General features: G+C 60.6%; 55 protein-coding genes, 1 other RNA gene and 1 pseudogene (1 of these 57 only partly in view). 18 read left to right on the forward strand and 39 right to left on the reverse strand.

The genetic code is table 11. The features are described 5' to 3' along the window. Positions 1-31 precede the first annotated feature (31 nt). Positions 32-2161 carry a methylmalonyl-CoA mutase gene (gene scpA, locus RGAI101_RS07050; protein WP_008227365.1) on the reverse strand — a complete coding sequence of 710 codons (2130 nt, stop codon included), beginning with the start codon at positions 2159-2161 and terminating at the stop codon, positions 32-34. Further along, complete coding sequence (locus RGAI101_RS07055) at positions 2124-3134, reverse strand: hypothetical protein (RefSeq protein WP_254655251.1); 1011 nt, start codon at positions 3132-3134, stop codon at positions 2124-2126. Before RGAI101_RS07055 ends, scpA begins: the two co-directional genes overlap by 38 nt. A 99-nt stretch (positions 3135-3233) precedes the next feature. Between RGAI101_RS07055 and RGAI101_RS07060 the strand changes: the two genes are divergently transcribed. Beyond that, a complete protein-coding gene (locus RGAI101_RS07060; protein ID WP_008226311.1) occupies positions 3234-3695 on the forward strand; it encodes a DUF4174 domain-containing protein in 462 nt (153 codons plus the stop codon). 85 nt (positions 3696-3780) lie between these two features. Here the strand turns inward: RGAI101_RS07060 and RGAI101_RS07065 are convergent, their stop codons facing one another. The 6 genes from RGAI101_RS07065 to RGAI101_RS07085 all read right to left on the reverse strand — a co-directional run bounded on the left by RGAI101_RS07065 (position 3781) and on the right by RGAI101_RS07085 (position 9154). Then, on the reverse strand, positions 3781-5826 hold the full coding sequence (locus RGAI101_RS07065; protein ID WP_008228461.1) for an acetyl-CoA carboxylase biotin carboxylase subunit: 2046 nt from the start codon (positions 5824-5826) through the stop codon (positions 3781-3783). Between the two features lie 116 nt (positions 5827-5942). Beyond that, positions 5943-6149, reverse strand: coding sequence for a hypothetical protein (locus tag RGAI101_RS07070; RefSeq protein WP_008228504.1), 207 nt, complete (start codon positions 6147-6149; stop codon positions 5943-5945). A 175-nt stretch (positions 6150-6324) separates the two neighbouring features. After that, positions 6325-6672, reverse strand: coding sequence for a hypothetical protein (locus tag RGAI101_RS07075; protein ID WP_008228900.1), 348 nt, complete (start codon positions 6670-6672; stop codon positions 6325-6327). An 87-nt stretch (positions 6673-6759) separates the two neighbouring features. Beyond that, positions 6760-6903: a hypothetical protein gene (locus tag RGAI101_RS22130; protein WP_008226068.1), complete on the reverse strand. Its 144-nt coding sequence runs from the start codon at positions 6901-6903 to the stop codon at positions 6760-6762. Positions 6904-7117: 214 nt separating this feature from the next. Continuing rightward, positions 7118-7495, reverse strand: coding sequence for a DUF6497 family protein (locus RGAI101_RS07080; protein WP_008226003.1), 378 nt, complete (start codon positions 7493-7495; stop codon positions 7118-7120). A 126-nt stretch (positions 7496-7621) separates the two neighbouring features. Beyond that, on the reverse strand, positions 7622-9154 hold the full coding sequence (locus tag RGAI101_RS07085; protein ID WP_008225413.1) for an acyl-CoA carboxylase subunit beta: 1533 nt from the start codon (positions 9152-9154) through the stop codon (positions 7622-7624). A 195-nt stretch (positions 9155-9349) separates the two neighbouring features. On the opposite strand from RGAI101_RS07085, the gene RGAI101_RS07090 reads away from it, so the two are divergent. Both RGAI101_RS07090 and RGAI101_RS07095 read left to right on the forward strand, forming a co-directional pair. Further along, a complete protein-coding gene (locus RGAI101_RS07090) occupies positions 9350-10540 on the forward strand; it encodes a multidrug effflux MFS transporter (protein ID WP_008226774.1) in 1191 nt (396 codons plus the stop codon). 72 nt (positions 10541-10612) lie between these two features. Next, on the forward strand, positions 10613-12013 hold the full coding sequence (locus tag RGAI101_RS07095; protein ID WP_037229207.1) for a helix-turn-helix domain-containing protein: 1401 nt from the start codon (positions 10613-10615) through the stop codon (positions 12011-12013). Here RGAI101_RS07095 and RGAI101_RS07100 read toward each other — a convergent pair whose 3' ends face one another. The 7 genes from RGAI101_RS07100 to RGAI101_RS07130 form a co-directional block, all read right to left on the reverse strand. Continuing rightward, the gene (locus tag RGAI101_RS07100) at positions 12014-12703 is read right to left on the reverse strand and encodes a thermonuclease family protein (RefSeq protein WP_037227631.1); all 690 of its coding nucleotides are present in this window, start codon (positions 12701-12703) and stop codon (positions 12014-12016) included. A 108-nt stretch (positions 12704-12811) separates the two neighbouring features. After that, on the reverse strand, positions 12812-14470 hold the full coding sequence (betA, locus tag RGAI101_RS07105; RefSeq protein ID WP_037227633.1) for a choline dehydrogenase: 1659 nt from the start codon (positions 14468-14470) through the stop codon (positions 12812-12814). A gap of 260 nt (positions 14471-14730) precedes the next feature. Further along, positions 14731-16182, reverse strand: coding sequence for a betaine-aldehyde dehydrogenase (betB, locus tag RGAI101_RS07110; RefSeq protein ID WP_008227058.1), 1452 nt, complete (start codon positions 16180-16182; stop codon positions 14731-14733). A 49-nt stretch (positions 16183-16231) separates the two neighbouring features. After that, positions 16232-17740, reverse strand: a complete 1509-nt coding sequence (gene betC, locus RGAI101_RS07115) for a choline-sulfatase (RefSeq protein ID WP_008224890.1) — start codon at positions 17738-17740, stop codon at positions 16232-16234. Further along, a complete protein-coding gene (gene betI / locus RGAI101_RS07120; protein WP_037227636.1) occupies positions 17737-18312 on the reverse strand; it encodes a choline-binding transcriptional repressor BetI in 576 nt (191 codons plus the stop codon). Before betI ends, betC begins: the two co-directional genes overlap by 4 nt. A gap of 71 nt (positions 18313-18383) precedes the next feature. Next, on the reverse strand, positions 18384-19286 hold the full coding sequence (locus RGAI101_RS07125) for a DMT family transporter (protein ID WP_008227130.1): 903 nt from the start codon (positions 19284-19286) through the stop codon (positions 18384-18386). 37 nt (positions 19287-19323) lie between these two features. Then, a complete protein-coding gene (locus tag RGAI101_RS07130) occupies positions 19324-19920 on the reverse strand; it encodes a LysE/ArgO family amino acid transporter (RefSeq protein WP_008226950.1) in 597 nt (198 codons plus the stop codon). Positions 19921-20114: 194 nt separating this feature from the next. On the opposite strand from RGAI101_RS07130, the gene RGAI101_RS07135 reads away from it, so the two are divergent. Next, complete coding sequence (locus tag RGAI101_RS07135) at positions 20115-20354, forward strand: hypothetical protein (RefSeq protein WP_008229399.1); 240 nt, start codon at positions 20115-20117, stop codon at positions 20352-20354. Positions 20355-20445: 91 nt separating this feature from the next. Here RGAI101_RS07135 and RGAI101_RS07140 read toward each other — a convergent pair whose 3' ends face one another. Further along, positions 20446-21189 (reverse strand): YebC/PmpR family DNA-binding transcriptional regulator, encoded by a 744-nt coding sequence (locus tag RGAI101_RS07140; RefSeq protein WP_008225510.1) that lies wholly within the window; start codon positions 21187-21189, stop codon positions 20446-20448. A 198-nt stretch (positions 21190-21387) separates the two neighbouring features. Between RGAI101_RS07140 and RGAI101_RS07145 the strand changes: the two are divergent. Beyond that, a pseudogene (locus tag RGAI101_RS07145) lies at positions 21388-23159 on the forward strand (SLC13 family permease). 136 nt (positions 23160-23295) lie between these two features. Here the strand turns inward: RGAI101_RS07145 and RGAI101_RS07150 are convergent. The 6 genes from RGAI101_RS07150 to mgtE form a co-directional block, all read right to left on the reverse strand. After that, positions 23296-25068: an SLC13 family permease gene (locus RGAI101_RS07150; RefSeq protein WP_008225110.1), complete on the reverse strand. Its 1773-nt coding sequence runs from the start codon at positions 25066-25068 to the stop codon at positions 23296-23298. Positions 25069-25100: 32 nt separating this feature from the next. Further along, positions 25101-26030 carry a DMT family transporter gene (locus RGAI101_RS07155; protein ID WP_008227913.1) on the reverse strand — a complete coding sequence of 310 codons (930 nt, stop codon included), beginning with the start codon at positions 26028-26030 and terminating at the stop codon, positions 25101-25103. Further along, positions 26027-26839 (reverse strand): TIGR00282 family metallophosphoesterase, encoded by an 813-nt coding sequence (locus tag RGAI101_RS07160; protein ID WP_008226203.1) that lies wholly within the window; start codon positions 26837-26839, stop codon positions 26027-26029. The genes RGAI101_RS07155 and RGAI101_RS07160 overlap by 4 nt, the downstream gene beginning before the upstream one ends. A gap of 85 nt (positions 26840-26924) precedes the next feature. Then, positions 26925-28112, reverse strand: a complete 1188-nt coding sequence (locus RGAI101_RS07165; RefSeq protein WP_008227695.1) for a hypothetical protein — start codon at positions 28110-28112, stop codon at positions 26925-26927. A gap of 18 nt (positions 28113-28130) precedes the next feature. Continuing rightward, complete coding sequence (locus tag RGAI101_RS07170) at positions 28131-28694, reverse strand: 5-formyltetrahydrofolate cyclo-ligase (RefSeq protein WP_008229404.1); 564 nt, start codon at positions 28692-28694, stop codon at positions 28131-28133. Then, positions 28691-30094, reverse strand: coding sequence for a magnesium transporter (gene mgtE, locus RGAI101_RS07175; RefSeq protein WP_037227640.1), 1404 nt, complete (start codon positions 30092-30094; stop codon positions 28691-28693). The genes RGAI101_RS07170 and mgtE overlap by 4 nt, the downstream gene beginning before the upstream one ends. Positions 30095-30210: 116 nt before the next feature. On the opposite strand from mgtE, the gene guaD reads away from it, so the two are divergent. Then, on the forward strand, positions 30211-31503 hold the full coding sequence (gene guaD, locus RGAI101_RS07180) for a guanine deaminase (protein WP_008225051.1): 1293 nt from the start codon (positions 30211-30213) through the stop codon (positions 31501-31503). Between the two features lie 151 nt (positions 31504-31654). Here guaD and RGAI101_RS07185 read toward each other — a convergent pair whose 3' ends face one another. Genes RGAI101_RS07185 through RGAI101_RS07200 form a run of 4 tightly spaced genes read right to left on the reverse strand, consistent with a single transcriptional unit; the run spans position 31655 to position 34702 of the window. After that, complete coding sequence (locus tag RGAI101_RS07185) at positions 31655-32080, reverse strand: CAP domain-containing protein (protein WP_037227644.1); 426 nt, start codon at positions 32078-32080, stop codon at positions 31655-31657. 27 nt (positions 32081-32107) lie between these two features. Further along, the gene (locus tag RGAI101_RS07190) at positions 32108-33466 is read right to left on the reverse strand and encodes an 8-oxoguanine deaminase (protein ID WP_008226902.1); all 1359 of its coding nucleotides are present in this window, start codon (positions 33464-33466) and stop codon (positions 32108-32110) included. Beyond that, the gene (gene hisN, locus RGAI101_RS07195) at positions 33463-34269 is read right to left on the reverse strand and encodes a histidinol-phosphatase (RefSeq protein ID WP_008226645.1); all 807 of its coding nucleotides are present in this window, start codon (positions 34267-34269) and stop codon (positions 33463-33465) included. The genes RGAI101_RS07190 and hisN overlap by 4 nt, the downstream gene beginning before the upstream one ends. A gap of 58 nt (positions 34270-34327) precedes the next feature. Continuing rightward, on the reverse strand, positions 34328-34702 hold the full coding sequence (locus tag RGAI101_RS07200) for a helix-turn-helix domain-containing protein (RefSeq protein WP_037227647.1): 375 nt from the start codon (positions 34700-34702) through the stop codon (positions 34328-34330). A gap of 1054 nt (positions 34703-35756) precedes the next feature. Here RGAI101_RS07200 and RGAI101_RS07205 point away from each other — a divergent pair. After that, on the forward strand, positions 35757-36533 hold the full coding sequence (locus tag RGAI101_RS07205) for a Bax inhibitor-1/YccA family protein (RefSeq protein ID WP_008225018.1): 777 nt from the start codon (positions 35757-35759) through the stop codon (positions 36531-36533). A gap of 307 nt (positions 36534-36840) precedes the next feature. Here RGAI101_RS07205 and RGAI101_RS07210 read toward each other — a convergent pair whose 3' ends face one another. The 7 genes from RGAI101_RS07210 to gatC all read right to left on the reverse strand — a co-directional run bounded on the left by RGAI101_RS07210 (position 36841) and on the right by gatC (position 41710). Then, positions 36841-37530: a VIT1/CCC1 transporter family protein gene (locus tag RGAI101_RS07210; protein ID WP_008227013.1), complete on the reverse strand. Its 690-nt coding sequence runs from the start codon at positions 37528-37530 to the stop codon at positions 36841-36843. Positions 37531-37628: 98 nt separating this feature from the next. Next, positions 37629-37796 (reverse strand): 50S ribosomal protein L33, encoded by a 168-nt coding sequence (gene rpmG / locus RGAI101_RS07215; protein WP_005852281.1) that lies wholly within the window; start codon positions 37794-37796, stop codon positions 37629-37631. 186 nt (positions 37797-37982) lie between these two features. Then, an RNA gene (gene rnpB, locus RGAI101_RS21335) (RNase P RNA component class A) lies at positions 37983-38394 on the reverse strand. Between the two features lie 72 nt (positions 38395-38466). Further along, entirely contained in the window at positions 38467-39141 is a 675-nt protein-coding gene (locus tag RGAI101_RS07220) for an N-acetylmuramoyl-L-alanine amidase (RefSeq protein WP_008227227.1), read from the reverse strand. A 6-nt stretch (positions 39142-39147) separates the two neighbouring features. Further along, positions 39148-39894 (reverse strand): hypothetical protein, encoded by a 747-nt coding sequence (locus tag RGAI101_RS07225; RefSeq protein WP_008226779.1) that lies wholly within the window; start codon positions 39892-39894, stop codon positions 39148-39150. 41 nt (positions 39895-39935) lie between these two features. Next, entirely contained in the window at positions 39936-41423 is a 1488-nt protein-coding gene (gatA, locus tag RGAI101_RS07230; protein WP_008226490.1) for an Asp-tRNA(Asn)/Glu-tRNA(Gln) amidotransferase subunit GatA, read from the reverse strand. Beyond that, entirely contained in the window at positions 41423-41710 is a 288-nt protein-coding gene (gene gatC, locus RGAI101_RS07235; RefSeq protein WP_008225987.1) for an Asp-tRNA(Asn)/Glu-tRNA(Gln) amidotransferase subunit GatC, read from the reverse strand. The genes gatA and gatC overlap by 1 nt, the downstream gene beginning before the upstream one ends. A 186-nt stretch (positions 41711-41896) precedes the next feature. Here gatC and RGAI101_RS07240 point away from each other — a divergent pair, with 186 nt between their 5' ends. Continuing rightward, positions 41897-42589, forward strand: a complete 693-nt coding sequence (locus RGAI101_RS07240) for a metal-dependent hydrolase (RefSeq protein WP_008227190.1) — start codon at positions 41897-41899, stop codon at positions 42587-42589. Here the strand turns inward: RGAI101_RS07240 and RGAI101_RS07245 are convergent. Genes RGAI101_RS07245 through RGAI101_RS07255 form a run of 3 tightly spaced genes read right to left on the reverse strand, consistent with a single transcriptional unit; the run spans position 42586 to position 44099 of the window. After that, the gene (locus RGAI101_RS07245) at positions 42586-43020 is read right to left on the reverse strand and encodes a hypothetical protein (protein WP_008226585.1); all 435 of its coding nucleotides are present in this window, start codon (positions 43018-43020) and stop codon (positions 42586-42588) included. The two genes, RGAI101_RS07240 and RGAI101_RS07245, sit on opposite strands and share 4 nt — an antisense overlap. Next, entirely contained in the window at positions 43017-43637 is a 621-nt protein-coding gene (locus tag RGAI101_RS07250; RefSeq protein ID WP_037227653.1) for a DUF5671 domain-containing protein, read from the reverse strand. Before RGAI101_RS07250 ends, RGAI101_RS07245 begins: the two co-directional genes overlap by 4 nt. Positions 43638-43643: 6 nt before the next feature. Continuing rightward, positions 43644-44099, reverse strand: a complete 456-nt coding sequence (locus tag RGAI101_RS07255; protein WP_008228251.1) for a nucleoside deaminase — start codon at positions 44097-44099, stop codon at positions 43644-43646. Between the two features lie 63 nt (positions 44100-44162). Between RGAI101_RS07255 and RGAI101_RS07260 the strand changes: the two genes are divergently transcribed. The 10 genes from RGAI101_RS07260 (at position 44163) to dtd (ending at position 52845) form a co-directional block, all read left to right on the forward strand. After that, complete coding sequence (locus RGAI101_RS07260) at positions 44163-45173, forward strand: pseudouridine synthase (protein ID WP_008226139.1); 1011 nt, start codon at positions 44163-44165, stop codon at positions 45171-45173. Between the two features lie 98 nt (positions 45174-45271). Beyond that, positions 45272-45502: a hypothetical protein gene (locus RGAI101_RS07265; RefSeq protein WP_008225576.1), complete on the forward strand. Its 231-nt coding sequence runs from the start codon at positions 45272-45274 to the stop codon at positions 45500-45502. Continuing rightward, positions 45502-46374, forward strand: a complete 873-nt coding sequence (locus tag RGAI101_RS07270) for a 5-bromo-4-chloroindolyl phosphate hydrolysis family protein (RefSeq protein WP_008226937.1) — start codon at positions 45502-45504, stop codon at positions 46372-46374. Before RGAI101_RS07265 ends, RGAI101_RS07270 begins: the two co-directional genes overlap by 1 nt. A gap of 33 nt (positions 46375-46407) precedes the next feature. Continuing rightward, positions 46408-47583 carry a toxic anion resistance protein gene (locus tag RGAI101_RS07275; protein WP_008228943.1) on the forward strand — a complete coding sequence of 392 codons (1176 nt, stop codon included), beginning with the start codon at positions 46408-46410 and terminating at the stop codon, positions 47581-47583. Positions 47584-47600: 17 nt separating this feature from the next. Beyond that, complete coding sequence (locus RGAI101_RS07280) at positions 47601-48560, forward strand: DUF2927 domain-containing protein (protein ID WP_254655253.1); 960 nt, start codon at positions 47601-47603, stop codon at positions 48558-48560. 33 nt (positions 48561-48593) lie between these two features. Continuing rightward, entirely contained in the window at positions 48594-49703 is a 1110-nt protein-coding gene (locus RGAI101_RS07285) for an SPFH domain-containing protein (RefSeq protein ID WP_008229130.1), read from the forward strand. A gap of 270 nt (positions 49704-49973) precedes the next feature. Beyond that, entirely contained in the window at positions 49974-50510 is a 537-nt protein-coding gene (locus RGAI101_RS07290; RefSeq protein ID WP_008229406.1) for a cytochrome b/b6 domain-containing protein, read from the forward strand. 91 nt (positions 50511-50601) lie between these two features. Next, positions 50602-51729 carry a TFIIB-type zinc finger domain-containing protein gene (locus RGAI101_RS07295; RefSeq protein ID WP_037229211.1) on the forward strand — a complete coding sequence of 376 codons (1128 nt, stop codon included), beginning with the start codon at positions 50602-50604 and terminating at the stop codon, positions 51727-51729. Then, positions 51726-52400 (forward strand): nitroreductase, encoded by a 675-nt coding sequence (locus RGAI101_RS07300; protein ID WP_008227104.1) that lies wholly within the window; start codon positions 51726-51728, stop codon positions 52398-52400. The genes RGAI101_RS07295 and RGAI101_RS07300 overlap by 4 nt, the downstream gene beginning before the upstream one ends. 1 nt (position 52401) lies before the next feature. Continuing rightward, positions 52402-52845, forward strand: a complete 444-nt coding sequence (dtd, locus tag RGAI101_RS07305; RefSeq protein ID WP_008226700.1) for a D-aminoacyl-tRNA deacylase — start codon at positions 52402-52404, stop codon at positions 52843-52845. 85 nt (positions 52846-52930) lie between these two features. Here the strand turns inward: dtd and RGAI101_RS07310 are convergent, their stop codons facing one another. The 3 genes in view from RGAI101_RS07310 to RGAI101_RS07320 are tightly spaced (each overlapping or abutting the next) and all read right to left on the reverse strand, a layout consistent with a single transcriptional unit that may run on beyond the window. Then, a complete protein-coding gene (locus RGAI101_RS07310) occupies positions 52931-54121 on the reverse strand; it encodes an HlyD family efflux transporter periplasmic adaptor subunit (protein ID WP_008227985.1) in 1191 nt (396 codons plus the stop codon). Beyond that, on the reverse strand, positions 54118-56340 hold the full coding sequence (locus tag RGAI101_RS07315; protein ID WP_008225109.1) for an ATP-binding cassette domain-containing protein: 2223 nt from the start codon (positions 56338-56340) through the stop codon (positions 54118-54120). Before RGAI101_RS07315 ends, RGAI101_RS07310 begins: the two co-directional genes overlap by 4 nt. Further along, a protein-coding gene (locus RGAI101_RS07320; RefSeq protein ID WP_008225905.1) for a TolC family protein crosses the window boundary here: on the reverse strand, positions 56337-56358 show its 3' portion. It continues 1301 nt past the right edge of the window; 22 of the gene's 1323 nt are visible here — the last part of the coding sequence; the start codon falls outside the window, past its right edge; its stop codon occupies positions 56337-56339. The genes RGAI101_RS07315 and RGAI101_RS07320 overlap by 4 nt, the downstream gene beginning before the upstream one ends.

A 56358-nucleotide genomic window follows, 5' to 3' on the forward strand; every position in this document is an offset into this window, starting at 1 on the left:
CAGTGGGACGCACATGCCCCTCAACCCAGCCCTACCCTCGCGCCTCGCGGATAAGTTTCAGGATATCTTCTGCCGCCTTGGGGATGTTCGTCCCTGGCCCAAAGATCGCTTTGACCCCGGCGTCATACAGAAACTGATAGTCCTGCTGCGGAATGACGCCGCCACAGATCACCAGAATATCCTCGGCCCCCGCCTCTTTCAGCGCTTTGACCAGTTGCGGTGCCAATGTCTTGTGGCCCGCCGCCTGCGATGAAATCCCGATCACGTGGACATCATTGTCCACCGCATCCTGCGCCGCTTCGGCAGGGGTTTGGAACAGAGGACCGACGTCGACGTCAAATCCGATATCGGCAAAGGCGGTCGCGATCACCTTGGCCCCGCGATCATGGCCGTCCTGGCCCATCTTGACCACCAGCATCCGGGGACGGCGGCCTTCGGCTTCGGCGAAATCCTCGACCGATTTCTGGATCTCGGCAAAACCGCTATCGCCCTCATAGGCCGCGCCATAGACGCCGGCCAAGGTCTTGACCTCTGCGCGGTGACGGCCGAATTCGCTTTCCATTGCCATGCTGATCTCTCCTACTGTTGCGCGGGCGCGGGCGGCTTCGACGGCCCCGTCAAGCAGATTGCCGCCCTCTTTCGCGCGGCGGCTCAATTCCGCCAGTGCTGCGGTGCACGCGGCCTCGTCGCGATTGTCGCGTACGGTCTTCAGACGTTTGATCTGGCTGTCGCGCACGGCGACGTTGTCCACATCCAGAATATCAATCTCGTCTTCGGTTTCACGGCGGTACTTGTTGACGCCCACGATCACGTCAGTCCCGCGGTCGATCTTGGCCTGACGGGTGGCAGCGGCTTCCTCGATGCGCAGCTTGGGCATGCCCGACGCCACAGCCTTGGTCATGCCGCCCAGTTCTTCGACCTCTTCGATCAGCTTCCAGGCAGCTTCCGCCAGATCGCTGGTCAATTTCTCGACGTAATAGCTGCCTGCCAGCGGATCGACGACATTGGTCACGCCGGTTTCCTCTTGCAGGATCAACTGGGTGTTGCGGGCGATGCGCGACGAAAATTCGGTCGGCAGGGCAATCGCCTCGTCCAACGCGTTGGTGTGCAGCGACTGCGTCCCGCCCAAGACCGCCGACATCGCCTCGTAAGCGGTGCGGATCACGTTGTTATAGGGGTCTTGTTCCTGCAAGGACACGCCCGAGGTCTGGCAATGGGTGCGCAGCATGGCGGATTTGGGGTTCTTGGGTTGGAATTCATCCATGATGCGCGACCACAGCAAACGGGCAGCGCGCAGCTTGGCGGCCTCCATGAAAAAGTTCATGCCGATGCAGAAGAAAAAGCTGAGGCGCGGCGCAAATTTATCCACGTCCATGCCGGCGGCAATCGCCGTGCGCACATATTCGCGGCCATCGGCAAGGGTGAATGCCAGCTCCTGCACCAGGTTCGCGCCCGCTTCTTGCATATGGTAGCCGGAAATCGAGATCGAGTTGAACTTCGGCATGTAATCCGAGGTGTATTCGATGATGTCCCCGATGATCTTCATCGACGGTTCAGGCGGGTAGATATAGGTGTTGCGCACCATGAATTCTTTGAGAATGTCGTTCTGGATGGTGCCCGACAGGACCGATCTGTCATGGCCCTGCTCTTCGCCCGCGACGATGAAGTTCGCCAGAATCGGAATGACGGCACCGTTCATCGTCATCGACACCGACACCTTGTCCAGCGGGATGCCGTCGAACAGGATCTTCATGTCCTCAACGGAATCGATTGCAACGCCGGCCTTGCCGACATCGCCTTCGACGCGGGGGTGATCGCTGTCGTAGCCGCGGTGCGTCGCCAGATCGAAGGCGACGGAAACGCCCTGCTGGCCTGCCGCCAGGGCGCGACGATAAAAGGCGTTGGATTCTTCAGCAGTCGAAAAACCCGCATATTGCCGGATCGTCCAGGGGCGGCCTGCATACATCGTGGCCTTCACACCACGCGTGAAAGGGGCCGCGCCGGGCACACCGCCCATGTGGTCAAGCCCTTCGACATCTTCCGCAGTATACAGCGGTTTGACGTCGATGCCTTCAAGGGTGTGCCACGTCAGGTCGTCAATGCTGCGGCCACGCAGTTCGGCCTCAGCCAGATTGCGCCAGTTTTCTGTGTTGGCTGTCATGGTGTTGTCCTTCTTTCATGTCGCCCGCTGGCTGGCTTTTGCCTGCTCTTGTACGGGGGGTATCCTCTGTCAGGGTGGCCAGACCATCGGCCCCGGCAGTAAGCCAGAACAGATCGTCTGCGTATGTTTCGCGCATCATTGCCGACTGCGCCCCGGTGAACGGGTGCCAGCGGCCTGTCCCATCCGGCAACAGGTCCGGATCATCGCCCCGTTCGGCCAGGATGGCGCGCAATGCGGGCAGGTCGGGGGAGCGGTTAAGCCAGCGCGTCTGGCTGTCCTTGGGCGCATCAATGCCCGTGGCCTGCGCCAGAAACGCCTTGGGACGGCCCGCGAATTCCTCGTAGGTGGTGACCTTGATTTCCGCGTGCGGCACGGCACAGGCAAGATCAATGATAACGTCGCGCCAAGTCCGCGCCATCGTGGCAAGTTTGTCCAGCTTGGCCTGTGTCGGCACGCAGGCCCCGCGTTGCACGCTATAGGCCGCAGCCGATTCCCACCAGCTTTCAGGCGACCGGATCGTCAGCACGATCTGGTTAATACCACCCCCGAACGCGGCATTATACCGCGCCATCCGTTCACCAACAGAAGGGAACAGCAATCCGGTCCTGACACAGTGCCGCGACGTCCCGATCATGTTTTCGTCGGTGATCAGCAGCTTTTTGACACCCCTCGCCCGCGACTTCTCAAGCTGCAAGGCGATCCGACCGCGCACGCGGTCGAGCGATGGGCGCTTGACGGTGGCGACAGGTCCGGGAAAAAGACCTGAAAACAATCCGTTACGGGTCCTCAATGGCCCCCAAAGGCCTGTTCCGGTGGCAGAGATCGTGGCACCATGTTCCCGCAGATAGTGTTGAAAACTCGTGGTGGCCGTACGATGCGCCCCGACATGCAAGATGATTTCCATAAGCTTTCCGCCCAACCTTCGCAAACCGGCCAGAACATCCGGCCTATCAATCGCTACGAGGCTATTCATGGCGCGCCACATGTTGCGTTAAGCTTAACAGAGGCTTTGGACAGATTGTGCATCGCAATTGTGCCAAGGCCGACTATATCAAGGGAAACGGGAGAAAAGATGAAACGTGTTATAGCCCTTGTTTTTGCAGGATTGTTTGCCGCTACGGCGTCTGCACAATCGGCCACTGAACCACAGGAAACTGACCTGTTTTTACAGGCAGATATGGACGATTTAAGTGAATTCCACTGGAAAAAGAGGCCGGTTCTGGTCTTTGCGGACAGCGAAGACGACCCTGCCTTCCAGGCGCAGATGGAACTGCTGCGCGAACAGCCCGACGATTTACGGGCCCGTGACGTCGTCGTTCTGACCGATACGGACCCTGCTGCGCGCAGCCCGCTGCGGCTGAAAATGCGGCCGCGGGGTTTCATGCTGGTGCTGGTGGGCAAGGACGGAGAGATCAAGCTGCGCAAACCACGCCCGTGGGATGTGCGTGAAATCACCCGCAGCATCGACAAGATGACCATCCGGCAGCGCGAGATACGCGATGCCAAAGAGAAGTCCGGAAAGATTTTCGACTGATACGCCCCCATAACCCGCCCCATCGGCGCGGCGTGGACCGCCGGGCCGATGGAGAGAGATATGCGCGCGTCACAGGCCATCGGGTCTATTCAAACTCGATGATGATATCGTCGACAGCCAGACTGTCCCCCGCAGAGGCGTTGATCTTGAGAACGACGCCCTTCTTCTCGGCGCGCAGGATGTTCTCCATCTTCATCGCTTCGATCGTGCACAGGTTCTGGCCTTCCTGAACCTCGAAACCGACCTCGACGTCGATCTTGACGACCAGGCCCGGCATTGGGCACAACAGCAGCTTGGACGTGTCAGGCGGCAGCTTTTCGGGCATCAGACGGGCCAGTTCGGCCTGCCGCGGGTTGCGCACATGCACCTTGATATCCGCACCGCGCGCCCGAACACGGAACCCTCCCGAGATTTTGCCGACCTTAAAGATCAGCGGCGCGTCGTTGACGGTCATCGTCGCGAGTTGATCGCCCGGTGTCCAGTCTCCTGCAACCCGTAGGGACGTGCCATCTTCAAATGTGACGGTCGCGCCCTTCGGGTCTGCGTCAATTTCCACATCATATGATTGCCCCTGAAGCGCGACATTCCACGCCGAACCGACCTTGCGTTCATGGTTGTCCATGCGGCCCGACACGCGGGTGCGACGGATTTCGCCGACGCGGTGCATGGCCGCAGTCGCGGCTGCAATCCGGCGCAACTCGGCTTCGGGCAGATCAACGCCGCTGAAACCGTCGGGGTACTGTTCTTCGATAAAGGCGGTCGTCATATCGCCCGCGATAAAGATCGGGTGATCCATCACGGCAGACAGGAACGGCAGGTTGTGCCCGATGCCTTCAACCTCAAAGCTGTCAAGCGCGACGCGCATCGCCTCGATCGCCTCGGCCCGCGTGGGGGCCCATGTGCAAAGCTTGGCGATCATCGGATCGTAGAACATGCTGATCTCGCCGCCCTCATAGACGCCGGTATCGTTGCGCACGGCCACGTCGCCTGTCGGAGCATCGCCTTGCCATTTGCCATTGACCTGCATCGGGCCTGCCGCGATTTCCATCGGTGGACGATAGCGGGTCAGGCGACCGATCGAAGGCAGGAAGCCGCGATAGGGGTCTTCGGCGTAAAGACGGTTTTCGATGGACCAGCCGGTCAGTTTCACGTCGTCCTGCGTCATCGTCAGCTTTTCACCGTTGGCGACGCGGATCATCTGTTCGACCAGATCAACGCCCGTGATCAGTTCGGTCACAGGATGTTCGACCTGAAGGCGGGTGTTCATTTCGAGGAAGTAGAAATTCCGGTCACCGTCAACGATGAATTCGACCGTACCGGCACTGGTATAGCCAACAGCCTGGGCCAGGGCGACAGCCTGTTCGCCCATCGCTTTGCGGGTCGCTTCATCAAGGAACGGCGAAGGCGCTTCTTCAACGACCTTCTGGTTGCGGCGCTGGATCGAACATTCGCGTTCGCCAAGATAGATGCCGTTGCCATGGGAATCGCACAGCACCTGAATTTCGATGTGACGCGGTTGGGTCACGAATTTCTCGATAAAGATACGGTCATCGCCAAAGCTGTTGGCGGCTTCGTTCTTGGACGACTGGAACCCCTCGCGGGCCTCTTCGTCGTTCCACGCGATGCGCATGCCCTTGCCGCCCCCGCCCGCAGACGCCTTGAGCATGACGGGATAGCCCACATCATTCGATATTTTCACGGCCTCGTCCGCATCTGCGATCAGGCCCATATAGCCGGGCACCGTCGATACGCCCGCTTCCTGAGCGATCTTTTTCGAGGTGATCTTGTCGCCCATCTTTTCGATCGCACCGACGGGGGGGCCGACAAAAGCGACGCCTTCGGCGGCAAGCGCCTCGGCGAATTTCGAATTCTCGGACAAAAAGCCATAACCCGGATGCACGGCCTGCGCGCCGGATGCCTTGATCGCCGCCATCACCTTGTCGATGACGATATAGGACTGGTTGGCGGGCGACGGACCGATGTGGATCGCCTCGTCCGCCATTTGCACATGCAACGCCTGCGCATCCGCATCGGCGTAAACCGCGACGGTCTTGATGCCCATCTTTTGCGCAGTCTTGATGACGCGGCAGGCAATTTCGCCCCGGTTGGCGATCAGGATCTTATTGAACATGGGCTGTCCTTCTGGGTCTTGAGGGAACGGAAAAACCCCGCTTCAGCACAGGCTGAGCGGGGCAATTTTGACGTGTATTTGGAAAGTCGACGCGCGCCGTTACGACGCGCGCTGAATTAGTTGCAGCGCACAGCGCCGGACTGACAGGCCAGCACGTTGGCACCAGCGCCAATGGCTGCGCCCTGAACCAGACTACCGCCCGTGAGAGCCGCTGCACCGGCACCCACTGCGCCGCCGCCAAGGGCTTGCTTGCCGAGCGTATCGCCACATGCGGCAAGGCCTGCACAGGCGGTAATGACGAGGATGATGTTTTTGACTGACATGGGATTGATCCTTTTGGTCCGTTCTGTTCTGCGACTGGTATATACGACCAAACGCAGAACAGAACCGATGGTTCCGCCGATGATGTGGATTTGCCACGGCCCGGCAGGAATTCAGGCGCAAATCCGCCAAGCGTGCAGGTCTGGTCTGCGGAATTCTGCTGAGCGGTCATGACAATCAATCCTCGAACACGTCAGGATAGGACGCGCGGGCAAGATTGACGTTGATCACCAAAAGCGCCTCGTAGTCTTCTGGGTCAAAGGGGTCTTGCGCCGGGACCACTTCGCGGCCGAATAGCCACGACAAGCGGCCTGCATCCAGATTGCCACGCTCGAAAGGTTCGTCGCCAAAGCATTCCCACAAGGCCTGCATGAATGCAGTATCCGCGCGCCGGTCAACCGACTTGCGGTCAGAGCGACGTTCGCGCCGGGTCAATGGGGTCACGCCCTTGGGGTTGGCGCGCCGGATGGTGAATTGAAAGTCCGAACCGGGCATACGCCCCGGAAAACCGCGATGTTTCAGCATGATGCCCCCCGAACAAAAAGGGCCACCCGCGCCATGTCAGCTATGGCGTGTGCGAGGACAGACGCGTGCGCCTGCCCCCGGCAAGTCTTACTTGTACTTGCCTGTGTATACTGGCTCAACCGAGATGGGCTCGGGTGCGACAACAACATATTCTTCTTGCTGCTTGGGGGCACAGGCCGAAACGGCTGCGATAAGGCCGAATGCGGCCAAAAGTGTGATGCTCTTTGACATCTAAGTCTCCTGTCACTGTTTGAGGGGCCCGACACTGCCTCATGCCGATTGGACCCGTGATTTGCGGTAAGGGATACGTGGGTATTCCTTGGAAATACATTACCGCATGCAGGTTGAATTGCATACGGGGGTCTTTCTGATCGGCGACATTGTGACTCCAAAGCCGCAGTTTGCGGGGCGTATGACGGCCCCCGCGCAAGATGTTGTGGTTGCATCATAAAGCCTCCCAGATACAGGTGTCACCATTGACGCGAAATGCTTCGAAAAACTGAGTGGCATCCGGGTCGACGGCCCCGAATTCCGTTACACGGTCCGCCAGAGAGATCACGATCATATCGCCTGCCAGCGCATACTGCGCCATGTAGGGGATCACCAGCGTGTCGCATAAGAAAGCCATGTCGGGTCCCGCCTGCGCATGGCCGATGTGCCCTCCGTCTCGTGCGATCTGGGGGGCTGTAAACCGAAACCGCAGCCATGTTTCGGCACCGATTTCATCGACCAGCACTTCTTGCAGGTCGACGGGCTGTCCCGACGGCACGTCGATGGCCAGCGCAGGCGTCGCAGCAAGAACAAGGGCGGCGGCCAGTTTCATATGGTCGCGCGTCCCGCCTGTCGCGGCGTTTGTGTAGGGTGCTGTATCGAAAACGCTGTCACGCGGGTCTCCTGTCGCGCCGAAAGATCTTATGCCTTCGGCGAGGATATTTAAGAGCCAGAGAAGTCAGAGCGGGATGTTATTGTGCTTTTTCCAAGGGGTCGCGGCCTTCTTGTTGCGCAAGGATGCAAAGGCACGGGCGATGCGTTTGCGGGTCATGCGCGGCTGGATCACCTCGTCGATAAAGCCGCGTTCGGCGGCGACGAAGGGATTGGCGAACCGTTTTTCATAGTCCGCCGCATGACTCGCGATCTTTTCAGGGTCCTTGAGGTCAGCACGGTGGATGATTTCCGTGGCCCCCTTGGCCCCCATCACCGCGATTTCGGCGGTGGGCCAGGCGTAGTTGAAATCGGAGCGCAGATGCTTGGACGCCATCACGTCATAGGCACCGCCATAGGCTTTGCGCGTGATGACGGTGACCATGGGCACGGTTGCCTCGCCGTAGGCGAACAGCAGTTTTGCGCCGTGCTTGATCACGCCGCCGTATTCCTGGCTTGTGCCCGGCAGAAAACCCGGAACGTCGACCAGCGTCAGCAGCGGAATTTCGAAGGCGTCGCAGAAGCGGACAAAGCGTGCGGCTTTGCGGGAGCTGTCGATGTCCAGGCACCCCGCCAGCACCATTGGTTGGTTGGCAACAACGCCGACCGTGCGGCCTTCGATGCGGATGAAACCGGTCAGGATGTTCTTGGCATAGTTTTCCTGGATCTCGTAGAAATCACCCTCGTCGGCAAGCTTGTGGATCAGCTCTTTCATGTCGTAGGGCGTGTTGGCGTTGCTGGGAACCAGCGTATCCAACGATGCCTCGATCCGGTCCGGATCATCAAAGAACGGACGGACGGGCGGTTTTTCGCGGTTGTTGGCCGGCAGGAAATCGACCAGACGGCGCACTTCGGCCAGCGCTTCAACGTCGTTCTCGAAGGCTGCGTCGGCCACGGAAGATTTGCGGGTATGTGTCGACGCGCCGCCCAGCTCCTCGGCAGTGACCTGTTCGTTGGTCACAGTCTTTACAACATCTGGACCGGTGACGAACATGTAGGACGTGTCTTTGACCATGAAGATAAAGTCGGTCATGGCCGGGGAATAGACAGCACCGCCCGCGCATGGCCCCATGATCAGGCTGATCTGTGGAATCACGCCGGACGCTTCGATGTTGCGCTGGAAAACTTCGGCATAGCCGGCAAGGGATGCGACGCCTTCCTGGATGCGCGCGCCGCCGGAATCGTTGATCCCGATGACAGGCGCACCGTTCTGGATCGCCATATCCTGAATTTTGCAGATCTTTTGCGCGTGGGTTTCGGACAGCGAGCCGCCAAAGACCGTGAAATCCTGACTGAACACATAGACCAGACGCCCGTTGATCGTGCCCCACCCCGTGACGACACCATCGCCTGCGGGCTTTTGCTGATCCATCCCGAAGTCGGTGCAGCGGTGGGTGACGAACATGTCGAATTCCTCGAACGACCCGTCGTCCAAAAGAAGATCAATGCGTTCGCGCGCGGTCAGCTTTCCCCGCCCGTGCTGGGCGTCGATGCGGTTTTGACCACCGCCCAGACGGGCCTCTTCGCGACGATCTTCAAGCTGTTCCAGGATATCTTTCATGACGCACCTCTGCTAGATTTGGGGCATCCTAGCTTTTGAAGCGCGACAACCAAAGCCCATTTTAGTAAATTTGCATACTTTATACACGGGCAGTTTTGTTAATTGCAAATTTGCGAATAAGCTTTAACGTTCTAGACAAAATTCAACCACAGGCATAATTGCATTTGCATGGATAGCGCAAAACCCGTCCGATTTATGGACAAAACCAGTCCGCCGCATATTTCAACGCTGATTCTGCTTTCGGGCATAGGCGCGCTGGCGATGAACATGTTTTTGCCAAGTCTGCCCGCGATGGCCGAGTATTTTGGCACAGACTACGCCGTAATGCAGCTTTCTGTACCGCTTTACCTTTTGTTCAGCGCAGGCTTGCAGCTGATCATCGGACCGGTTTCAGACAATCTGGGGCGGCGCAATGTGCTGCTTTGGGGGCTGGGCATCTTTATGATCGCAAGTCTGGGCTGCATTTACGCACCAACCACCGGCGTGTTTTTGTTCTTTCGCTGTATGCAGGCAATTGTGGCGGTGACCATGGTGCTGAGCCGCGCAGTGGTGCGTGACATGTTCACCCAGGACAAGGCCGCGTCGATGATCGGCTATGTCACAATGGGGATGGCGCTGGTGCCGATGATCTCTCCCGCCGTGGGTGGGATTCTGGATCAGGCTTTCGGCTGGCAATCGACGTTTTGGGCCATGTTCGCCATTGGCGGCATCGTATTTGCTGTGACGTGGTATGACCTTGGCGAAACCGCGCTGGCATCGGGCAAATCCCTTGCCCAGCAATTTGGCGAATATCCCGAATTGCTGCGCTCACCGCGGTTCTGGGGCTATTCCATGGCGGCAGCCTGCTGTTCGGGCGCGTTCTTTGCCTACCTTGGTGGCGCACCTTTCGTTGGCAGCGAGGTTTTCGGAATGGAGCCGGCCGAACTTGGGCTGTACTTCGGCGCACCGGCGGTCGGCTATTTCGTTGGCAACTTCATCACCGCACGGACGGCGACAACTGTCGGTGTCAACACGTTGGTGCTGTGCGGCTGTCTGGCCAATGCGGTCGGCGGATCGGTGTCGATGCTGATCTTTCTTGCCGGTTACGGCTCGCCCGTCACCTTCTTCGGGATGATGACGCTTGTGGGGCTTGGCAACGGCCTGTGTATTCCCAATGCGACCGCGGGCCTGCTGTCGGTACGCCCGCATCTGGCAGGCACGGCATCCGGTCTGGGCGGCGCAATCATGATCGGTGGCGGCGCAGGGCTCAGCATTCTGGCAGGGTCGTTGCTCAGCACCGAAACCGGGGCCTACCCGCTTTTGTGGATCATGCTGCTGACCGCCGTGGCGGGTGTGGCGTCGATCCTTGTGGTGATCCAACGCGAACGAAAGCTTGGCATCCGCTAAGGCACCCTTGCGGACAGGGCTTTGCAAAGCTACTTTGATGCAAACGATCACTTTGCAAAGTTGGTGTTCCGCGTGGCGATACAAAAGCTCTATGCAGGCGCAAAGTTGCGTGAGGTCAGGCTGCGGCTGAACCACACGCAAAAGGATTTCGCCGCCAAGCTGGGCGTGTCCCTGCCCTATCTCAACCAGATGGAAAACAACAACCGGCCCGTCAGCACCACAGTTGTGCTGGCGCTGGCGTCGGAATTCGGGATGGACGTTACCGAACTGTCCAGCGGCGATGGCGAACGCCTGATCAGCGACATGCGCGAGGTTCTGTCCGATCCACTGTTTGAAGGCGACAAGTTACCGCTTGCCGATCTGCAACTTGCCGCGTCAAACGCACCAGGCCTGGCGCGCGCCTTCATCAAGCTTCACCAAAGCCACCGCCAGACCCACGAACGCCTTGCTTCACTGGACGAAGCGTTGGGCCGCGAGGATGCCCGCCCGACCCCCAGCCCTTGGGAGGAAGTGCGCGACTTCTTTCATTATTGCGACAATTACATCGATTCCGTCGACCGCGCGGCAGAACATTTCGCGCGCAAGGGCGCGGATGCCGCAGGGTTGCAGCGCAGGGCGATTGACGCGTTGAAAGCCTTGGATATCACCGTCCAATTTGACGATGTCGAACCGTTGCGCCGCTTTGCTCCCGAAACGCGTGTGCTACACCTGTCGTCCCGCGCGCCGCGTGAAACGCAGACGTTTCAACTGCTGCTCCAACTGGCCCTGACGCAGCAGAACAACCTGCTTGAGGCGACATTGGACCTTGCGCGGTTTCACAGCCCAGCGGCCCGCGACATCGCCAAGATCGGTCTGGCCAATTACTTTGCCGGGGCCGCCCTGATGCCCTATGCGACGTTCCTGGAAAGCGCGCAAACCTGCCGTCATGACCTCGAGGTGCTGGCCGGAAAATTCGGGGCCTCGATCGAACAGGTCGCGCACCGTCTGTCGACGTTGCAGCGGCCCGGTTCAAAGGGCATTCCGTTTTTCTTCGTGCGCGTCGATCAGGCGGGCACCATCACAAAGCGCCATTCGGCCACACGGTTGCAATTTGCGCGGTTTGGCGGCGCTTGCCCGTTGTGGAACGTGCATAGCGCCTTTGAAACGCCGGGGCGGTTCCTGCGCCAGTTGGCGGAAACACCGGACGGCGTGCGCTATATCTCATTGGCGCGCGACATCTCGAAACCTGCGGGGCGGTTCGGGGCCCCGGTGCGGCGCTACGCGATTTCGCTGGGCTGCGAAGTGCGCCATGCAGCGGCGCTGGTCTATGCCGACGGGATGGACACGACCCGCGCGTCGGCGTTCGAACCTATCGGGATTTCCTGCCGGATTTGCGAGCGGAAAGCCTGTCATCAACGGTCTGTCCCGCCGCTGGAGCGGCAGCTGGTGGTCGACCCGAACTTGCGTGATGTCTTGCCCTATCAGGTCGAATGATCAGCGTTTGGCCGCACGCCAGCCTGCCGCGCGCGCTTCGGCCGCTGAACAGAACCATCGTTCACCTTTGTCCGAGCGGATCGACGTCCGAACGTAGTCGCGCTGCCCTTCGGAATGGTAAATCCGGGTACCTTTGGCGCTGATATTGCCTTTGATCGTGCAGCCTTCCTGACCGGTCCTTTTGACAGGAACAGCCTTGCGCGCCTTCTTTGCCGCGCGAAACGCTGCCGGGCGGATCAACTGGTAGGCATGGATGCCCCGTGCGTTGCGAATGGCTGCGGCCTCGACCGCGACGTAGTCGGCCGAATATCGCGCGTAGGCAAAGGCGAGCCCCTTGGCGACCAGATCCTGCCCCATGTCCACGCCTGATACGGCGCAACGCGCCACCATGCGCCCGTAGCGGTCGGTATCGACACGCCGACAGCTTGCCTGCCGCCCTTGATAGGTTTCGCGCACTTGACCCGACACCCAGTCGCCGCACAAAGCCACCTTGCCCCGGGTCGTCGTACAGGTCTGATCGCCCTCGGGCGCGTCGATGCCGAACAGGCGGATGCGGGTACCGTTCACGTCTATCGTATCGCCGTCAATGACCACTATTGCCCCGCTGATCCGTGCCTCGACAGCGGCGGCGGGGGGCGGGGCAAGGCCGAAAGCGGCCAAGGCGAACAAACAGGAAGCTATTTTCAACATACCCCCGCAGTGGTCCGGCTGCCCGGACCATTCAAGGGGTTTTGTTAACTTAAGTTAAATTTTGGTTAACTTTTCGGTACCTTTTCGCTTTGACGTTAACCTTTCTGTCTAACGCTGCGACGTTTCCCAATCAGGATGAATCCAGGGCGCATCATTTGACGCCGCCAGCGGGTCCAGTCCCAGAACGTGATCCGATATCTTTTCGCCCACCATGATCGACGGCGCATTGAGGTTGCCATTGGTGATCCGTGGAAAGATCGAACTGTCGGCCACGCGCAGCCCGTCAACGCCGATCACGCGGCCTTGGGGGTCGACGACGGCCTCTGGGTCATCGGCCCGGCCCATACGGCAGGTGCCGCAAGGGTGATAGGCGGATTCTGCATGTTCACGGATAAAGCCGTCCAGCTCCGCATCGGTTTGCAGCGCGGCACCGGGCTGGATTTCATGTTTGACGAAAGGCTTGAAGGCATCCTGGCCGAAAATCTCGCGGGTCAGGCGGATGCAGTTGCGAAACTCCTCCCAATCCTTTTCCTGCGACATGTAGTTAAAGAATATCTTGGGATCCTCCGCAGGATCGCTGGACGCCAATGTGACCGCCCCCCGCGAGGTTGACCGCATCGGGCCGACATGGGCCTGAAACCCATGCCCTTCGGCGGCGGCTTGCCCGTCATAGCGCACGGCGATAGGCAGGAAATGATACTGGATATCGGGGTATTTCACACCGGCTCTGGACCGTACGAAAGCTGCCGATTCAAACTGGTTCGACGCGCCCATGCCGGTTTTCGTGAACAACCACTGCGCCCCGATCACGGCCTTCGAGAAGATATTCCAGTGTTTATACAGGGTGATCGGCTGGCTCGCGGCCATCTGGATGTACAGTTCAAGATGGTCCTGCAGGTTCTGGCCGACGCCGGGCCGATCTGCCACGACCTCGATCCCATGCTCTGCCAAATGCGCTGCGGGACCGATGCCAGACAACATCAACAGCTTGGGCGAATTGATCGACGACGCGGCCAGGATCACTTCGCCACTGGCGCGCAAAACCTCTCGCTTACCTGCCCGCCGCACCTCGACCCCCACGGCACGCCCGTCTTCGATCACGACGCGCTGTGCAAGGGCGCGGATCACCTCGACATTGCCGGTCTTCTGCGCGGGCCGCAAATAGGCGTTCGCCGCGGACCAGCGCCGGCCCTTCCAGACCGTCTGTTCCATCGGGCCAAAGCCCTCTTGCTTTTCACCGTTGTAATCGTCGGTCGCCTCGTATCCCGCCTGCTTGCCTGCCGCGACGAAAGCCTCGAACAGGGGGTTCTCGCGGGGGCCCCGGCTGACGTGCAGCGGGCCGTCGGTGCCCCGCCAATCAGGATCGCCGCCGTGACCGTTGTGGTGCCACGTCTCCATCCGCTTGAAATAGGGTAGGACATCGGCATAGCCCCAGCCATCGGCCCCCTGGTCGGCCCAATGGTCGTAATCCATCGCATGTCCGCGCACATAGACCATGCCGTTGATCGACGACGACCCGCCGATCACCTTGCCGCGTGGGCAGGCCAGACGCCGGTTGCCCAGATGCGGTTCGGGTTCTGAGGTATAGCCCCAGTCATAGCGTTTCATGTTCATCGGGTAGGACAAGGCGGCAGGCATCTGGATGAAAGGGCCCGCATCGCTCCCGCCATGTTCGATCACCAGAACCTTGCGCCCGGCCCTGGCCAGACGATAGGCCATTGCGCATCCGGCGCTGCCCGCGCCAACAATGATAAACTCAGCTTGCATCCCCAGCTCCTTCTCGTGAGTCTCAGGCGGGTCAAGGATGCCGTGAGGCACCGCGCATCTGCGCGGCTTGTCCTTGAGGCGCATGGGACTCGCACCTTAAAATTGATCAGGTGACTTGAGGATCGGATTGATCCCTCAAGCACCTCTCAGCAAACAAACATCTCGCCCGCAACGCCCCCAGCCATCAAGCAGGTGGGCTCAGGGCGCATCACATGCCAATGACCGAATGCGCGTCAGCGCACCTTTGGATCACGCCGGCGTCAGAAGGGCGCTTCCATATCGCCCATGCGCACGTAGACGGATTTGATCTGGCTATAATGTTCGATCGCCGCCTTGGAATTCTCGCGGCCCACGCCGGAATTCTTCATGCCCCCGAACGGGGCTTCGACCGGCGCGTCGTTATAGGTGTTGATATAGCATGTCCCGGCCTGGAAATTGGCCGCGACGCGGTGCGCACGGGCCAGATCGCGGGTAAAGACACCGGCAGCAAGGCCGAATTCCGTGTCATTGGCCCGCGCCATCACGTCATCTTCATCGGTGAAATCAAGCACGGACATGACCGGCCCGAAAATTTCTTCGCGCGCGATGATCATGTCGTCGGTGACATCGGCAAAGACGGTTGGCTGCATGTAGAACCCGTCGCCGTCGATCGCCTTGCCGCCATAGACCAGCCGCGCGCCCTCGGCCTTGCCCTTTTCGATATAGCCAAGCGCGATGTCCAGCTGACGTTTGGACACCATCGGCCCAAAGCTGGTTTCGGGGTCCATCGGATCGCCAATCACCGCCCCGTCCAGCCGTTCGGCCAACCGTTTCAGGAATGCTTCCTTGATGTCTGCATGTACAAAGACCCGCGTGCCGTTCGAACAGACCTGACCGGAGCTGTAGAAGTTGCCCAGGATCGCGCCGCTGACGGCGTTTTCGATGTCGGCATCCTCGAACACGATGATGGGGGACTTGCCGCCCAGTTCCATCGTGACCGCTTTGATGCCCGACGCCGCAGCCGCATAGACCTTGCGGCCCGTGGGGACGGAACCTGTCAGGGATACCTTGTCGACGCGCGGGTCGCTGACCAGCGATGCACCCACCTCGCCCATGCCCTGCACGACGTTGTAAAGGCCCGCAGGCAGGCCTGCTTCGTGCAAAATCTCGGCCACTTTCAGCGCGCAAAGCGGCGTTGTTTCCGACGGCTTGAAGATGATCGCATTGCCACACGCCAGCGCGGGCGCGCCCTTCCAGCAGGCGATTTGCGTCGGATAGTTCCATGCGCCGATGCCCACGCACAGACCCAACGGTTCGCGGCGGGTATAGACCCAGTCTTCGCCCAGTTGAATATGCTCGCCGGTCAGGGATGCCGCGATCCCGCCGAAATACTCCAACGCATCCGCCCCGCTGGTTGCATCCGCCACCGATGTTTCCTGATAGGGTTTGCCGGTGTCGTAGGTTTCAAGGATCGACAGGTCGTGGTTGCGCTCGCGCATGATGTCGGCGGCGCGGCGCAGGATACGGCCCCGTTCCGTGCCGGTCATCGCAGCCCATGCCACCTGTGCCGCCCGTGCCGAGGTGATGGCCTGTTCAATGACATCGGGCGTGGCGGCATGCACGGTGGCAATCACTGCGCCTGTCGCGGGATAGATGACCTTGATCGGTGTTCCGCTGGTGTCTTCGACATAGGCACCGTTGATGAAATGGCTGGCGGTGGGTTGGGTATGCATAGTTCTCTCTCAATTCGGTTCTGCGCCCCGCGCGGGGGCCGGACAGCGGTTACTCCCCGCGGGGGAAGCGCTTGTTTTCTTCCAGAACATTCAAGTCCATGTGATTGCGCATGTATTGCTCTGACGCCTTGCGCAGGGGCTGGTAATCCCAAGGGTAATAGCCCCCTTCGCGCAGCGCCTCGTAGACGACCCAGCGGCGGGCCTGGCTTTTGCGCACATCGGCGTCAAAGGCGTCCAGATCCCAGCGGGCATCGGCCTTGGCGCGCAGGGTTTGGCGCGTGCCCTGATGGGCGGGTTCTTCGGCCAGATTGGTCAGTTCGTGCGGGTCGGCGTCCAGATCGAACAGCTGGTCGGGGTCCAGCGTGCAGCGGTTGTATTTCCACTTGCCATAGCGCAGCGATACCATCGGGGCTTGCGTGCCTTCGGCGGCGTATTCCATGGCCACAGGTTCGGTGCGTTCCACCCCCTGCCCCATGGGGACCAGCGACTGGCCGGTGGTCCATTCCATCACCTCGTCCATCGACACGCCCGCAAGATCACATAGCGTCGGGCAGACGTCGATATTGCTGACCGGTGTTTCGTTCAAACCGGGCTCCATCTGCGGGGCTGCGATCATCATCGGCACGCGCGACGAGCCTTCGAAAAAGCTCATCTTGAACCAAAGGCCGCGTTCGCCCAGCATATCGCCGTGGTCCGACACGAAGACGATGATCGCCTCTTGCCGGGTATCCTCGAGGGTTTGCAAAATCTCGCCGATCTTGTCGTCAAGATAGCTGATGTTGGCGAAATACGCCTGGCGGGACCGTTTGATGTTGTCTTCGGTGATGTCAAAGCTGCGCCAGTCATTGGCATCAAAGATCCGTTTGGAATGCGGGTCCTGCGCTTCATAGCCCAGATCGGGCACCTGCGGCAGCAGATGGTCGCAGTCGTTGTACAGATCCCAATATTTCTTGCGCGCCACGTAAGGGTCATGCGGGTGGGTAAAGCTGACCGTCATGCACCACGGGCGATCATCAAGGCCCCGCGACAGATCGTAAATCTTGCGCGTGGCCTCGAAGGCGACGGCATCGTCATATTCCATCTGGTTGGTGATCTCGGCCACGCCGGCACCGGTCACCGATCCCATATTGTGATACCACCAGTCGATCCGTTCACCGGGCTTGCGGTAATCCGGCGTCCAGCCGAAATCAGCGGGATAGATGTCGGTGGTCAGGCGTTCCTCGAACCCGTGCAGCTGGTCGGGGCCGACGAAGTGCATCTTGCCCGACAGGCAGGTGTGATAGCCCGCGCGGCGCAAGTGATGTGCGTAGGTCGGCACGCTGGACGGAAATTCCGCCGCGTTGTCATAGACCCCCGTGGCGCTTGGCAATTGACCGGACATGAACGCCGCACGACCCGGCGCGCACAGCGGGCTGGCGGTATAGGCGTTCTTGAAACGCGTCGACCGTGCCGCCAGTTTCTTGAGGTTCGGCGCTTGCAGCCACTCTGCCGGACCATCGGGGAACAGCGTGCCGTTCAGCTGGTCGACCATCAGGATCAGGATGTTGGGTTTTGTCATGACTGGCCCCCTACCAAGGTGGCAAGCAGCGCCTGCGCCTGCGCACAGGCCTGCTTTGAACTGCCACTGTCGGACAGGGCCGCGCGCAGGTACAGCCCGTCAATCAGGGCCGCCAAGGTTTCGGCGTCCTGTTCCGGCTGGACCGAGATCGGCCGCAGCGCATGGGTCAGGTTCGACCGCAGCCGCGCCTGATAGACAACCAGCAGACGGTAGGTCTCAACGTTGGTGCGCGAGGATGCATAAAGCGTCATCCAGGCGCTGACCGTCGCGGGATCAAAACAGCTTTCGTCGAAACTGGCGCGAATGATCGCTTCGGCACGTTCCAGCGGCTTTTTAGCCTGACGCAATTCGCGGCGGACTTCGGCGCTGTATTCGGACAGGATATAGCGCATGGCGGCCAGAAATATCTGGTCCTTGCCGCCGAAATAGTGATGTGCCAATGCCGAAGACATGCCCGCACGCCGCGCGATCTGGCCCACGGTGACGTCCAACGATTGCGCTGCCCCGATTTCGGCGATCGTGGCCTTGACCAAGGCATCGCGGCGAATGGGCTCCATTCCAAGTTTGGGCATGTAGAATCCTAGCAGTAATTGAAGTCGCTGCCAGGCACTCTAATTTTATTGACTGGCAAGTCAATATAAAGCTAGAACTTGGTCGCCGGGCTTGGGGGCGTGATCTGCCGGTTCAACATCGCCTCGCGCCAGGTGATGAACGTGACCGATCCAAGGATCACGGTACCGCCGATGACCACCCAGATATCAATCGGTTCGACAAAGACCACAGCGCCCAGGATCGTCGCCCAGACCAGCTGCAGAAACGTCACCGGTTGCGTCACAGTCAACGGGGCCGCAGCAAAGGCAAGCGTCATGGTGTAATGCCCGGCAGTGGCGAAACAGGCGACAGCGGCAAGAATCCCGATCTCCTCCCAGGTGGGGGTGATCCAGACCGGCAGCGCAAAGGGCAGCAAGAACAGCGACACGAAGATCGACATCATCGCGACCACGACCGCCGGCTTGACCTCGTCCGTCAGCACCTTGGCCAGCAGATAGGCCCCGCCGAATACGACCGCTGCAATCAGCATCGCAAAATGCCCGTTGCTCAGCTCGCGAAATCCGGGGCGCAGGATGATCACGGCCCCCAGCAGCCCCAGAATGACGGCGATGATCCGCCGCAAGGCAAGGGTTTCCCCCAGAAACAACGCCGCACCGATGGTGACATAAATCGGGGCCATGTAATTCATCGCGGTCACTTCGGCGATGGAAATGCGGGTCATGGCGTAGAACCACAAGATCACGCCCAAGGCATGCAACCCCCCGCGAATGCTGAACAACGTCCACTGCCGACGGGTCAGATGGGCGGAGCGCAGCGACCCGATGGCGGGCAGCAGGAACACCAGCCCGAAGGAATAGCGGATCAGCGCCGCCTCGGCCGACGGCAGGCGCGGCCCCATGTGTTTCACAAGTGCGGTGACGCAGATGAACAAAAGTCCGGTCACGACCATCCAGAAGATGCCGATGACGGGACGATGAGGCAGGGCTGTTGTCATATCGCCAACATTTCCCAAAGCGACGGCAAGGACAAGATCACATCCACAAAAGTTTCAACGCAATCGCCCACATGGTCAGCGCGATCAACGCATCCAGAACCTGCCAGCTGCGGGGCCGCGCAAAAACCGGGCTCAGCATCCGCGCCCCGTAACCGAGGCCGAAAAAGAAAACAAAGCTCGACATGACAGCACCGACCCCAAAGGCCAGCCGGTTGTCATATTGCGCCGACACCGACCCCAGCAACACGACCGTGTCCAGATAGACATGCGGGTTCAGCCAGGTCAGCGCCAGCAAGGTCAGCAATGTGCGCCGCAAGCTCAGGGTGTTGTCCCCTTCCGCCTCGAGCGCTGCACCGCCGCGCCACGCTGACAGCGCGTTCTGTGCCCCGTACCAGATCAGGAACGCCGCACCGCCAAAGCGCATCACCACTTCGAACCATGGCACGGCCTCTGCCAGCGCGCCAAAGCCTGAAACCCCGGCCGCGATCAGCACCGCATCCGACAGCGCGCAGGTCAGACAAACCCAGAACACATGATGCCGCCGCAACCCCTGACGCAGTACAAAGGCGTTTTGCGCACCGATCGCCAAAATCAGGGTAAAGCCCAAGGCAAAGCCCGGAAAGAAAGAAAGCATATGAATGAAGCCCTTGGCAGCGTTGGCTTGGGAGTAGCAGCGAAACCTGACACACCCAAGCGCAACTTCTCACCGACGCAAAAAACGATTTATTTCAGCTCTTCGATGAAACAAATACGTGATCGGTCCCGTTGCTACTGGTGTAACGCGCTCAGGCTCCCTATGTGACGCTCACTCTACAAAGGAACGATGTCATGTTTGACGATAAACAGAAGCTGGAAATCAGCCAGGATGAACTCGCCTTGATCGAGGCAGCCTTGCACACACAGTCCAAAATCCTTGGCGTTCAAGCCAGTGCCGGCGGCGCAAAAGCCCTGACGCGCCTGAACGACATCAAACGGGTTCTGGCCAAGATTGCACAGCAAAAACCGGTCAAAACGCAAAAACAAAAGACCGGTGGCGTGTTTTTAAGCATGTCACGCATGTTCGGGTAACCTCCCTTACCCGCATGAAAGAAAAAACCGCCCCCTCATTAAGGTGGGCGGTTTTTTTATCTATGCCGAAATCACGTCCAGTCGAATGGCGTTACTCAAGCTGCTCCATGACCTCGTCCGAGGCCTCGAAGTTCGTGGTGACCCGCTGCACGTCGTCGTCGTCTTCCAGCGCGTCAATCAGCTTCATCAGCTTCTGCATGCTCTCCAGATCCATCTCGGTCGTGATGGACGGCTTCCAGACCAGCTTGGTGCTGTCGGATTCGCCCAACTCGGCCTCGAGGGCGGTGGCGACCTCGTTCAGATCGGTATCAAGGCACCAGATGACATGCCCGTCCTCTGACGATTCGACGTCTTCGGCCCCTGCTTCGATCGCGGCCATCATCACCGTATCTGCATCGCCCACCGACGCCGGATAGGTAATCTCGCCCTTGCGGTCGAACATGAACCCGACGCTGCCGGTTTCACCCAGATTGCCGCCGTTCTTGGTAAATGTGGACCGCACGACCGATGCGGTCCGGTTGCGGTTGTCAGTCATCGCCTCGACGATGACGGCAACGCCATTGGGCCCATAGCCCTCATAGCGGATTTCTTCGTAATCCTCACCGTCCCCCGCCTGCGATTTCTTGATCGCGCGGTCGATCACGTCTTTGGGCACGGAAACCGATTTCGCTTCCTTGACCGCCAGGCGCAACCGCGGGTTCTTGTCCGGATCGGGATCGCCCATCTTGGCCGCGACCGTGATCTCCTTCGACATCTTCGAGAACACCTTGGCGCGCAATTTGTCCTGCCGCCCCTTACGGTGCTGGATGTTTGCCCATTTTGAGTGGCCTGCCATGATAACCTCGTCTGCGAAAACCCTGTTTCGCCCTCTATAGGCCAGCCGTTGCGTGCAAACAAGACACCCTCACAGGCGAAATGCCTGCTTCTCTGGCTCGAAAATATCCTCGGGGGTTTGGGGGCAGACAGCCCCCATTCCGACTGCTAAGCCAAGAGCAAACGCCCATGACCGCACGCCACAAGGTAATCCCAGCTCATGACTCAAGATCAAATCATTCTCTTCACGCTCTTCGCGGCTGTCTTCGGCATGCTGCTTTGGGGCCGGTTCCGGTACGATCTGGTGGCCTTCTCGGCACTGATGATCGCGGTGGTCCTGGGGGTGGTGGACAGCAAAAGCGCCTTTGACGGCTTTGGCCACCCTGCCACGCTGGTGGTCGCCCTTGTGCTGGTGGTCTCGGCCGGGCTGGTGCGGTCCGGCGCGGTGCTGCTGATCACCCGCACCCTGGTCGATGCCTCGCGCAGTCTGGGCGCGCATATCACGCTGATGGGGATGATCGGGGGCGTGCTGTCGGCCTTCATGAACAATGTCGCCGCCCTTGCCCTGCTGATGCCCGTCGACATCCAGACCGCACGCAAGGCCGGGCGCAACCCCGGTCTCAGCCTGATGCCGCTCAGCTTTGCGACGATTCTGGGCGGCATGGTCACGCTGATCGGGACACCGCCCAACATCATCATCGCCTCGATCCGGCAGGAATCCCTTGGCGACCCTTCAGCATGTTCGATTTCGCCCCTGTCGGGGGCATCGCCGCGATTGCGGGTCTTGCTTTTGTCGCGCTTGTTGGCTGGCGGCTGATCCCGCCGCGCGATGATGCGGCCCTCAAGCCCGAAGACCTGTCACAGTATCTCGCGGAACTGACGGTCCCCAAAGACAGCCCGCTGATCGGCAAGCGGCTGGGCGAATTGCAGGAAACCGCCGACAAGTCCGACGTGGCAATCCTGGGTCTGGTACGCGATGGGGCACGGCTTTACGGCCAGTCGCGCAGTGTTGCACTGCGTGCGGGGGATGCTTTGGTGCTTGAGGCGCGACCGGATGCGCTGGATGAATTTCGCAGCACCTTGAACTTGCAGGTCGCCGACAAGGGCCGCGAAGACCTTTTGAACGCAAGCGGTGAAGGCGTCGAAATTATCGAGGTCGTGGTCCCCAATGATTCCCGCCTCATCGGGCGCTCGGCCCAGTCGATCGGGCTGTCATGGCGGCAAAGGACGGTGCTGCTGGGCATCTCGCGGCGCGGCAACCGGATCACCTCGCAGTTGCGCAAGACCGAAATCGAGACCGGCGATATTCTGTTGCTGCTGGTCCCGCGCGATACATCGGCCCATGTGGTCGAATGGCTGGGCGTCCTGCCTCTGGCCGACCGCGGCCTTGCGGTGACGGAAAACAGCAAGGTCTGGCTGGCCATCAGCCTGTTCGCCGGGGCCGTCACCGCAGCCAGCTTTGGCCTGATCTATCTGCCAATCGCCCTTGGGCTGGTCGTCGTGTGCTATGTTCTGGCCAAGATCATACCGCTGTCCGAACTTTACACCCATATCGAATGGCCCGTCGTCGTGCTGCTGGGATCAATGATTCCGCTGGGCGCAGCGCTCGAGACATCGGGCGGTACCGAATTGATCGCCGGCACCTTGGTCGGACTGACCGACGGGTGGCCTGCATGGATGGTGCTGACGGTGCTGATGGTGGTAACGATGACCTTGTCCGACGTTCTGAACAATACCGCCACGACCATCGTGGCCGCCCCGGTCGGCATACAGATGGCGCAGACCTTGGGCGTGTCGCCTGATCCGTTCCTGATGGCCGTGGCTGTTGCCGCGTCCAGCGCCTTTCTGACCCCGATCGGGCATAAGAACAACACGTTGATCCTGGGCCCGGGGGGCTATTCCTTTGGCGACTATTGGCGGATGGGACTGCCGCTCGAGATCATCGTCGTTGCGGTTTCGATTCCTGCGATCCTGGTGTTCTGGCCTTTGTGAATGGGTCTGAGGTGTGCCGTAGGGGCCAGCCCATCGGGCACGCTGGATACTGGAGCCAGCCCGAACCCCTCCAACAAGTGGGGGCCAGCCCCCACGCCCCCGGGATTTTGAACCATTTGGAAAAAAGGGCGTTGGCCTACCAGATCAGGGGGATTACGGCTGAGGCGAGCAGCGACATGCTGAGGTTCAGGGGAATGCCGATGCGCATGAAGTCGGTAAACCGGTAGCCGCCCGGCCCGTAGACCAACGTATTGGTCTGGTATCCAATCGGGGTCGCGAAGGCACAGGATGCCGCGATCATCACGGCGACCACCAGCGGGCGCGGGTCCATGCCAAGGGCGGATCCGAGGCTGATCGCGATGGGGGTCATGATGACGGCGACGGCATTGTTCGAAACGATCTCGGTCAGGACAGTGGTCAACAGAAAGACCGCGAAGATCACATAGAACGGCGACAACGTACCGAGGTAAGGCGAGATGTTGTCCACGATCAGGTTGATCGCGCCCGAATTTTGCAGGCCGGCACCGACCGCGAGCATCGAGAAGATCAGCGCCAGCAGTCTGCCATCTACGAAGCTGAAGGCTTCTTCGGCGTCGATGCAGCCGGTGACCAGCACGAGAGCGACGGCAAGGATGGCAAGCAGCAGGATCGGAGCCACGTTAAGCGCGGCAAGGACCACGATCCCCGTCAGCGCCGCGATGGCGATGGGGGCATGGCCCCGCCGGAACGCCCGCGCCGAAGGTTGCGAGACATCAACCATGTCCATGTCAGAGGCGAGACGCTGGATGTCGCCCATGGCCCCTTCCAGCAACAAGGTATCGCCGACCTTGACGATCAGATCATCCAGCTGACGCCCGATGTTCTGGTTCCGCCGGTGCACTGCCAGCGGATAGACCCCGTAGCGCCGGCGCAGGCGCAGCGCGCCAAGCGAGCGGCCCACCATCTTGCAGCCCGGTGTGATCAGTACTTCGACAGTTGACGTTTCGACCGCCGACACCTGATCGACGCGCTTGAGTTCCTTGTTGGCTTGCAGGCTGAGCAGTTCCGTCATCTGGGTCCGCAAGACCACGCGGTCACCGACCTGAAGCTGGACGGCTGCCAGATCGCGACGCAGGGACAGATCGCCGCGCACCACGTCGATCAGCCGCACGCCTTCGCGTTTGAAAAGTTGCACATCCAATACGTCGCGGCCGATCAGGTTGGATTCCGGGGGAATGACTGCCTCGGTGAAAAACTTCATCTTTGATCGGTCAGACAACATGTTGGCCATGCTGTCGCGGGCCGGCAAAAGCCTGGGCGCGAAAAGCGCCATGTAGATCAGGCCCCAGGCGCAGACCACAAGACCGATGGGCAGAATCTCGAAGATCCCGAACGGTTCAAGGCCCTGACTGCGCGCCACACCATCCACCAACAGGTTGGTCGAGGTCCCGATCAGCGTCAGGGACCCGCCCATGATCGCCGCATAGCTGAGCGGGATCAGCAGCTTGGACGCCTTGGTGCCCAAGCTCTGGCTTAGTTGCACGACGACGGGGATCATCACCACCACCACTGGCGTGTTGTTCATGATCGCCGAGGCCGCCATGACCGCGACGATCACGCCCACCACTGCCGTTTTTGGGTGCGTTTTCGCATAGCGTTCCGCAAGCCGCGTCAGCACGTCCAGGGCACCGGTCCGCACCAGCGCCCCCATCACGATGAACATGGCCGCGATCGTCCAGGGGGCTGCGTTTTGCAACACGGCCTGCGCGTCTTCGTAAGGCAGAATGCCCAGCACCAGCATGACGGCCGCCCCCGTCAGCGCCACAACTTCGGTTGGAAGAGATTCGCGCAGGAACATGATGAACATGATCACGACGATCGTCAGCGCCAGAACAGCTGAGGTGCTTTGCGACAGGTCGAAAGGGTCCATTCGGGGTATATCCAGCCTATCCGAGAATTAAATCAGCGATCAGTGTCGCCGATTGCCGCTACTTGGGCAAGCGCCGCTTTGGGGCGAGGCTGCACCAGATACAATCCGGCGAACATCATCGCGAGGGCCAGCCAAAGGGTCGGCGCGTAGGTTTCCGACAGGATGATCTTGGCCCAGATCAACCCGAATCCCGTCACCAGATAACTGACCTGCACGGCAAAAACCGACCCCGCCTTTCCGACCAGCCACATGTAGCCTGCATAGACCAGCACATGGACGACGGATGACACGACCAGTGCCCATTGCGGGCCGTCCAGAGGCGGTGTCGGATCGATGAATTGTCCGGTCATCAGGGTCAGCGGCAGCAACAGGAGCGCGCCGATGATCGACGCGCCTTGCAGCACCTGAAACGCATCCAGATCAAGGGTGCCCCATTTGGCGACGATATTGCCTTCGAAAGCATAGCACAGGCCCGCGATCAGACCGATGCAGATCCAGAAGACCGGCAGGTCCATCGACATATCCGTTCCCGGTGCCACCAGAAGGATCACCCCCAGAAGGCCGCAGGCCAGCCCGCCAAGGCGGCGAAAGCTGAAATGGTCCTGCCCCATCGCCAGGGCCACCGGAAAGGCAAACATCGGCACAAGGCTAAGCAGCAGCGACAACACGCCAGACGGCAGCCAGACCGCCGCCTGATACGAGGCAGAGTTCGGCAGCACCGTTCCGATCATCGCGAGAATAAGATAGAGCCGCAGATAGCGTGGACCGAAAGGCAGGCGTTTGCCACGAGCGGCGTTGATCGCCGTCATGAACACCGCGCCGATCACCATTTGCCAGAACACCAGCCCGAAATGCTGGTAGCCTGTGCTGACCGCGATCTTGGTCAATGGCTGGGTAAAGCCCCACCCGGCCCCAAGCACCGCCAGAAATGCGGTGTAAAGGACAGTCTGCCGACCGGTCACGGCGCGCTTTGTTGCAGCTTCCCGCCCTGACGCACGGGCACGATGCGGGTGGCCTTGCCGGTACGGTCATCGGTTTCGATATAGACCCCTGACAATGTTGCTTCGTCGTTGGCGGGGGTAAAGCGGTCCTTGGGCATGCCGGTGATGAAGCGGCGCATGGGTTCGGTCTTTTCCATCCCGATGACGGAATGATAATCGCCGCACATGCCCGCATCGGTCAGATAGGCCGTGCCGCCCGGCAGGATCATCGCGTCGGATGTCGGCACATGGGTGTGGGTGCCCACGACAAGGCTGGCACGCCCGTCGCACCAATGGCCCATCGCCATCTTTTCGGAGGTCGCTTCGCAATGCATGTCGACGATCACCGCAGATGCCAGCCCGCCAAGGGGGTGGGTTTTCAGCACGGGTTCCAGCGCGGAAAACGGATCGTCGAAGGGGCGTTTCATGAACACCTGCCCTAGGGCCTGAACCACCAGCACCTTGCGCCCGTTTTGCGCGGTGAACAGGCGCGCGCCCCGGCCCGGTGCGTTTTTCGAAAAGTTCAGCGGCCGGATGATGCGCTGTTCCTGTTCGATAAAGCTCAGCATGTCCTTTTGGTCAAAGGAGTGATCGCCAAGGGTCAGGCAATCGGCCCCGGCCTCAAACAGCGTCTTGGCGTGGGTGCCGGACAGCCCCATCCCCGAGGTTGCGTTTTCGCCGTTCACCACGATGAAATCCAGCTTCCAGTCCTTGCGCAGACGGGGCAGGTTTTCGCTGATCGCGCGGCGGCCGGAGCGGCCCATGACATCGCCAAGAAAGAGTATTTTCATGGGGCAAGCGTTAGGCTGTGATGGCCCCGAGGGCAAGAGCAACCCTGACGGTATTTTCGCACCGCCCCGCAGAAAGCCGCTGTTTCTAGCCTTCGACCGCGTGGCCGAACACTGCGATCGCTGCGCCCAGAAAGGCAAGCGCGCCAAAGCCGATGCTGCGGTTCTGCGCGCCGTTTTTCGCGGCACCAAGGGACGCGATCACCGCCTGCAGCGCATAGTAGAATGCAAAGGCCCGCGAGGCATAACTGATAATCTGGAACACATCCGCCGCCCATGTCAGCACCAGCCCGATCACTGTCAGCAGCAGATATCCCGTGCGCACGGAAATACGCCTTGCCGACAGCTCTGACATCAGCCCGCCCGACCCGCTGGTGTCGGCCACCGCCGCGCTGAACTGCGCGGCCAGCGCAGCACCGACCAGCAGCAGCGGCAAGATCGGGGCGACGTCGGCCATCATGTCGATGATCGCCGTTTCGCTGAAATGCAGTTCTTCGCGCCGGAACACATAGGCCAGCAGCACGATGTAGACCATGTAGATCAGCGTCGACAGCCATTGCGCCCACTTCATCGACCGGACCCGCGTCCGCGTATCGTAACTTGCCCCCAGATAGCGCGAGGTCTCGAAGCCCTGCACCGTGACGATAAGGCCAAAAGCCAGCGTCACCGCCGCCCAACCGGACATCTCCATCGGGATCATGACCAGCGCGCCGGTTTGGACCTTGCCCCAGAAGAATGCCGCCAGGGCCACCAGCAGGCCCGCGATGATCGCCAGCTTGATCGTGACGCTGACATACTCCAACCGCTCAAGCGACGCAAAGCCGCGCGTCCAGCCGACGGTCAGGATCAGCAGATAGACGGCACTGGTCAGCAGCTTGGCCCCAAGCGCGCCATCAAAGGGGGTCAGGCTGACGCCAAAGGCCCCGAACAGGTTCAGGTAATAGGCGACAGACACGATATAGGCAAAACTCAGCGCCCAGGATGACGCAGCCTCGAGCCCTTTGGGCATCGCATCGCCCGCCTCGATCTGGCGCATATTGTGGCGGATTGCGGCCCCGAAGAGATAGGCGATGCCACACAGGACCGCCATGACCACCGGGGCCAGCCATCCGTAATGCGCCATCAGGATCGGCCCCAGCACCAGAAACCCGCTGCCGATGATCGACGCCAACGGTGTCGTCATCGCCGCCCATGTCACGCTGCGCCGCACCGGCCGCGACCACAGCGCGACCGCCGCCAGTGCCACCGTGCCAAGGATCGCGAGCGCCAATATCATGGGATAAGCGCCATCGGGTCAGCGGCTGATATCAATGACGCCGGCCTCGGTCACGATCATGTCCAGCGGTTGATCCGTCGGCTCAACCGGCAAGGCGTCGACCTCTTGCCCCGCAAAGGCAAAACCGATGGCCAGCGTGGCACGCCGCCCGCGCAACTGTTCCAGCGTGCGGTCGTAAAATCCGCCGCCATACCCCAGCCGGTCGCCCCGCCGCGTGAAGGCCAGCAAGGGGACGATCACGATCTCGGGGTCGAAAAAATCCATCACCTCAGGGATTCTTGCCCCAAAGGCACCGTCGATCATCGCGCCATCCGGCGTCCAGCGTGAAAAGCGCAACGGTTGCTGCGCGCCGATGATCACGGGCACCCCCACGGGACCATGGGCCGAGGCCTCGGCCATGGCAGGGCGTGGGTCGATTTCGGTTCTGATCGGCATGAACCCAGACAGGGACACACCGCGATAGCCTGCCAGCACCTCGCTTAGATAGCCGGCCTGCGCGTCATTGGCAGACGCGAACAGCGGTTTGCGCCGGGCAAAACCTGCCTTGCGGGCGGCATCCTTGATCGCAGCCAGATCGGTCACAGCAGCACGGCGGCGGCAAGGCCGAGAAAGGCGAAAAAGCCCACCACATCGGTAACCGTCGTCACAAACGCGCCCGAGGCCAGCGCCGGATCGACGCCGACCCGTTCCAGAACAATCGGTATCCCCGTGCCGGCCAGCCCCGCCACGACCATGTTGATCACCATCGCCGATGCAATCACATATCCCAACGCGGGCGATCCGAACCAGACAAGGCCGACCACCCCCATGACGACGGCAAAGATCACGCCATTGATCAGGCCGACCAGACATTCACGCCGGATCACCCGCCAGACGTTCGATCCGGTAAGGTCACGTGTCGCAATGGCGCGCACGGCCACCGTCAGGCTTTGGGTGCCCGCATTGCCCCCCATGGATGCGACAATCGGCATCAAAACGGCCAGCGCCACGATCTGGGCGATCGCGACCTCGAACTGGGAAATCACCATGGATGCCGCAATCGCGGTCACCAGGTTGACCGCCAACCACGGCAGGCGCTGCTTTGTCGTTTCGATCACGCGATCCGACAGCGACCCTTCACCGACACCCGCCAGACGCAGGATGTCTTCTTCGTGTTCTTCGTCCAGAACGGCCATCGCGTCATCAATCGTAATGACCCCGATCAACCGTCCTTCGTCATCGACGACGGGGGCTGAAATCAAATGGTACTGGTTGAACGCATAGGCCACATCGCTTTCAGGCTGGGTCGCGGGGATCACCTGAAACGTGTCCTCAAGAATATCGTGCAGCGGCGTCGTCCGCTTCGACCGCATCAGCTTGCCCAACGTTACATTGCCCACCGGATGCAGACGCGGATCGACCATTACCACGTGATAGAACTGATCGGGCAAATCATCCTCGGGGGTCTTGCGCAGATAATCGATCGCCTCGCCCACCGTCCAGTGTTCGGGGGCCATCACGACCTCGCGCTGCATCAGACGGCCGGCGGAATATTCCGGATAGGCCATCGCCTGCTCGACCGCGGCGCGGTCCACGTCTTCGAGCGCACCCAAAATCGCTTCGGCCTGCGCATCCTCGAGGTCTTCGATCAGGTCGACGACATCGTCGCTGTCCATGTCGCGCACCGCGTCGGACAAGACCTGAGGCGTGAGGATGCCAATGACTTCCTCACGGATGGATTCATCCAGTTCCGACAGGATTTCACCGTCAAATTCGCGGTCATACAGCCGGATCAGCTTGGTACGTTCAAAACTGCTGATCTGCTCGAGAAGGTCGGCGATGTCGGCCGGGTGCAGCGGCTCCATCAGCTCGGTCAGCTTGGCGGCATCGTCAATCTCGACCGCATAAAGGATCGAGGCAACAGCCTTCGGATTCAACCTGTAGGCTTCGGAATCGTCCGCTGTTTCAACGGGGGGATCAAGTTCTTGAAGTTCGTCAGCCATGTCACACCCCTTTTCCTGTGACGCAGACAATAGGGGGGCCAGCAAGCGGATACAATGGTGCCCAAAGGGACGATTGGGCGATTGTCCCTGCCCCGGCCAGGCCCTAGAATGGGCCCATGACACATCAATCACTTCTTCTGGGCCAGACCCTGCATTTTTCCGGCAACCCGCTTACCGACAGCTGGGATGAAACCGTCCATATCGACAGCGCAGGCGGCGTTCTGATCGAAGGCGGTCATATTGCGGCGACAGGGCCGGCAGCGAAATTGCGCGCCGCCCACCCGCACGCACAGGTGACCGATTATGGCGATGCGCTGATCTGTCCGGGATTTGTGGATGCCCATGTGCACTATCCCCAAACCGCCATGATCGCGAGCTGGGGAAAACGATTGATCGACTGGCTGAACCTCTACACCTTTCCAGAAGAAATGCGCCTGTCAGATCCAGCCTATGCTGCCAAGATCGCCGGCCGCTATCTGGATCTGACGCTGGATCACGGGACCACGACGGTCTGTTCCTACGCGACCATCGCCCCCCATAGCGTCGATGCAATCTTTGAAGCCGCCAGCACCCGCGGCCAGCGGATCGTGACCGGCAAGACCTGCATGGACCGCAATGCACCGGACGGGCTGCTGGACACGGCGCAGACGGGCTATGACGACAGCAAGGCGCTGATCGACCGTTGGCACGGCAAGGGACGCGCCAGCTATGCGATCACACCGCGCTTCACGCCCACCTCAAGCGCGGATCAACTGGCGGCTCTCGGCGCGCTTTGGGCCGAACGCACCGACTGCCTGATGCAGACGCACCTAAGCGAACAGGTGGATGAAATCGCATGGGTCCGCGATCTGGTCCCCCACGCCCGCGACTATCTGGATACCTACGAGGAACATGGCCTCATCGGTCCGCGCGCCGTCTTCGGCCACGCCATCCACATGACACCCCGCGAAATCGATCGCTTGTCGGAAACCGGTGCTGCCGTGGTCCACTGCCCGACCTCGAACACCTTCATCGGCTCGGGCCTGTTCGATATGGCAGGTCTCGCCGCGCGCCACATCCCCATCGGCCTTGCGACAGATACCGGCGGAGGCTCTTCTTTCTCGATGCTGCGCACCATGGCTGCCGCCTACGAGATCGGGCAATTGCGCGGCACGCCGCTGCATGCCGCACAGCTGATGTGGCTCGCCACCGCAGGCTCCGCGCGCAGCCTGCACCTGCAGGACAAGGTCGGCACGCTCAGCGCTGGCCTCGAGGCTGACATCACGGTCCTCGACCTCGCATCGACTCCCGCCATTGCCCAACGCGCCACGACGGCGAACGACATCTGGGACAATGTTTTTGCCACCATCATGATGGGCGACGACCGCGCAATCACAGACGTCTGGGTCAACGGTCAAAAGCGCGCCTGATCCGGCTTCATTTTGCCAGATAAACTCCCCGCGGAGCGTCCCTGCCCCTCAACGGGCAGCTGCGCTCAAAGCAGCAGGCTCACGCCCGGCCAAGCACCAAGAATAAAATGCGGCGCAGCCGCTCCGCCTGGCGGATCAACAAGCACGCTGATCAACAAGGGGCTGCCAGGACCATTGCCCAGATCCGGTCCGGACCCTCCACCAGACCTAAGGCGCGGGCTTTCTTGTGAATCAGGTTCGCATAATGACCCGGCGACGTGGCCCAGGCTTGCATCACTTGGTTCAGGTCACGCTGCCCCTTGGCAAGGTTTTCTGCAACAAAGCACCATTTAAAGCCCTGTTTTTTCACCCTGTCCCCGACGCTTGACCCATTGCGACCCTCATGGGCGAAATAACCATGCTTGGCCATATCCAGCGCATGCGCCTGCGCTGCGGCCTCAAGCTTGGCTGAATAGACCACCGGGGCCACGCCTTTGGACGCGCGCAGATCATTCAGCGCTCTCATCGCCTCAGGATTGGCAAATCCAGGTCCCCCAAAAGACACCATCACCGCAACACATAGGCACAAGCGCTTCATATCTGATCCCTCAAGACCTGTTCTTCCTCAAGCCCGGTTATCTCTCAATCCACGCGCCATCTGGTTCTGTCTGCTGATTTGCGCCGGTAAATCAATGGTTTTCAACGCGCCGTCAGAGACCACAACACGGCCTTCGACGACCAGATCGCGCACCGTCGTGGGGCCAGCAAGCAGCAGTGCCGCCGGATCCCAACTGCCAGCCGCCTCAATCCCGCTGACATCCCAGATGGCGATATCGGCACGCGCACCGACCGCGATGCGTCCGCATTCGGGCCGACCCAGAATATCCGCGCCGCCCCGCGTGGCAATCTCGAGCGCTTCGCGTGCGCTCATTGCGTCGGCCCCGCGCGCGACGCGCTGCAACAGCATCGCCTGGCGTGCCTCGGCCACCAGATTGCCGGCATCATTGCTGGCCGATCCGTCTACCCCCAAGCCCACCGGCACGCCTGCGTCCCGCATGGCGCGTATTGGCGCAATTCCGGATCCTAGGCGGCAGTTCGAACAGGGGCAATGCGCCACACCGGTACGGGTGCGGGCAAACAGGTCGATTTCGCTGGCGTCCAGTTTTACGCAATGGGCGTGCCAGACATCGGGGCCGACCCAGCCCAGGTCCTGGGCATATTGGCCCGGACGGCAGCCGAATTTCTCGAGGGAATAGGCGATATCTTCATCATTCTCGGCCAGATGCGTGTGCAGCATGACCCCTTTGTCGCGGGCCAGCAGGGCCGCATCGCGCATCAGATCGCGGCTGACCGAAAATGGTGAACACGGCGCAATTGCAACCCGGCACATAGATGCCGGAGACGCGTCGTGGAAGGCGTCGATCACGCGGATGCAGTCGTTCAGGATCGCGGCCTCGTCCTCGACCAGCGTATCGGGCGGCAGACCGCCGTCGCTTTCCCCGATGCTCATCGCGCCGCGTGTCGGCTGGAACCGCAGGCCGATTTCGGCAGCGGCATGAATGGTATCCTCAAGCCGCGATCCGTTGGGGTAGAGATACAGGTGATCAGAGCTTAGCGTGCAGCCCGACAGCGCCAGTTCAGCCAGCCCGATCTGCGCCGAGGTGAACATGTGATCCGGTGTGAACCGCGCCCAGATCGGATAAAGCGTCTTGAGCCAGCCAAACAACAACGCATCCTGCCCGCCGGGCACGGCGCGGGTCAGCGTTTGGTACAAATGGTGGTGGGTGTTCACAAGGCCGGGCGTCACGACACAGCCGCGCGCGTCGATAACCGTATCAACCTCCTGCCCGTCTTCCGTTGCCAGCCCGTGACCAACGGCGATAATGGCACCATCGCGCATCAGAACATCCGCACCGGCCAGTTCGCGCCGGTCGTCATCCATCGTCAGAACGTGATCCGCCCCCCGGATCAGCAGCGTTGTCATGGTGCGCAGGTCCTGAGGATTTCCAACGCCTGCGCATGAATCTCGGCATTCGCCGCCGCAACAGCACGGCCACCCTGATGGGCCGGCCCGCCCTGCCAGTCGGTCACGATGCCACCCGCGGCCTGCACGACCGCGATGGGTGCCTGAATATCATAAGCCTGCAGCCCCGCTTCGATCACCAGATCAACCTGTCCCGCTGCGACCAGGGCATAGGCGTAGCAATCCATGCCGTAGCGGGTCAAGCGCGCCCTGCGGGAGACTTCGGCAAAGGCAGCCCCTTCCGCAGCAGAACCGACTTCGGGGAATGTGGTGAAAACGGTCGCCTCCGAGATATCGCGCGCCGTGCGTGTTTTCAGCGGATGGGTGCCGCTGCCGCCTGTCATTGATGCGTCAGATGATGTGCCGATGAAACGCTCGCCGATATAAGGCTGGTCGATGATACCGAAAAAGGGGCCTTTGTCATCGCCAAGCGCGATCAGCACGCCCCAAGTCGGGGTGCCCGACACAAAGCCCCGCGTGCCATCAATCGGGTCCAGCACCCAGGTCAGCCCCGATGTACCGGATTCTGCACCATACTCCTCGCCCAGTATCGCGTCATGCGGGCGCTCTTTGCTCAGGATTTCACGCATCACACGTTCGGCGGCACGGTCTGCTTCGGTGACGGGGTCATACCCTTCTGCCAGTTTGTTGTCCGTCGCCAAGGCGGCAGTCCGGAAATGCGGCAGGGTGGCGCGACGCGCGGCATCTGCAAGCAGATGGCCGACACGCAGCACATCGGGATTATCGTGAGGATGCTGTTTCATAAGCCTTGGCCTGCCATCATCGGAAAGCCTTTGCAAGATAGGACGAAACGACCCGGCCTTAGGCCACGTCGCTCAGCACGCGCGCGAGTTCGAACAGACGGCGGCGTTGGTTTTCCGGAATTGCGTAATACGACCGCACCAGGTCCATCGCTTCCTTGTCGCCGATCAGATCCGCTGGAATGTTGTCGGGCACATCCTGGTTCTTGGTTTGCTCGGAATCCATTCCTTCGAAGAAATATGCGACACTCACGTTCAGGGCGTCTGCGATATCCCAAAGACGCGATGCGCTGACGCGGTTGGCCCCCGTTTCGTATTTCTGGATCTGTTGAAATTTGATACCGACAAGTTCAGCCAGTTTTTGCTGCGTCACACCTGCCAGCCAACGGCGTTGGCGAATTCGCTTTCCTACGTGGATGTCGACTTTGTGGGGCATCGGTATTTTCTTTCTAAATATTGAACGCTTACATGCATTCGGATCGTTACGTGACAAGGGGACTGTGGCAGATACACCAAGCTCTAACTTGGGCAGTAGCTTACAATTATATCATTCTTACGCAAACTAAATGAACATGAACGTTCGTCCAAATACCCTGACATTCGCGTCTTCTCCCCAGAAACACGGAATATTTGAGTAGTGTTACCATAAATCTCCTTATCCGTGTACTCAACTTAGCGCTGAAATCCCTCAGGTCCAAATAACTTCTGGGACTTTCCCCTGAAAAGTTTTCCGCACCCCCTTCTGGTTGTGATTTGATTTGAGAATTCATCCTCGGGGATCGCTGATAAAGCTTTTGTTAACAGACGATTAAGTTGACGGGGAATTACTGGAGGATTTCAACAATATAAATTGCAAAAATTCGCCTATAAGTGGCATTAAGCCAGAATTCTATTCGAAAATTACGAAAATCAGCTTGAGAATTTCAGCCTTGGCGCTTTGTTTGGGGAATCGCAGAGGGCTCCCCTCCACGATTCTGCACAGCTGACAGAGCCAGTTCTGGCGACGCTTGCGAGGCCCCTTGGCGGTCCTCAGCCCCGACGCTCTGCACGTTCAGCTTCAACCTATGCATGTACTTGAGGTCAAAAGCCCGCGAAGCCGCCCTGGGCCCGAAGATGGCTGTCTGACGAACGAAAAGAGCGACTGAAACTAGTGCGATGCAGCAGTTCTGGCGACACCGGTCCTGAGAGAACAGTATTGGCCGAAGAGTCTCTGCCCAAGTGACCCGGTCCAATCGCAATGAATTGTGAACGGGCGAGACCAATATGGACTGAAAAATATTCGACTGCCCGCCCCTGCACAAAACCAGTCAAAACAACCAAATGCCACGCAATTGGATCAGGTTTGGGCAAAGCCGGACGATTTATCGAAAGCTACTCTTTTTATCATCCTAAAACTCTTGAAAAACCAAGCGTCTGACCCGATATTCGATGCAATACCGGGGTCGGATTGCCGGCACCGTAACCATTATTTAGCTTTTTGGAGGACATTCATGGCCGACGTGAAGACCATCCGGTCCAGAGCCGGAACCCGCGCCGCCGCTATCGACGAGGGCCTGCGCGCCCACATGAACAAGGTGTATGGCACCATGTCTATCGGCATGCTCATCACCTTTGCAGCCGCATGGGCGATCTCGGGCCTTGCGGTGACGAACGATCCAGCCGCTGCCGTGGCGCAGATCGGCGCTGACACGTACCTGACCTCGCTTGGGTCGGCACTGTACCTATCGCCGCTCAAGTGGGTCGTGATGTTCGCACCGCTTGCCTTTGTCTTCGGCCTTGGGGCCGCCATGAACAAGATTTCGGCAGCCACAGCACAGACATTGTTCTATGCCTTCGCAGCCGTGATGGGTGTTTCGATCAGCTCGATCTTTCTGGTCTTCACCGGCTATTCGATCATCCAGATCTTCCTGATCACGTCGATCTCCTTTGCGGGCTTGTCCCTGTGGGGATACACCACGAAAAAGGACATCTCGGGGTGGGGCAGCTTCCTGATCATGGGTCTGATCGGCCTGATCGTGGCGTCGGTCGTGAACATTTTCCTCGCATCGCCTGCGCTGGTCTTCGCGATTTCTGCCATCGGCGTGCTGATCTTTGCGGGTCTGACAGCCTATGACACGCAGAACATCAAGAACACCTATCTGGCCCACGCACAGCATGGCGACCAGGAGTGGTTGCAGAAGTCCGGGATCATGGGCGCGCTAAGCCTGTATCTCAACTTCATCAACATGTTCATGATGCTGTTGCAGCTCTTCGGCAACCGCGAGTAACCCTCTACTCAACGCGGTGAGATGAGAAAATCTAACGCCTGTCAGAGAAATCTGGCAGGCGTTTTTCTTTGTCTAAAGCGGTGTTCGCCACATGGCAAACGAGACACGCGTGCAGTGCGATCCCGGCAAATCAGGCTGCTGTAGGGAAAGGGGTGCGCCCCAGCCGATAGACGCTATGCGACGTGTTTGAAATTGTTCGAGAGTCAGCGGAACGCTTCCGCAATGTGGCCAAACCAATGGCAGCAAGGCTACTGCGCAGAGCGGGATGCCGATACAGGCAGAAGAGTACCGCTGATGACGTCGCCTGTCAGACAACCGTCCCAAAAAGCTGTCCGACCCCTGCGGTAAATGCCATCGCCACCACGCCCCAGATGACCGCACGTGCCATCGCAGGCCATACAGGCGCGCCCCCCAGCTTTGCACCGCCGCCCCCCAGCAACATCAGCGCAAGAACGGCAATGGCTGCAATGGCCGTGATATCTGCTGCGGTCGGGGCCACAAGGGCGGCAACCAAGGGGAATGCCCCCCCGACACCGAATGCCAAAGCAGAGGCCCCTGCAGCCTGCAACGGGTTCGCCTGACCGGCGAGACCGAACATGCCCAGCTCTTCGCGGGCATGGGCCCCAAGGGCGTCGTGGTCGGTCATCTGGGTGGCCACCTCGACGGCAAGGGACGCTTCCACACCACGGCTCTCCAAGCCTTCCGCCAGCTCTTCCAACTCATAGTCCGGGTCTTCTTCAAGCGCGATGCGTTCCCGCTCGAGGTCGGCCGCTTCGACATCCGCCTGCGCAGAGACCGAAACATATTCGCCAGCCGCCATCGACAAGGCCCCCGCCGTCAGTCCGGCACATCCTGTGAGCACGACATCGCCGGACGCCATCCCCGCGGAGGTTACCCCGACCAGCAGGCTTGAGATCGATACGATCCCGTCGTTTGCGCCCAGAACTGCAGCGCGCAGCCAGTTGCTGCGGTTAATGTAATGACCTTCTTTGGGCATCGGATCGCTTTCGGAAAAGGCATCAGAGAATCAGGTATTAGAAACGCAAAAGACCGCACACAAGGGCGCGGTCTTGCGTTCAAAAAGATCGGAAGATCTTACTTGATCTTGCCTTCTTTGTATTCGACGTGCTTCCGAATAACGGGGTCGTACTTTTTGATGACCATTTTTTCGGTCATGGTACGCGCGTTTTTCTTCGTAACGTAGAAATGGCCTGTGCCCGCGGACGAGTTCAGACGGATCTTGATCGTGGTTGGCTTCGCCATAGTCGTTCTCCTGCAACAACGAGCGGACCGCTAATCGACCCCGTACTCGTGAAATCCTGAGATTTGGGTTCTAGTCACGCCTGCGCCCGAGTCAACCGCTATTTCCCGACGTCAGCGGAAAGGAGGCGGAAAATTCGAATTTTCCGGTCCGGAATTTTCGAAAAATTCCGATGCAGGCCGGAAAGGGTGCGCGGAAAGCCTGTAAGCCGGATTTTGTCCCTGCCTTGCGACAGGGGATGACCATTCCTCTGACCCTGCAGTTACCTGCAGGGCTATAGCTGCCAACCCGGACCTGCTGGGGCTGAAGATGCCCCGCCTTGCCTGTCTCCAGGCGCGGCGCGCGGTCCCTATTTGGCATTGCTCCCGGTGGGGCTTGCCATGCCGGCGGTGTTACCACCCCCGCGGTGCGCTCTTACCGCACCGTTTCACCCTTACCGCCCCGGTGGTATCGGTTGCCCGACCCGCCGGAGAGGCGGTCTGTTTTCTGTGGCGCTGTCCGTCGGGTTACCCCGCCCGGGCGTTACCCGGCACCGTTTCTTCTGGGAGTCCGGACTTTCCTCGAACCGTGTTACCGGCCCGCGGCCATCCAGCCTTCCGCGCGCCGCAGCCCTAGCGGGTAAAAACGTGCGGGGTCAATCTGTTTCGAACCGGCGAAGCCTCCGGCGGGGATTTATTTCCATTTGGAACAAAGGACGTGGCAGAGGTTCAGGTCTGCGGCGCATAGCGGCCCTGTGCGCCACGGTGCAAAGCGCAGGCGGGTTGCCTGCAGCAAAGTGTCGAAGTCTGCATCAGCCGTAAAGCCAGCCTGTCTGGCGGCAGCCATGTAGCTGTCAGGGCGTGCTTCCGGTGCGCCCTTTGCGGTTTGACCAAGTGAAGCCAGACCTTGCCGTGCGAGTCGGGCCCAGTCAAATTTGGGTCCCGGGTCCGTCTTGCGCCCCGGTGCCATGTCCGAATGGCCGATCACGCCCGCAGGCGAAATATCCCAGCGGTCCATGATCTCGCGCAAAAGCGTTTCGAGTGCGGACATCTGAGGTTCAGAGAACGGGTGTGTGCCACGATTGTCCAATTCGATCCCGATAGAACGGGAATTGATATCCTTCAGTCCGGCCCATTCACCCTGCCCCGCGTGCCACGCGCGCATGTCCTCTGCGACCATCTGTGTCACTTCGCCCTTTGCCGAGATCAGATAGTGTGCAGAAACCTCGGCTTGCGTATCACACAGCCGATCAAGCGCTGCTGCGGCATTGTCCATCGCGGTGTAGTGGACCACAATGAAAGAGGGCCGCAGCCCATCACGGCGCGGCCCAAAATTCGGTGACGGGTGTTGGATCACGTCCGTGACCATCCCGTTTTAGCCGTCAACGCGCTTGCGGAAGGGGGTCGGGTCCCAGGTGCAGGCGAAGCCGTCGCCATCTGGGTCCATACCCGCGCGGTCACGTTGTGGACCGCCATTGCTGAGAAAGGCGATCTGGGCCTGGTCCGGATGACTGTACTCGCCACAGGCGCGCGCATATTTGCGCTCTTTGTTAAAGCCACGGCGTGTGTAAATTTTTGTCCCCACGGCGTGCGTGTTCTGCAGGGCATAGGCGACGATATTAGGCCCCGCATCGGCGCGGTCCGGCAATGCTTCGGGTTGGACGACGCGGTATTGTGCGCGGTTTGCGGCGATCCGTGCGGCGTCGCCTTCGATACTGCGTTCGCCCGAAACGGCGTCAAAACTGTTTTCCTGCGACATGCCTGCCGCGTTCAGCACCGGCGGGGCCGGGTTTGACGGGCTGGCATTGACGGGTTCGATCCCGGAATTGGTTGCCGCGTCATTGCCCAGCCCGCCGGGGCGTGTGGCATCCAGAATTCGCGCCGTTTCCGCCGCTGTCGCTTCGGCCGAGCCGTCGCCGGGCGTAAGAGGTTCCGCCGTCACTGCCGCAGGCGCGGGCAGCGAAGATGCAGATGATCCGCCAGCCAAGGCAGCATCGCGTTGGGCTTGGCCTGCTTGAAAGCTGTCATTGAACCCGACGCCGCGCCCGCTGTCGGGGATCGCGGGCTGGCAGGCAGACAGGGCCACGCCCAAGGCTGCAACAAGAGAGAAACGTATGATCATTGAACCTGCTTTTTTATCTGCACTGCACTATTTTCGGTCTTTTACCACCATTTCGCGGGCTTGGCTACAAACCCTGCCGCCTTCTCGAGCGCATAGGCGGTAGACAGCAGATCCGCCTCTTCCCATGGCCGTCCGATCAGTTGCAGCCCCAAGGGCAGGCCTTGCGCGTTGGTGCCTGTTGGCAGCGCGATACCGGGAAGTCCGGCAAGGTTGACGGTCACGGTGAAGACGTCGTTCAGATACATTGCGACCGGATCAGCGTCCGTCATTTCGCCCAACCCGAAGGCAGCCGAAGGCGTCGCCGGCGTCAGGATGCTATCGACCCCGCTTGCGAAAACATCCTCGAAATCCTTCTTGATCAGGGTGCGCACCTTACGGGCGCGGTTGTAATAGGCGTCGTAAAAACCGGCGCTTAGCACATAGGTCCCGATCATCACACGGCGCTGCACCTCGGGGCCGAACCCTTCGGCGCGGGTCTTCTCGTACATTTCGGTGATGCCATCGCCGTGGTCCAGCTTGGCGCGGTGGCCATAACGTACACCGTCATAGCGGGCAAGGTTCGAAGACGCCTCGGCCGGAGCGATCACGTAATAGGCCGGAAGGGCGTATTTGGTGTGCGGCAGGGAAATATCGACAATCTCGGCCCCTGCATCGCGCATCATTGCAATGCCGTCCTGCCATAGCGTGTTGATCTCTTCGGGCATCCCGTCCATGCGGTATTCCCGCGGGATACCGATCTTTTTGCCGCGAATGTCGCCGGTCAGCGCCGCCTCGAAATCGGGCACCGCCAGATCGGCCGATGTGCTGTCCTTGGCGTCATATCCGGCCATCGCCCCCAGCATGATCGCCGCATCACGCACGGTCTTGGTCATCGGTCCGGCCTGATCCAGCGATGACGCGAATGCCACCACACCCCAACGCGAACACCGGCCATAGGTCGGCTTGATCCCCACGGTGCCCGTAAAGGCCGCAGGCTGTCGGATCGACCCGCCCGTATCCGTCCCGGTCGCCGCCAGACACAGATCAGCAGCAACCGCTGCCGCGGAACCGCCCGAGGACCCGCCCGGCGTCAGCTGCGCATCATCGCCGGCCCGCCGCCACGGGTTCACGGCATTGCCATAAACGGATGTCTCGTTCGACGACCCCATGGCAAATTCATCCATGTTGAGCTTGCCCAACATCACTGCGCCCGCATCAAACAGGTTCTGCGACACAGTGCTCTCGTACTGCGGCAAGAAGCCCTCGAGGATGCGCGACCCTGCTTGTGACGGCACGTTCTTGGTGCAGAACAGATCCTTGATGCCGATCGGCAGACCGCACATGGCAGGCGCGTCGCCCGCCTTGATCCGCTCGTCAGCGGCTTTTGCCTGATCCATCGCCAGATCACCGGTGTGATGTACAAATGCGTTCAACGCGCCCGCACCTTCGATCTCGGTCAGGCATGCGCCAGTCAGTTCAGCCGACGATACATCGCCCTTGCGCAGCGCATCGCGCGCCTCGGCCAGGCTCAGTTTGTTCAGATCAGCCATTATTCCACCACCTTCGGCACCGCAAAAAATCCCTCGCGCGCATCGGGCGCATTCGCCAATATCTTGTCTTGCTGGCCACCGTCCCGCACCACGTCGTCGCGCTGCTTCAGCACCTGAGGCGTCACGGACGTCATCGGCTCGACCCCCTCGACATCGACCTCATTCAACTGCTCGATGAAACCGAGGATGTTGTTGAACTCTTGCGCAAGTGCCGGCAACGCGGCGGGGTCAACCTTGATACGGGCCAGTTTGGCCACCCGTGCGGCTGTGGTCTCGTCAATGGACATGGGCGCTCCTTATCTCTTTGGCAGCCGTTTACCGCCCCCCGCTGCCCCCTGCAAGTCTGGGCTGGACGTTAGCGCCCCAAACACCCTGCCCCGGCTTCATTTTGCCAAATAAACTCCCGCCGGAGGCTCCCCAAAGCGGCAACATGGGCTAAGCTCTCGTTCAGATTTACCCAAGGGAGACCCAAAATGAACATTATCTGGCTCGGCCACGGCAGCTTTCGCATCGAAATCGAAGATCAGGTGTTGTTGATCGACCCCTGGTTGACGGGCAACCCGATGCTGGGGGACGAACACCATGCCCCGGCGCTGGAAGGTGCCACGCAAATTCTGATCACCCATGGCCATTTCGACCACACCCAGGACCTGATCATGGTGGCGGAAAAAACCGGTGCCCCCGTCGCCGGCATGGTCGAACTGATGGGCTATTTCGATGCCCAGGGCGTGCAGAACACCACAGGCTTCAACAAGGGCGGCACCATCAAATGCGGCAAGGTCGCGGTGTCCATGGTCCCTGCGTCGCATTCCTCGTCGGTGAGCGGAGACAGCGGACCGATCTACATGGGGGCCGAAACCGGTTTCATGATCTCGGGCGAAGGTCATACGATCTATGTTTCGGGCGACACCGGGATCATGGCGGACATGGAATGGATGGGGGATTACTACAAACCCGATATCGGCATCCTAAGCGCGGGCGGCCATTACACGATGGACATGGCACAGGCGGCCTATGCCTCCAAAAAATACTTTGACTTCAAGACGGTGATCCCGGGCCACTACCGGACATTCCCGGCGCTCGAGCAATCTGCCAAGGCGCTTGTCGACGGCCTGCCCGGCGTCAATGTGATTGAACCCGAACTGATGAAACCGATCAAGATCTAGCGTTTCGGCGCGATCTTGCCGGTCAGACAAACAACATTCCCTGCGCGCAACTGCATGTCCGTGCGCAGGGCAATTCTACCTCTACCGCGCGACCCTTTGGGGTCCAGCGCCAGCGTGACGCAAACCTCAAAGTCGTTGTCGTTCAGGCGGTTGTAGACGTATGGAACACCGGTCGCAGGGTCGGTCGCAGACGGCGTATCGGTCGCGAAACCCGATGAACCAGGGCAAATCCCAGCGTCTGCCAGACTTTCGGGAAGCACCTCTTTGTGATCGAAACAGCGTAAGCGGTTGCGCCAGCCGACAAGATCCTCAAGCCGCTGATCGTCCAGTTTTTGCAGGCGTGCGTGTTTCGGGCTGCCGACGACCCACAGACCGCCGCCGATGGCCGCAGCGATCAGGGCGCAAAAGCCGATCAGCAAAATCCGGTTCATTCCTGATCTCCGCGCCGGATATCGTCGACGTAAAACAAGAATATGCCCCCCGCGACGATCATGACAATCAGCGCCTTGATCAGGAATTGCCCCGTCAAATCCCCTGTCAGCAAGGCAAAGACCGTCGCAATCAGATCCCCCAGCAGGGTCATCGCGGCCAGCAGCAGCGCAATATACGTCAGCCATTTGCGCATGGCGGACCGATACAATGCAGGATCCTGCGCCAGCCTGCCCCGCTCGCGCAGCGTCAACCACAGATACAGCGGTGCCGTCACGATCAGCACCGACACGCCCCAGCGAATCTGCCGTGTCGCGCCATAGTTTTCCTCGGCAAAGGCCAGATCAACCAGCGCCTGCAGCACCAGCACCAAGTTGATCGCGCCCGCCAGCAGCAGCCCGAAGGTCAGCGTATAGACAAAGAAATCGCGCGCCGACACGGTCGCCACCGGACGCGGGATCGGGGGCGAAAACGGCGTCTCGTCCCATGCTCCCAAAGCATCGTGAACTTCGCTGACGCTCCAGCCTGCGCGGGCCAGTGCGGCAGAGATTTCGGCCCGGGTTTTGCCCGCAACCAAGGCGTCACGTACAAAAAGGCTCAGCGCGTCCTGGTTTGCCATCTTGCCCTACCCCTTTCTTTTTCCTCCGAAAAAATCTTTCAGCAACACCTCGGCCTGTGCGGTCGCAATGCCGTCATAAACCTCGGGCACATGGTGGCACTGCGGATGGGAAAACACCCGCGCGCCCTGCGCCACCCCGCCGGATTTCGGGTCGGAGGCCCCGTAATACAGGGTCGCCACCCGCGCTGCTGAAATAGCCCCGGCACACATCGCGCAAGGTTCCAACGTGACATACAGCGCATATCCCCCCAAACGTTCCGACCCCGCTGCCGCGCAGGCCGCGCGGATCGCCAGCACCTCGGCATGGGCCGTCGGATCGTTCAGCTCGCGGGTGCGGTTGCCCGACCGCGCGACGACCTGCCCTTGGGGGGAAACGACGGCCGCGCCCACCGGCACTTCGCCGCGCTCAGCGGCATCGCGGGCCTCTTCGAGGGCGATATTCATGAAGGACGTAAAAACCATGGCACCACATGGGCGCAAACGGCACCCTTTCGCAAGCGTTTGAAACAGGGTAAGCGCTGATACATGAGCCAGGAAAACCCCACACAGCCGCCCAAAACCGACACCCCTCCCGGTGATCGCATCGCCAAAGTCCTGTCGCGCGCAGGGCTTGCCAGCCGTCGCGAGGCCGAACGCATGATCGAAGCGGGCCGCGTGCGCGTCAACGGTGTCCAGATCGATTCGCCCGCGTTGAACGTGACGGCCGCCGACAATATCACCGTCGATGGCAAACCTGTCGGCGATCCCGAACCACCGCGCATGTGGCTGTATCACAAGCCCACCGGCCTGGTGACGACGAATCGCGATGAAAAAGGCCGTGGCACCATTTTCGATGACCTTCCCGAGGACATGCCCCGCGTGATGAGCATCGGACGGCTTGATTTGAACTCCGAAGGGTTGCTGCTGCTGACCAATGACGGCGACGTGAAGCGCAAGCTGGAACTACCCTCGAACGGATGGCTGCGCCGGTACCGCGTGCGCGTGAATGGCCGCCCCTCGGACGAGGTGCTGGAACCGTTGCGCCGTGGGATCACCGTCGATGGCGAAGAATTCCAGCCTATGACCGTGACGCTGGACCGCCAGCAAGGCGCGAACGCCTGGCTGACAGTCGGTCTGCGCGAAGGCAAGAACCGCGAAATCCGCCGCGCGATGGAGGCGGTGAACCTGTCGGTCAACCGGCTGATCCGCACCAGCTACGGCCCCTTCCAGTTGGGAGAGTTGAAGCCCGGCGAGGTCGAAGAGCTCAAGCGCAAGGTCGTGCGCGACCAGTTGGGCATCGAGATCGAGGACAACACCGGCACTGCCGTCAAGAAAAAGCCCAGCCACATCGTCAAGCGCAAGCCGCGCAAACCCGGTGCTCCCGGCCCCGGCCGTCCAGGCCTGCCCAAGGAACCGGGCGAAAAGACCGCAACCGGCAAGGTTATTCCCGGCAAGCCCAAGCCCGGCTATGGCAAGTCCAAGGCCCCCCGCCCGCCGTCGGATGCCCCCGGCCCGCGCAAATTCGGGACCCGTGTGAAAAGCACACGCAAACCCTGAATGTGTCCATTATCGGCAAGGCTCCTCGCTGCCTTGCCGCATAATCCCTAGCGGCACCGGGACAGAGCCCCTATATGTGGTGAAGAGGGAAAATTCAGATGGGCCGACTGTTTCTATTTATCGTTCTTTTGACGCTGCTGGTTGTTATTGTTTTCGCTTTGACAACACTTGTGGCGCGCAGCATGGACGTGGTGCAACAGATGCTAAGACCCGCTGACGGACAAACCAAAGAGGGCCTTATGGCACCCACACCATTTCAAAAGATCACCTACGCGGCCTTGCTCGTGCTGCTGTTTGGCGTCGCAACTGGCTGGCTGGGGGGCCTCTGATGGCGCAGCGGTTCGGCGGAAAGTACAGTCAGGGCGGTGAGACGCCGCATGCCACCCGCGCAAAAAGGATTGAGGTTGATCCAGTCGGCGCGCGGTCGAACCTGCTGTTCATCCCTGCCATCATCCTTGTTTTCACGTCGCTGAATGATGGGGCGCAGGGGCTGGCCCTTGGGCTGGTCGCGGCTGCCGCTTTGACCAGTGCCGCATGGATGCTGCGCGAAGGCGTGAAGGCCGAAGCAGCCTACCGCGCGCGCAAGGTGGCCGAACGCCCTGCCCTGCCGCGCAAGATAATGGCCAGCGCCCTGACCGGGATCGGCGTGGCGCTCGCCGCTTACAAGAACGACCCAAGCATGATTGCGGCCGTGCTTTATGGTGCCGCGGCTGTCGGCCTGCATGTGTCGGCCTTCGGCATAGATCCGCTTACCTCAAAGGGGATGGAGGGCGTCGACAGCTTTCAAAAGGACCGTGTCGCCCGTGTCGTAGACGAGGCTGAAAAGCACCTGACCGCGATGAGCGCCGCGATGGCGCGCACGCGCGACCGCCAAGCGGCAGAGCGCCTGACACAGTTCCAGACCACCGCCCGCACCCTGATCCGCACCGTCGAAGAAGATCCGCGCGACCTGACCGGCGCGCGCAAATATCTGTCGGTCTACCTGCGTGGCGCACGTGACGCGACGATCAAGTTCGCCGATATTTTCGCCAACACGCACGATCCGCAGGCAAAAGCCGATTATCTGGCCTTGCTGGAGGACCTGGACAAAAACTTTGCCGCGCGCACACAGAAATCGCTATTGGATGACAAGACCGACCTGACCATCGAAATTGACGTGCTGCGCGAGCGGCTTTCCCAAGAAGGTGTGCGTCTGAAGTGACCCGCCCTCCCCTAGAACAGGAACACACGAACCATGTCTGATACCGTCCGTGAAAAAGCATCGCAATCCGTCGCCCTGGTCGATGAGGTCACCACTTTCGTGCTGCCGCAACCTGCGCCTGCCGATGCCGTCATCGCCCTGGACAAGGCCGATGCCCCGATGAGCGCGGAAATCAAAAGCCGCATGGCCGAGATCGACATGGAGGATACCCAGTCCATCATCGGTTTCGGCTCTGCTGCGCAGGCGGAGCTGCAGGAAATCAGTCAGGCGATGTTGCAGGACGTGCGCAACAAGGATGTCGGCCCCGCCGGTGACAGCCTGCGCGACATCGTCACCACGATCCGTGGCTTTTCGGTGTCTGAACTGGACGTGCGCCGCGAACGCAGTTGGTGGGAACGCCTGCTGGGCCGGGCTGCCCCCTTTGCCCAATTCACTGCCAAGTTCGAAAAGGTGCAGGCGCAGATCGATCACGTCACCGGTGAATTGCTGAACCATGAACACACGCTGCTGAAAGACATCAAATCGCTGGATATGCTCTACGAAAAGACGCTGCAATTCTACGATGAACTTGCGCTCTATATCGCTGCGGGCGAGGCCAAGTTGGCCGATCTGGATACCACGTCGATCCCCACCAAGGATGCTGCGGTCGCGGCAGCGCCCGAAGATGACCAGGTGATCCTTGCCCAGGAATTGCGCGACATGCGCGCCGCCCGCGATGATCTGGAACGCCGGGTGCATGATCTGAAACTGACCCGTCAGGTCACAATGCAATCTCTGCCGTCGATCCGGCTGGTTCAGGAAAACGACAAATCCCTGGTCACAAAGATCAATTCGACCCTCGTGAACACCGTCCCGCTGTGGGAAACCCAACTGGCACAGGCTGTCACGATCCAGCGCAGCGCCGAAGCCGCCGTTGCCGTGCGCGAGGCCAATGATCTGACCAATGAACTGCTGACCTCGAATGCGAAGAACCTGCGCGAAAGCAACAAGATCATCCGCACCGAAATGGAACGCGGGGTATTCGACATTGAAGCCGTCAAACAGGCCAATGCGGATCTGATCGGCACCATCGAGGAATCGCTTCAGATCGCCGACGAAGGCAAGGCGCGCCGTGCCTTGGCCGAAAAGGACCTGCAAGAGATGGAAGGCAAGCTGCGCGATACACTTGCGGCGGCCAGTGCGCCGAAAACAGCGGCAACAGCCAGCTGAAGTTTGGGTGCATCGGGATGAGCTTTGGATTTCTTCAAGACAGGCGGTGCATGATGGCAGGGGCGGCTCTGGCCCTTCTTTCTGCCTGTGTCGCGCCCCCTGTGACCCCCACATTGAAACCCATCGCCCGTCCCACACCTGCCGCCCTGCCTGCCCCTGTGGTGGCCAAGCCGACCTCCGAGGCAAGCGCCAAACTGCGCAGTTATTTCAACCAGATCCAGCAGGCGCAGCTTGGCTCCGGATTGTTGCGGCGGGATGGCGGTGGGCCCGACACGCCCTATACCGCCGATATGCTGGTGCGCAATTTCGAACAGATCGCATTTTACAACGAATACAACGCCAACCTGACCGGGCATGGCGACAAGACCTTGATGCGCCGCTGGGAAAGCCCGGTGCGCATGGCAATCGTCTTTGGCGACGGCGTGCCCCAATCCGAACAGAAGACCGACACGGCGGCCATCCGTGCCTATGCGGGACGGCTGGCGGGGATCACCAGCCATCCTGTCACCGTGGGCGGCGGTTCGCCCAATTTCATGGTGATTGTCGCGGGCGAGGATGATCGCGATGCCGCCTTGGTCAAAGCCGCGCAGCGCATTCCCGGCGTGACTTCGGCCAGCCTGGCCGCCCTGCGCGATCTGCGCCGCGACACCTATTGCATCGTGGCCGCCTATGCGGGGGGGGCTGACCCCAGCGTCTATACCGCTGCGGTTGCCGTGATCCGCGCCGAAAACCCGTCATTGATGCGCCTGTCCTGCATCCACGAGGAACTGGCCCAAGGCATGGGGCTTGCCAATGACAGCCCCACCGCGCGCCCGTCGATCTTCAACGATGATGACGAATTCGCGCTGCTGACCCGCCATGACGAAAACCTGCTCAGGATGCTTTACGATCCGCGCCTGCACGCCGGGATCAGCGCCGAACAGGCCGCCCCGATCACCCGTATCATCGCCCGCGAACTGACTGCCGGGCCGATCTAGCCCCGCCGCCACGCCCCCGAAAGGACCACACCCATGGGTATTCTCGATTTCCTCTCCGGCCAATTCATCGACGTCATTCACTGGACCGATGACACCCGCGATACGATGGTCTGGCGCTTTGAACGCGAGGACCACGAAATCAAATACGGTGCCAAGCTGACCGTCCGCGAAGGTCAGGCCGCCGTGTTTGTTCACGAGGGACAGCTGGCCGATGTGTTCACGCCCGGTCTCTACATGCTTGAAACCAACAACATGCCGATCATGACGTCGCTTCAGCATTGGGACCACGGCTTCAAAAGCCCGTTCAAATCCGAAATCTATTTCGTCAACACCACCCGTTTCAATGATCTGAAATGGGGCACCAAGAACCCTATCATCGTCCGCGATCCCGAATTTGGACCCGTGCGCCTGCGCGCCTATGGCACCTATTCGGTCAAAGTATCGGATGCCGCCCGCTTCCTGACCGAGATCGTCGGCACCGACGGTGAATTTACCATGGACGAGATCAGCTATCAGATCCGCAACATCATCGTTCAGGAATTCTCGCGCAGCATCGCGATGTCGAAAATTCCGATTTTGGACATGGCCGCCAATACCCGCGAACTGGGCAAGCTGGTCAGCACCGAAATATCCGCCACGATCGCTGAATATGGCCTGACGATCCCTGAACTTTACGTCGAAAACATTTCTCTGCCCCCGGCGGTAGAAGAGGTGCTGGACAAGCGGTCGTCGATGGGAATGATCGGAGACCTGAACAAATACACCCAGTTCCAGGCCGCCGAAGCGCTTGGCCGCGATGGCGGCGCGGGGGCCGCGATGCAGGCGGGTCTGGGTGCGGGCCTTGGCATGCAGATCGGTCAGGCCGCTGCCCAGGGAGGACCTTGGGGCCCACGCCCGACCGCCGGCGTTCAGGCCCCGCCCCCGCCGCCAATGCCCGAAAAGGTCTGGCATCTGGCCGAGAATGGCGAAACCAAGGGTCCGTTTTCCAAGGCCACCTTGGGCCGCATGGCCGCTGATGGCAGCCTGACGCGCGCGACATTCGTGTGGACGCCGGGGCAAGACGGCTGGAAAACCGCTGACGACGTGGACGAACTGGCACAGTTGTTCACCGTCCTGCCCCCGCCCCCGCCGCCAGCAGGCTGAACGGCGTGGCGTGGCGTGGCGGAACGGTCATTCCCTCGCGTGTGCCCGAAACTTTGGCCGACGCCGCGCCGTGGCTGCGTGCAGATGTATAGACCTGTTCACATATCGCCAGCCTTGACGACCAGCGTCAACAGTAGGGACCAAACGTCAGTGTCAGGCATGCCCTGCACGGGCACGACCTATGGGACGCTGAAAGTTTCGCGTGCCTGCGCGGTTCATGACACCGCCGGTCGCCAGACGGTGCGAACACGCTTGCGAAAGCCCGCCTAGATGCGCCGTCCGAACCATCGCAGCATTCTTAAAGTGATCCATTGGGCCATGGTCCCGATGTTCGCGTGGTTCATTCTGGTGCAACCCGCCGACGTGGCCCGCATCGGCCCGGTTGCCGTGCGGTTTCATTCGGTGATGGGCCTGATTTTCGTCAGTACCGCGCTGCTGTGGACAGGGCTTTATCTGCGCAAGGGCTTGCTCAGCCGTCCCGGCCCCAAGCTGACAGGATGGGCGCGTCGGCTGCATCCCGTCCTGCACAAGACGTTGATCTGGGGCATCTTCGGGGTCGCCCTGACGGGGTTGCTGATTGGCATCACCTCGACCGTACAGCTTTGGGCCGGAGGGATCGTGCCGATTGCTGTGCCGATGGACATGCCGCGCGCCAATGACTGGGTGGGCCTGCTGCACAGCATCGAATTCTACAGCCTCGCCCTGATCGCCGCCCTGCATGCCGGGTTCCACATCTGGCGGCACTACCGCCTGCGGGACAACGCCCTGCGCATCATGGTACCCAAAGCCCTGCACCGCTACCTCTAGCGTGCGGGGACCTGACCTTTTTGCAACTCCCCCCTAGCGATGGGTGCCACTGCGCGGTATGTCTTGGGCAAGCCTGCCATTGGACGTCTTGATGCCTGACAGAACTGCCTTCAAAACGCCCCCTCCGCCCCCCGGCCCGGAGGAGGAGCACCGCTTTCCCTGCGATACCTGCGGGTCCGACCTGCGGTTCGATCCCGAAACCTATCAACTGGTCTGCGATCACTGCGGCAATACCGAAGCGATCTCGGGCAGACGCCCCCACCACCCCATCGCCGAGCTTGATTTCCGCGCCGCCATCGCGCGCGAATTGCCCCAGGCCGAAATGGAAGAAACCCGCGTCACCAACTGCCCCAACTGCGCGGCGCAGATAGAATTTGACGACACCAAACACGCGACCGAATGCCCGTTCTGCGCCACGCCTCTGGTGATCGACACCGGTTTGAACCGCCATATCAAGCCACGCGCAGTCCTGCCCTTTGCGCTGACGGAAACCATCGCCCGCGATGCGATGACCGACTGGCTGGGCAGCCTGTGGTTCGCCCCCAACGGTTTGCAGGAATACGCCCGCAAGGGGCGGCGCATGCAGGGCATATATGTGCCCTACTGGACCTATGACGCCGATACCCGGTCCACCTACACAGGCGAACGGGGCACGGTCTATTACGTCACCCAAACCATGATGGTCGATGGTAAGCGCGTGCAGAAACAGGTCCCCAAGGTCCGCTGGAATCATGCCTCGGGGCGGGTCGCGCGGTTCTTTGACGATGTGCTCGTGCTGGCCTCCAAATCCCTGCCCAAGCGGTTCACCGACGCACTAGAACCGTGGGACCTGTCCGCCCTCGAACCCTATGCACCTGAATACCTCGCCGGTTTCCGCGCCGAGGCCTATGCCATCACCCTTGAGGATGGTTATACCGAGGCGCGCCAGATCATGGATGCGATGATCGAACGCGACGTGCGCTTTGACATCGGCGGCGACCGCCAACGCATCCACAACATCCAGACCCAGGTCAGCGATGTGACGTTCAAACATGTGCTGCTGCCCGTGTGGCTGGCGGCCTATAAGTATCGCGGCCAGACCTACCGTTTCGTGGTCAATGGCCGTACCGGAAATGTGCAGGGCGAACGGCCCTACTCTGCAATCAAAATCACCTTTGCCGTGATCCTTGGCCTGCTGGTCGCAGGGGTTGTCGGCTATTTCATGGCGCTCCAAAAATGACCCAGATCGATACGCTGACCGAAATTCTGCAATCGCGTTATTCCTGCAGGGCTTTCCGGCCTGATCCTGTGCCCGATGACGTGATAACCCGCATCGTCAAGGCTGCACGGCATGTCCCAAGCTGGTGTAACGCCCAGCCTTGGCAGCTTAGCATCACCAAAGGGGCCGCGACCGACCGCCTGCGGTCAGCCCTGCTGGCGCAAGCAGCCGAAGGCAGCACGCCGCAGCCCGATCTTGATTGGCCCAAAGGCTACTCAGGTGTGTACAACGACCGCCGCCGCACCTGCGGTTTTCAACTCTACGACGCTGTGAACATCGACAAATCCGATCGCGAGGGCCGCCACGCGCAGATGCTGCGCAACTACGCTCTCTTCGACGCGCCCCATGTGGCCATTGTCACCTCGCCGGACGAACTCGGGACCTACGGTGCCATGGACAGCGGCGGCTTTGTCACCGCCTTCACGCTGGCCGCGACCGCCCTTGGGGTGGCCACAGTGGCCCAGGCCGCCATCGCGGCCTATGCGCCCTTGCTCCGCGACCAGTTGAACATCGGCGATGACCGCCTGATCCTGTGCGCCATCTCCTTTGGCTACGCCGACACGGACGCCCCGATCAACCGGTTCCGCACGGAACGCGCCGCCCCTGCCGATATCATCGATTGGAACTGCTGAGGTGCGCGCGCTTTTGCAACGGGTTACCCAGGCTTCCGTCACCGTGGACGGCACCATCATCGGGAAAATCGACGCGGGCCTGCTGATCCTCGTCTGCGCCATGCCCGACGATACCGAAGCGACGGCCCAATCTCTCGCCGCCAAAATCGCCAAGCTGCGCCTGTTCAAGGATGACGCGGGCAAAATGAACCTGAGCCTTGCCCAAACCGGTGGCAGTGCACTGATCGTCAGCCAGTTCACCTTGGCTGCGGACACCTCGCGCGGCACCCGCCCCGGCTTTTCCTATGCCGCGAAACCCGACGTTGCCAATGCGCTCTACGAACACTTCGTCGGTTGCATGAAGTCCCTCGACATCCCTACCCAAACCGGCCAGTTCGGTGCTGACATGTCTGTTGCCCTGACCAACGACGGCCCCGTCACGCTCTGGATAGATACCCAAGCATGACGCCCCGGACCTGACGTTTCCTGGACCTTCTCTGGCTTGAAAATATCCTCGGGGGTTTGGGGGCAGACAGCCCCCATTGCGCGGCTCAAGGCTCGCGAAACGCCTCTTTGGATTTGTACAGCGGCTTCAACAGATACTGCAAAATCGTCTTGGACCCCGTGTGCAGTTCAACACTTGCCTGCATTCCAGGCCGGATCCGCAGCGACGCCTGGCGCGGTGTCAGATGCGCGGTATCAACCTGCAAGGTCACCTTGTAATGCGGGTCACCATCGGGCGCGCGGGACCGGTCATCCTTGAACGTGTCTGCCGAAATCAGCGTCACGGTGCCCTTGAGGGTGCCATAGATCGTATAGTCATAGGCCGACAGCTTGACCGTCGCCTCTTGCCCCGGACGCACGCCGGCGATGTTTTCGGGCTTTACGCGGGCCTCCACGAACAGTTCTTCATCCAGCGGAATGATCTGCAAGATCTCCTCGCCCGGCCGCACGACGCCACCAATGGTCGTCACGCTCAGGGTATTGACGATGCCCCGCAGCGGGCTGACCAGAACCGTGCGGTTCAACTGGTCCGTGCTGGATTTAAGCGTCTGCTTCAACGTCGCCAGTTCCTTCAGAACGTCCGAATATTCCTGCGCGCGCTCAAGGTCGGTACTTGTCGTGATCTCGTCCAGCTTGATGCGCGCATCGGCATGGATCTTGCGCGCGCGGGTCACTTCGATCAGCGACACGATCTTTTTCTCGTGCATGTTCTCTAGTAATTCGCGTTCTTTCGCCGCCTGCGTCAAGACCCGCTGCGCCCCCTCGGACCGGGATACAAAGTCGGCTTGCCGCGCCTTCAACAACCCGCGTTCAGAGTCGACGATCCCCGGCGTGCGTTGCGCGAATTCATCCGGCACCACCAGATCGGACCGGCCTGCGATCTCGGCCTCCAGACGCAGTCGGCGGATTTCAAAGGCACTGATCTGGTCTTGCAACTCATCGACGGACGACTGGAATTGCGTGGCATGCAACCGCGCCAGCACGTCCCCTTTTTCAACGATGTCGCCTTCGCCGACGGCAAGTTCGGCCAGGATGCCCCCCTCCAGGTTCTGAATGATCTGCGGGCGCGAAGACGATATCATCGACCCATCTGCGCGCACGATTTCGTCCACCCAGGCAAAGGCCGCCCATAACAGGAATACCAACACGCTGGCCGCACACAGCCAGACCACCATCGAAGGCCCCCGCAACTGTGCGTTCATCTGCGCGGCCAGAGGGGTGGTGCTGGCACTGCTCATGCGGCACCTCCCTTGTGGCTGGCCAGATGCGCCAGAACCTTTTCCTTTGGACCGTCAATAGTCATACGGCCATCCTGCAGGACCAGCGTACGGTCGGTCAGCGCCAGAATGGGCGCGCGATGCGTGGCGATGATGGCCGTGCGGCCTTTCATCCAGTCCTGCAACCGCGCGACCAATGTCGCCTCAAGCTGCTGATCCAGAGCAGCGGTGGGTTCGTCCAGCAAACAGATGGCGGGGTCTTGCAGCCACAGCCGCGCCCAGCCGATAGATTGGCGCTGCCCGATCGACAGGCCGGCCCCTGCATCCTTGATCTCGAGGTCCAGCCCCCTGTGATGCTTTCTCACGAAAGGCCCCAGCCCTGCGAAATCAAGTGCGGCCATCAGGCGGTCATCGTCACGCTCAAGCATGGTCAGGTTCAGGTTATCGCGCAGACTGCCGGAAAACAGACGCACGTCCTGGCTTAGATACCCGATCAGGCGGCGCAGGTCGCGCGGTTCAATCTGGGACATCTCGGTCCCGTCGATCAGGATGTGCCCTTCGGTGGGTGCATAAAGGCCGCTCAGCAGCTTTAGCAGCGACGATTTGCCTGACCCGTTGGCCCCCAGCACGGCGATATGCTGCCCCGGCTGGATCATCATCCCTTTGACATCCAGCGTTGGTGCGCCGTCCTCTTCATATCGGAAAATCACATCGCGCAGCTCGAACTGGCCCTGCAGCTTTTCGCGCCGCAGATAGGTGCGTGCCTCGTCGCTATCCTGAGCAGAGGAGACAATTCCGTCCAACCCGTCCAGCGCCCCTTTGACATTGCCCCACCGCGCCATCGTCCCCGAAAGCTGCGTCAGGGGCCCCAAGGTGCGCCCCGTCAGGATGCCGACGGCAATGATCGATCCGACGGTAAACTGTCCGGCAAACACCAGATATGTGCCGGTGATCACCGCAGCGACATAGGTGGCTTGCTGGATGCCCTGGCTCCAGAAGGTCAGAAACGACGCCAATTTGCGCTGCTCGGATGACTTGACGGCCGACAGGGTGTTCAGTTCCGTCCACAAACGCTGGATGCGGTCCTCAGCACGCTGGGTTTTTACCGTATCGCGTTCAAAGATCGCCTCATGCAGCAGGCGCGAGGCTTTCGTCGCGGCACCTTGGGTCTCTTGGGTCAACCGGATCGCCTTTTTCTGTAGGAAAAAGCCGGGCACCAGCATCAGCAAACCGCCCAAGACCAGAACCCACACCACGTTGCCCGCAATCGAGGCCACGAGAAACAAGAAGACAAAGATAAACGGTATGTCCGCGATGGTGCCGATGGTGGAGGCGGTGAAAAACTCACGGACCGACCCGAATTCACGCATCGCCGAAAACTGCTGGTTCGGGGCCTGGCCGCGGGCGTCCGACCGCATGCCCAAAATCCGCTTCATCAAGATATCCTGCACCGACAGTTCAACCTGCCGCCCGGCCCCGTCCATCAGACGCGCGCGGGCCATCTTGAGGAATGCCTCCATCAACAGGGCAAGCCCGGCCCCGGCGGCAAGCACCCAAAGCGTGGCTTCGGACTGGTGCGGTATCACGCGGTCATAGACCTGAAGCGAAAACAGCGCGACCGCGACGGCCAGAAGGTTGGCCACAAACGACCCCATCGCGACTTCTATCAGCTGGCGACGGAATTTCGGGAACTGGCCCCAGAACCAATGCGCAGGCGCGCCGTCGGTCTGATGGATCTGCGCAACGGTCCTCAGCGATGCCTCGGCCCGCAGGATCACGCCTGCAAAGAACGGTTGGAAATCCGCCATCGGCACCATCGCACGATTATCGGTGCAGGTTTTGTCATAGACGATCAGATCACCCCGTGTCTGGCCCATCACCAAGAGCACCTGCCCGGATGTCATAAATGCCAGCGCAGGCCACATATCTTCTGACAGGCCCACTATACGGCGGACCTGGGTCAGCAAGCCCGCGCTTTCCAGCCCCGTTGCGATAGCATCGGCTTCCTGACCGGTCTTTGCGCCTTCGATGGTGTGGGTGGCGATCGTTTCGTAGACGTCGCGGGCCGCTGTCTCTACTCCCAACAGCCCGGCATAGGTTGCAGCAAGCTGCGCGCGCGCCATCAGCCGGTCTTCCATCCGGTTGATATTGTCGGCCTTTGGCTGCGGCGCGTTTGCAGGCGCGGTCCGGCCTTGGTTGCCGTTGGTGATCGTCAGGGTAAAGGTCGGCTTTCGGGTCAAATCGCGCTCCCGTCAGCC

The sequence above is a fragment of the Roseobacter sp. GAI101 genome (genome assembly GCF_000156335.1).
In the GTDB taxonomy this organism is placed as follows: Bacteria; Pseudomonadota; Alphaproteobacteria; order Rhodobacterales; family Rhodobacteraceae; genus Sulfitobacter.

What these genes read in the sequence shown, in the direction of transcription:
- scpA (WP_008227365.1), bottom strand. Translation starts at nt 2,161, where the DNA reads ATGACAGCCAACACAGAAAACTGGCGCAATCTGGCTGAGGCCGAACTG.
- RGAI101_RS07055 (WP_254655251.1), bottom strand. Translation starts at nt 3,134, where the DNA reads ATGAATAGCCTCGTAGCGATTGATAGGCCGGATGTTCTGGCCGGTTTG.
- RGAI101_RS07060 (WP_008226311.1), top strand. Translation starts at nt 3,234, where the DNA reads ATGAAACGTGTTATAGCCCTTGTTTTTGCAGGATTGTTTGCCGCTACG.
- RGAI101_RS07065 (WP_008228461.1), bottom strand. Translation starts at nt 5,826, where the DNA reads ATGTTCAATAAGATCCTGATCGCCAACCGGGGCGAAATTGCCTGCCGC.
- RGAI101_RS07070 (WP_008228504.1), bottom strand. Translation starts at nt 6,149, where the DNA reads ATGTCAGTCAAAAACATCATCCTCGTCATTACCGCCTGTGCAGGCCTT.
- RGAI101_RS07075 (WP_008228900.1), bottom strand. Translation starts at nt 6,672, where the DNA reads ATGCTGAAACATCGCGGTTTTCCGGGGCGTATGCCCGGTTCGGACTTT.
- RGAI101_RS22130 (WP_008226068.1), bottom strand. Translation starts at nt 6,903, where the DNA reads ATGTCAAAGAGCATCACACTTTTGGCCGCATTCGGCCTTATCGCAGCC.
- RGAI101_RS07080 (WP_008226003.1), bottom strand. Translation starts at nt 7,495, where the DNA reads ATGAAACTGGCCGCCGCCCTTGTTCTTGCTGCGACGCCTGCGCTGGCC.
- RGAI101_RS07085 (WP_008225413.1), bottom strand. Translation starts at nt 9,154, where the DNA reads ATGAAAGATATCCTGGAACAGCTTGAAGATCGTCGCGAAGAGGCCCGT.
- RGAI101_RS07090 (WP_008226774.1), top strand. Translation starts at nt 9,350, where the DNA reads ATGGACAAAACCAGTCCGCCGCATATTTCAACGCTGATTCTGCTTTCG.
- RGAI101_RS07100 (WP_037227631.1), bottom strand. Translation starts at nt 12,703, where the DNA reads ATGTTGAAAATAGCTTCCTGTTTGTTCGCCTTGGCCGCTTTCGGCCTT.
- betA (WP_037227633.1), bottom strand. Translation starts at nt 14,470, where the DNA reads ATGCAAGCTGAGTTTATCATTGTTGGCGCGGGCAGCGCCGGATGCGCA.
- betB (WP_008227058.1), bottom strand. Translation starts at nt 16,182, where the DNA reads ATGCATACCCAACCCACCGCCAGCCATTTCATCAACGGTGCCTATGTC.
- betC (WP_008224890.1), bottom strand. Translation starts at nt 17,740, where the DNA reads ATGACAAAACCCAACATCCTGATCCTGATGGTCGACCAGCTGAACGGC.
- betI (WP_037227636.1), bottom strand. Translation starts at nt 18,312, where the DNA reads ATGCCCAAACTTGGAATGGAGCCCATTCGCCGCGATGCCTTGGTCAAG.
- RGAI101_RS07125 (WP_008227130.1), bottom strand. Translation starts at nt 19,286, where the DNA reads ATGACAACAGCCCTGCCTCATCGTCCCGTCATCGGCATCTTCTGGATG.
- RGAI101_RS07130 (WP_008226950.1), bottom strand. Translation starts at nt 19,920, where the DNA reads ATGCTTTCTTTCTTTCCGGGCTTTGCCTTGGGCTTTACCCTGATTTTG.
- RGAI101_RS07135 (WP_008229399.1), top strand. Translation starts at nt 20,115, where the DNA reads ATGTTTGACGATAAACAGAAGCTGGAAATCAGCCAGGATGAACTCGCC.
- RGAI101_RS07140 (WP_008225510.1), bottom strand. Translation starts at nt 21,189, where the DNA reads ATGGCAGGCCACTCAAAATGGGCAAACATCCAGCACCGTAAGGGGCGG.
- RGAI101_RS07150 (WP_008225110.1), bottom strand. Translation starts at nt 25,068, where the DNA reads ATGGACCCTTTCGACCTGTCGCAAAGCACCTCAGCTGTTCTGGCGCTG.
- RGAI101_RS07160 (WP_008226203.1), bottom strand. Translation starts at nt 26,839, where the DNA reads ATGAAAATACTCTTTCTTGGCGATGTCATGGGCCGCTCCGGCCGCCGC.
- RGAI101_RS07165 (WP_008227695.1), bottom strand. Translation starts at nt 28,112, where the DNA reads ATGATATTGGCGCTCGCGATCCTTGGCACGGTGGCACTGGCGGCGGTC.
- mgtE (WP_037227640.1), bottom strand. Translation starts at nt 30,094, where the DNA reads ATGGCTGACGAACTTCAAGAACTTGATCCCCCCGTTGAAACAGCGGAC.
- guaD (WP_008225051.1), top strand. Translation starts at nt 30,211, where the DNA reads ATGACACATCAATCACTTCTTCTGGGCCAGACCCTGCATTTTTCCGGC.
- RGAI101_RS07185 (WP_037227644.1), bottom strand. Translation starts at nt 32,080, where the DNA reads ATGAAGCGCTTGTGCCTATGTGTTGCGGTGATGGTGTCTTTTGGGGGA.
- RGAI101_RS07190 (WP_008226902.1), bottom strand. Translation starts at nt 33,466, where the DNA reads ATGACAACGCTGCTGATCCGGGGGGCGGATCACGTTCTGACGATGGAT.
- hisN (WP_008226645.1), bottom strand. Translation starts at nt 34,269, where the DNA reads ATGAAACAGCATCCTCACGATAATCCCGATGTGCTGCGTGTCGGCCAT.
- RGAI101_RS07200 (WP_037227647.1), bottom strand. Translation starts at nt 34,702, where the DNA reads ATGCCCCACAAAGTCGACATCCACGTAGGAAAGCGAATTCGCCAACGC.
- RGAI101_RS07205 (WP_008225018.1), top strand. Translation starts at nt 35,757, where the DNA reads ATGGCCGACGTGAAGACCATCCGGTCCAGAGCCGGAACCCGCGCCGCC.
- RGAI101_RS07210 (WP_008227013.1), bottom strand. Translation starts at nt 37,530, where the DNA reads ATGCCCAAAGAAGGTCATTACATTAACCGCAGCAACTGGCTGCGCGCT.
- rpmG (WP_005852281.1), bottom strand. Translation starts at nt 37,796, where the DNA reads ATGGCGAAGCCAACCACGATCAAGATCCGTCTGAACTCGTCCGCGGGC.
- RGAI101_RS07220 (WP_008227227.1), bottom strand. Translation starts at nt 39,141, where the DNA reads ATGGTCACGGACGTGATCCAACACCCGTCACCGAATTTTGGGCCGCGC.
- RGAI101_RS07225 (WP_008226779.1), bottom strand. Translation starts at nt 39,894, where the DNA reads ATGATCATACGTTTCTCTCTTGTTGCAGCCTTGGGCGTGGCCCTGTCT.
- gatA (WP_008226490.1), bottom strand. Translation starts at nt 41,423, where the DNA reads ATGGCTGATCTGAACAAACTGAGCCTGGCCGAGGCGCGCGATGCGCTG.
- gatC (WP_008225987.1), bottom strand. Translation starts at nt 41,710, where the DNA reads ATGTCCATTGACGAGACCACAGCCGCACGGGTGGCCAAACTGGCCCGT.
- RGAI101_RS07240 (WP_008227190.1), top strand. Translation starts at nt 41,897, where the DNA reads ATGAACATTATCTGGCTCGGCCACGGCAGCTTTCGCATCGAAATCGAA.
- RGAI101_RS07245 (WP_008226585.1), bottom strand. Translation starts at nt 43,020, where the DNA reads ATGAACCGGATTTTGCTGATCGGCTTTTGCGCCCTGATCGCTGCGGCC.
- RGAI101_RS07250 (WP_037227653.1), bottom strand. Translation starts at nt 43,637, where the DNA reads ATGGCAAACCAGGACGCGCTGAGCCTTTTTGTACGTGACGCCTTGGTT.
- RGAI101_RS07255 (WP_008228251.1), bottom strand. Translation starts at nt 44,099, where the DNA reads ATGGTTTTTACGTCCTTCATGAATATCGCCCTCGAAGAGGCCCGCGAT.
- RGAI101_RS07260 (WP_008226139.1), top strand. Translation starts at nt 44,163, where the DNA reads ATGAGCCAGGAAAACCCCACACAGCCGCCCAAAACCGACACCCCTCCC.
- RGAI101_RS07265 (WP_008225576.1), top strand. Translation starts at nt 45,272, where the DNA reads ATGGGCCGACTGTTTCTATTTATCGTTCTTTTGACGCTGCTGGTTGTT.
- RGAI101_RS07270 (WP_008226937.1), top strand. Translation starts at nt 45,502, where the DNA reads ATGGCGCAGCGGTTCGGCGGAAAGTACAGTCAGGGCGGTGAGACGCCG.
- RGAI101_RS07275 (WP_008228943.1), top strand. Translation starts at nt 46,408, where the DNA reads ATGTCTGATACCGTCCGTGAAAAAGCATCGCAATCCGTCGCCCTGGTC.
- RGAI101_RS07280 (WP_254655253.1), top strand. Translation starts at nt 47,601, where the DNA reads ATGAGCTTTGGATTTCTTCAAGACAGGCGGTGCATGATGGCAGGGGCG.
- RGAI101_RS07285 (WP_008229130.1), top strand. Translation starts at nt 48,594, where the DNA reads ATGGGTATTCTCGATTTCCTCTCCGGCCAATTCATCGACGTCATTCAC.
- RGAI101_RS07290 (WP_008229406.1), top strand. Translation starts at nt 49,974, where the DNA reads ATGCGCCGTCCGAACCATCGCAGCATTCTTAAAGTGATCCATTGGGCC.
- RGAI101_RS07295 (WP_037229211.1), top strand. Translation starts at nt 50,602, where the DNA reads ATGCCTGACAGAACTGCCTTCAAAACGCCCCCTCCGCCCCCCGGCCCG.
- RGAI101_RS07300 (WP_008227104.1), top strand. Translation starts at nt 51,726, where the DNA reads ATGACCCAGATCGATACGCTGACCGAAATTCTGCAATCGCGTTATTCC.
- RGAI101_RS07310 (WP_008227985.1), bottom strand. Translation starts at nt 54,121, where the DNA reads ATGAGCAGTGCCAGCACCACCCCTCTGGCCGCGCAGATGAACGCACAG.